We start from the raw sequence: 42,124 nt of genomic DNA on the forward strand, positions 1-42,124 counted from the left end.
CGGGGGCCGCGCCGCCGGTTTCCGCGCCGGGCGCGGCGGTCAGGGGCGCGTTGAGCGCGTAGGCTTCGCGCACGACGCTCTCGACCGCGAAGGGTCTGTGGTGGGGGAGGAGCGCGTAGGTGAATTCGTGGGCGCCGATATCCGCCTGCTCGTCGGGGCAGCGGGGGGAGCGCAGGAGGGTCAGGGAGAGCATGCCGTCGAGGGTGTCGTAGCCGTACTTGCAGTCGTTCAACAGCGCGACGCCGTAGTCGCCCTCGGAGAGGTCGACCCACTTGTGGGCGCAGGCCTCGAAGCGGGCGCGGTCCCAGGAGGTGTTCTCGTGCAAGTTGCGGAGGACGTGGCCGAACTGGATCTCGGCGCGGATGTGCGGCGCGTGGATGTCGAGCGGGAAGCCGGCCTTGAGGAGCGTACGCTCTTCCCGCCAGTCCACGCGTGTTTTGAAATCGATGCGGCGGGTGTGCGCGTAGACGTGCATGTCCTGAACGAGTCGGGAGCGACGCCCGATCTTCCAGGCGGAGCGGATGGCGAGGAAGAGCGGGCCATCGGCCAGCAGCTCGCGGGATTCGAGGTTTTCCACCGTCTGGACGTGGTCGCGGTAGTAGCGGTCGATGTCCCAGGCGTCCCAGAAGAGGGGCATGTCCTCGGCGGTGTAGAACTGGTTCAGCGCGGCGCCGGGCTGGACGATATCGCGGTTCGCTTCCTTGTCGACGAGTTGCTTGATGCGCCCGGCCTTGTCGAAGGCGATGGTGTAGTGCGGCGTTTCGAGGCCCTTGCCGGAATAGCGGAAGGGCGACGTTACTTCGGGCTCCCGGTCGCGCAGGGCGATGGGCGCGACGCTCAGGCTGCCGGCGCGAACGCGCACGGCGAGGCCCTTGGGCGTTTTCTGGCAGGGGAGCGCGCGCCCCTCGCCGTCGCAGGCGGAGGTGGCGTCCGGATCGGGGATGAGCGCCAGGTCTTCGCGGTTCCAGGAGAGCGGGTTCGCGACGATCCAGGCGCGTCCTTCGGCATCGGGGATGAGCTGGCCGGCCAGGGCGGCCAGTGCGTCGCTTTTGAGGGCCGTGAGCTTCTCTTCCAGCCGCGCGTATTCCGCCTCCGCCACCTCGTAGACGCGCCGGATGCTGGAGCCGGGGATGATGTCGTGGAACTGGTTGGTGAGGAGGACGCGCCAGTAGGATTCCAGCGTGGCGGCGGGATAGGGCGCGCCGAAGGGCATGGCCATGCTTGCGTAGAGCTCCACTTCGCGCAGGAGGAATTCCAGCTTCCGGTTGTAGCGCTTGGTGCGCGCCTGCGCCGTGTAGGTTCCCCGGTGGTACTCCAGGTACAGCTCGCCGGACCACACCGGGCGTCGGGCCGGGGCCTCGCGAAGTTCGCGGAGGAATTCCGACACGTTGACCCATTCGGTTCGGACGCAGCCCTCGAGATCGGCCATGCGCGCGGCGTACTCGCACATTTCGCGGGTCGGTCCGCCGCCGCCGTCGCCCCAGCCGACCGAGCTCAGCGTGGCGTCCTGGACTTCCTTATGTTGTACGCGATTCCAGACGTGTTGGGAGGCCTCCGGCAGCACCGGCGCGTTGTAGCCCATGAATTCGCCCATGGTGTTGATGTAGTGCGTGAAGATTTGCGTGCCGTCGATGCCCTCCCACAGGAAGGTGTCGTAGGGGAAGCGGTTGGTGTCGCCCCAGTTGATCTTGCTGGTGACGAAGTTCTGGATGCCGCTCTTCCGGAGGATCTGGGGCAGGGCGGCGCTGTAGCCGAAGACATCCGGCAGCCACAGCGTGTCGCCGGTATAGCCGAAGAGCTCGCGCGTCTTCTTGCGGCCCTCCAGGAACTGCCGCACGAGGGATTCGCCCGAGGGGACATTGCAGTCCGCCTCCACCCACATGCCGCCGTTGGGCTCCCAGCGGCCTTCCTTGACCCGCTTCTGGATTTTCGGGAGGAGGGCCGGGTAGTGCGTTTCGATGACGTCGTAGAGCCAGGGCTGCGACTGCTGGAAGCGGAAGCCGGGGTACTGGTCCATCAGGTTCAGCACCGTCGAGAAGGATTTCGCGGCCTTGCGGATCGATTCGCGGACGGGCCAGAGCCAGCCGATATCGATATGGCAGTGGCCGGCGATGCCGACGCGCGGGGCGGTGGGGCCATTTTTCAGGGCCAGCGCGGGCGCGAGGGCCTTGCGCGCCGCCGCGGCCGCCGCCTCCAGCTCCGCTTCGTCCGCCCATTGCATGGGCACGAGGTTCAGCGCGTTGTTGAGCGCCGACAGGATCTTCGCGCGGCGCAGGCTGTTCTCGTCGAGCATGCGTGCGGTCCGGTAGAGGACGTCCGCATCGAAAAAGAGCCCCGCCACGGCCTCGCGCTCGCAGACCAGCGCGCTGCATTCGAGCGGGAGCGGCGGCTCCACGCCCGGATCGCGTTCCGTGAACTGGTGCGTGTACATACGCGGCTCCGCGTAGGCGTCGAAGCCGGGAATCGGGTGGCCCGTGTAGGCCTCCACGTGGAGCAGGTGCGTTTCGCCGCCCCGCGCGGGAGCGTGAAGCAAGACCTCCTCGTGGGCGTGGTTCATGCCGGCAAAGGGCGCGCCGTCGACCCAGAGGAGCTTGTCGGTGTGGCTGCGGTGGCGGTAGAACACGCGCCGCCCGCGCGCCTCTCGGGGAATCTCGATTTGCGCGCGGAACCACGTTGTGTTCCAGTGGGCCCCGAAGGTCGAGCCCACCGGCGCGGGCGCCCAGCCGCTCCCCTCCGGCGGCGTGCGCAGGTGTTCGTCCGTCTCCCACTCTTCCAGCGGGACCTCCGCGAGCACGGCGTAGCGCCAGGCCCGCAGTTTTTCGATGCGGCGGCCGAGTTTCTCGATTATCTTCGGGGGTAGCATGGGAATCCTTCGCGGTGTTCGGGCGGGCAGAGCCGAGCCGCCCTTGATGGCGGGGATTCTACCACAGCCCCGCGTCGGGCGGGAGGAGAGGCCCGACCGGAATCGCTGGACGCCATTGCGGCCACCTACCCCGGTCCCCTGCCCGTGGACCCGTTCAGCGGCGGGCCGCTCCAATACCGGCTCGAGCGACGGCTTCGTGTTGTACAGCGTGGACCGCGACGGGGTCGATGATGGCGGGACCGCCGGCAGCCGCAGCGAGGGGGATTTGGTCTGGACCGCCACGCGGTAGCCGCCGCCCCTGAAAGCCTCTCGTTCGGGTATGCATCGGGGTGGGGTTGATATACTCCATCAACCGCCACCCCAACCCGACAAGGAATCACCCCGGTGGAAATCGAAACCCCACGGCTCCGGCTGCGCCCCTGGCGTCCGGAAGACAAGCGTGCTCTCCTGCGCCACGCGGACAACCCCAACGTCGCGCGCAATCTCACGGACATCTTCCCCTCGCCCTACACCGAGGCCGACGCCGGTCGCTGGCTCGACGCCCGCGCGAACGACGAAGGTCCCTGCCGGCTGTTCGCTATCGTGATCGACGGCGAGGCCGCCGGCGGGATCGGCATTCACGGGCGTGAGGATGTCCACGCAAAGACTGCGGAGATTGGGTACTGGCTGGGCGAGGTCCATTGGGGTCAAGGCTACATGACCGAAGCGTTGCGGGCTCTCTTGCCCTACGCCTTCGCCACTTTCGATCTCCACCGTCTCGAAGCCTATCATTTCGGCTGGAACCCCGCTTCGGGGCGCGTGCTGGAAAAGGTCGGCTTCCGCCTGGAAGGCTGCCTCCGCGAACGCATCTGCAAGAACGGCGTCTATACCGACAGCCTCATGTACGGGCTGCTCCGGGGTGAGTTTCTGTAATTGCGTTCGATGATTACCGTGCCGCGCGCCTCATTCTACTCCAGGAGTGGCAGGAGTCCACTTGAAAAGCGACAGCCGTCATCCCCACGGAAGGGGCTGTCGGTTTAACTGGTGCGGATGCCTCAAAACCTACAATTTTGTACTAACGCCCTACAGCGTCATTCCCGCGAACGCGGGAATCCAGCGGAATTCGGAGGTTTGTACGATCGCGTTGCTGGATCCCCGCGTTCGCGGGGATGACGGATCTTTTCATTCCTTCCATAGTGTAGGGTGCGTTAAGTAAACCGACAGCCCCGGAAGTGGGAATTCGGCGAACGAGCAACGCGACCCTTACAAATCCTCTGGATTCCCGCTTTCGGGGCTGTCGGATTAACGTGTGCGGCGAGCGCATTTCCTACAATTTTGTGCTAACGCCCTATGGCGTCATTCCCGCGAAAGCGGGAATCCATTGGAACTCGGAGGTTTGTGCGTTCGCGTTGCTGGATCTCCGCGTTCGCGGGGATGACGGATCTTTTCATTCCTTCCATAGTGTAGGGCGAGTTAAGTAAACCGACAGCCCCTTTCGCGGGAATGACGAATACTTCCAGTGTTTGAGGGCATTTCGGATCCACGGGCGCTATACCTCAGACGGTCAAAATACTGCGGGAATACGAATTTTCGCACGACGGGCGCATTCAGGCGGGAATGACGCGTGTCCGGCCGTGCTCCCGGGCTTTGGGCTTGGGCTTGAGCGTTATCTCAACATCGATATCCAATGCGTTGAGAAAGCGCATCAGCCGTTCGAGCGTGAATCCCTTTAGGTTTCCGTTTACTATGGCGGAGACCTTCGCCTGGTCAATGCCCATGATTTCGGCGGCCTGGCGCTGGGTCAAACCGCGCGCTTCCATGGCATCCTGAATGTGCATCGCCATCGTTGACTTAACAAGCGCCCGCTCCGGATTTCGAAACCCAAAATCGCGATACGGGTTCTTCGAGCATTTGAACTTTTCTATGCTGCTGTCGACGGGCATGGATTCGATTCCTCATGTGGCTATTTGGGCCGGTGTTCTCTACTCAGTGCTTTGAGCCTGGCTCGAACTATATCCATTTCTTTCCTGGGGGTTGCTATGCCCCGCTTTGATTTCTTCTTGAACGCATGTAGCACATTGACTGTGCCCGGAAATCGCGTCGTGTAGATCACGCGATAGGCATCGCCGGCGTGGCCGTACGGTATCTCCATTTCACGGGCGCCCGGAAATCCCTTCAGTGGTTTGGCCAATTGGTGTTTTCGACCATTACACGCCAGGAAAAGCCCGTGAAGCATTACCTCTTGAACTTCCAGTGGAAACTTCCGAAAATCCCTTTGGCTACCCGCGCAAAACAGCAAGTCGTCCATGGACGAGCGTCCTCACGTATCCCCGATTGCCATGCCGCGAATATACAGATCGACCACCCGAATGATGCCATATCTGGCATGCTCTGTCAATAAGCGCCCCACTAAGGCAGCCGCAGTTCGTTCGGGCGGGTCCATTTGATTTTCGACGCCCATACGCGGCCCTTGCCGCCGTGTTTTTCGGGTTCACCGGATTGGTGCATGCCTTCGCCGACGGTGATCCAGGTTTCGTGGGGGCTGACGGTGACGACGCCGAAGTTGCCGAGCATGGCGCCGCGTTCGGGGACGACGATCTGTTCGGTGGCGCGGATGATGCGCATGGATTTGGTGTCGACCTGACTCATGAAGAGGGGGGCGCGGTATACGTAAGGCCCAAATGGGCGTGAGAAGTGCTTGACAGCGGGAGCGCGGCAGTTTATGTTGGGAGGAGGCTGGTACGGAGGGAGTTTTCAATGATCGATGAAGACTTCAGACAACGTGCGTTACGGTTGTCGACCTTTTCGCTCCCCCAACGAAATATCGGCGTGTCGTCGCAGGCAATCATGCCGGCTGTGTTCATGACGTCCGGGGCCGGTGATCGTAGTTGGCGCGGATATTTTCCGGTTGCATCCCGGCGCCCGCGTCGACATGTTGTTTCGACAATCGGAAAGGCAATTCGGGGCCATGAGTAACCGGCGATGGATTATTGTGCTTGTATTGCTGGCCGCTCTCGGCGGCTTCCTGTGGTGGCAAAGCGGCGTCGGTTCAGATGACCCTCGGGAAGTAGCGATTGGCGGTTTGCCGCAGGACTCCCAGAAAGGGGGCGATTCGCGCGAGGAGCCCCGGCCTGAAGTCCCGTCGGATGTTGTCGCCGAGGCGCCCGACGTCGCTCAAGACGCGGCGGCCGATGCCGCGGAGCAGGAGCGATTGGACCGCCTGCTCTTTCCCCGGCTGGACGATAGCGAGTGGGCGATCGAGGGCCGGGTATTGGACGAGAAGGGCGTTCCGCTGCCGGGCGCCAGCATCTCCGCGATGCCCCTTGGCCGGTCGCTACTTGAAACCACCCATGCGGAGTCGGATGCCCGGGGCTTTTATCGAGTCGGCGTCATAGACGAGGGGCGTTATCGGGTGACGGCAGAACTGATTCCCAAGAGCTCAGAAACGCACGACGAAGTGCTTGCGGGCAGCACGGGCGTGGACTTTGTCCTCGGGCTCAGGGGCGCGGTCGAGGGGCGGGTGCTGGACAGTCGAACGCGGGAGCCCGTGACGAGTTTTCAGATTGGCTTTCTGCGGGGGCGGATTCCAGATCCGAATCCACCCGGTGGATTTCAATTTCGGGGCCAGGGGGATCTGGAGGGGCGCTTTCGCCTGGAGAACGTGGAGGCGGGCGATGTGAGCCTCTTCGTGCGGGCTTCGGGTTTCGTCAACGCCGCTGTAATCGTGAACGATGTCCCTCCCGGCGACACGGTACGGGGAGTTGAAGTGTACCTGGAACCGGCATATACCATTTCGGGGCTTGTGGTGGACAGCTCCGGAGCGCCGGTGGCCAATGCCGAGGTCGTGGTGTACGAGGCGGGTAGTGTTATCTACCACACATCGCCCACCTCCCGTAGCGACGAAAGCGGCGGTTTTCTCGTCGGCGGTCTGGTGGTCGGGGAGTATGTCGTCAACGGGCGTCACGAGGATTACGCCAGTGGGGAGGCGGCATTCACCATTCCAACCGCGGACCCCGTAACGGTTGTTCTACTTGCGGGCGGCGCCATTGAGGGGCGGGTAACGCTGGGCGGCTTTTCCGTCCCCGGCGCCCACATGTACATCAGTTCCGACGCAATCGCACGCGAACTTACCGCCAGAACGGACGGGGAAGGCCATTATCACGTCACGGGCGTGACACCGGGCGTGGCGCGTGTTCGCGCGTCGATAGGAACGCACCCGATCACCCGATCGCGCTCGGTGGAATCGCAGGTCCGCGTGGGAGAAACCGCCGTAGCGGACATCGAATTCCCCCTGGCCGACGCGTCTATCGAGGGGAATATCTACGGCGCGAATATGGAGCCTGCCGAAGCTTCCATCACGCTGATTGTCGATTCCGCCGGGCATATAGAACATTTCCGGAAGTCCCGCGCGTTGGGCGCCTACGCTATTGAAGAAGTTCCGCCCGGCCCGGCGACGTTGGAGGCGCTTAGTGAGCAGGGGCTCCTGAAGCGAATTACGGTTGAACTCGTTGCGGGCGAGACACTGCTTCAGGACATCCATCTCGACACGGGTTTTGAAATCGTGTGCGCTTTTTCGGTTCCCGGAAGTGAATTCGACGAAATCTGGGCCGTGGCGATTGCGGGCGAGCTCCCGCCGCCGGAGATGACGCAGACGGGATTGAACGAGGTTCGGGCGCTGGCCGCGGCTTCGGCCAGATCGCAGCACGGGGAACCGGTGCTATTGGGCGGATTGGAGCCGGGAACCTACACGGTTTTCTCCTGGGCGCAACCGGTGGACTTTCACTTCGCACCCCGCGATACGTGGCCCGCGCTTATCGCCGACGCGCCAGCGGCCCTGGCTGTTGTGACGTTGGGCGAGGGGAATGAGCGGGAGGAAATCGAGCTCGTGCTTCGGTAGGGCCTGCCATTGCGGGAGAAGCGTTGCCGGACGAGGGCGATTCATCACGGCAGCTGCGATTCGCTCGGGCGGGTCCACTTGATTTTCGACGCCCACACGCGGCCTTTGCCGCCGTGTTTTTCGGGTTCGCCGGATTTGTGCATGCCTTCGCCGACGGTGATCCAGGTTTCGTGTGGGCTGACGGTGACGACGCCGAAGTTGCCGAGCATGGCGCCGCGTTCGGGGACGACGATCTGTTCGGTGGCGCGGATGAGGCGCATGGTTTTGGTGTCGACCTGGCTCATGAAGAGGGGGGCGCGGTGGCGGATGACGTGGTCGTTGTTCGCGCCTTTGCGGGTGTAGACGAGGAAGAGGGCGTCGTGGTGGGTGACCCAGTGGGCCTGGGTGTTGTAGCTGCCGATCTCTTCGCCATCGTCGAAGAGCCAGGGCTGCTTTTCGCCGAATTTGAGGTCGGGTCCGGCCGAGGCGACGTAGGCGCGGTCGTCGTTGCGGAGGGTGAGGTAGTAGCGGCCCTGGAAGCGGGTGAGCGAGGGCTCGTAGACCCCGCGGGGCGTGTCGTGGGTTACGGGTGTGCTGTGCTCCTTATACGTAACGGTGGTCCCGTCGAAGCCGCAGCGCATGACGGTGCTCGCGTAGGTTTTGGCGTCCTCGGACTTGAAGTAGATGGGCACGAGGAGATCGCCGTTGTCGTCCACCAGCCACTGGCCGCAACCGTTGCCCGAATTGAAGAACTCGGGGCGGTCCGGCATGGCGACGGTGCGCCAGCCGCTCCAGGTGTTGGTATCGCTGTCGAAGATCGAGAAGGCGGTTTCGCGCGGGCGCGGATCGGGCATGAGCTTGCCGTCCCGGTAGCGGACGGTGTGGCCGAGGCCGAGGAGCTTTCCGGCCTGCGGGTGCCAGCCGGGGGTGAAGTCGCAGACGCCGACCGTAGTTTCTTCGTCCTCCTCGCGCCAGGCGAGGCTTTCCGGGGTGGCGACGGGGCTCCAGGTTGCGCCCAGGTCGTTCGTCCGTATGAAGCTGAGGCCGGAGAAGTAGTCGGAGACGTTTACGAACCACTTCTGCATGGTGAGGACGACGGCGGGCGGTGCGCCGTTCCGGGACGGCACGATGCCGGCGCGCGGGTGAAACCAGCAGGATTCCCCGTCGAATTCTTCTATAACCACCTGTAAATCAATGGTATAGGCCAGGTTATCGACGCCCTGGACGGGGTGGGGGCCGGGGGCGGGATCGGGACCGGCGGCGGGCAACAGGGACGCCAGGGCAAGCAAAACGAGGGACATGGGAGGCCTCCAAGGTCGGGTGATTTGAGGTCCCATCGTACGGGAGCGATGGGGGCGGGTCAAGCCCTGTTCGGGGCGTCGGCGGTGGGGTGGAAGAATAATTTGACATGGGGCTCGTACAAAGGCGATAATACGCCTCTTGCCAGAACCAAGCGTGTTTCACGGGCGATGTTGGCACGTAAACGGGAGAGCGATCTGCCGTTGACATGGCCTGTGTTTTTTTGCTATGCTTCTGGGCCGTTGTCTGGACCGCGTTCTGCTGTCCGCACAATCCGTTTCCCATACAGGAGTTGTCGATTTGCCAACGATCAATCAGCTGGTACGAAACTGTCGCAAGACGAAGGTTTCGAAGACAAAGTCGCCGGCCCTGAAAGCCTGCCCGCAGGCTTCGGGGACTTGCACGCGCGTCTATACCATGACGCCGAAGAAGCCAAACTCGGCCCTTCGGAAAGTGGCCCGCGTGCGCCTGAAAAATGGCATGGAGGTGACTGTGTATATTCCGGGCATTGGCCATAACCTGCAGGAGCACTCGCAGGTTATGATCCGCGGCGGTCGTGTGAAGGATCTTCCCGGTGTTCGCTATCACCTGATCCGCGGCGTCCTGGATTCCCAGGGCGATTGCGGCGGTACGGCGGCTGTCAAGCAGGACGGCGGGAAAGAGATTCATACGGGCCGCTGGGTGAGCCGCTCGAAATACGGTGTCAAGAAACCGAAGCGCTAGAGGATAGGCTTCGTCCCTGTTTACGAGTAGCAAAGGCTAATGGAACGATAAGATGGCTCGACGGAGAGAAATTCAAAAACGGGAAATCCTGCCTGATCCGAAGTACGGCAGCGTTACGCTCTCGAAGTTTATCAACGCGGTAATGGTTGATGGCAAGAAGAGCGTGGCGGAATCCATCGTCTACGGGGCGCTGGATTTGGTGAAGGCCAAGCTGCCGGCCGAGGACCCTCTGTCCGTCTTTAACACGGCCGTGGACAACGCGAAGCCCCTGCTTCACGTGAAGTCGCGGCGCGTGGGTGGCGCCACGTACCAGGTGCCGGTCGAAATTGCGCCGGCAACCCGGACGGCGATCGCCTTCCGCTGGATGATCGAGTTTTCCCGCAAGCGCGGGGAGAAGACCATGCGCGAGCGCCTGGCCGGCGAACTGCTGGACGCCTACGGGCGTCAGGGCGCCACGATCAAGCGGAAGGACGATACCCACCGCATGGCGGAAGCCAACAAAGCCTTTGCACATTTCCGGTTCTAGTACTGTGGCGCCAGCCCGGTTCTCGCCCCTCGGGGCGAGCGCCTGACTCGCCCGGCGCGTCAGATAGATAGTAGCCGGCCACTTTCACGCGCATTCCGTGTGAAGGGGCTGGTGTGTGTTCGCGTGTCCCCAACGGGGCCCGCGATCGTGCGGCGCGCCGCGCGGGCAAGGTGTATTCAAGCAGATTAAGAGGATTGTAAAGTGGCTCGTTCACTCCCCCTGGACAAAGTGCGCAACATCGGTATCATGGCGCACATCGACGCGGGTAAGACCACCGTAACGGAGCGCATTCTGTATTTCTCCGGGCGCGTTCACCGTGTCGGCGAGGTGCATGACGGCGCCGCGACGATGGACTACATGGAGCAGGAGCGCGAGCGCGGCATTACGATTACGTCGGCGGCGACGGCGTGTTCCTGGAAAGACCACAAAATCAACATTATCGACACGCCGGGCCACGTGGACTTCACCGCCGAGGTGGAGCGCAGCCTGCGCGTACTGGACGGCGCGGTGGCGGTGTTTTGCGCGGTGGCGGGCGTGCAGCCGCAGTCCGAGACGGTGTGGCGCCAGGCCGATCGCTATCATGTTCCGCGGATGGCCTTTATTAACAAGATGGACCGCGTCGGCGCGAACTTCGAGAAGGCGGTTGCCAGCATGAAAGACCGCCTGGGCGCGAATCCGGTCCCGATCCAGCTTCCCATCGGCGCCGAGGACGACTTCAACGGGGTGATCGACCTGGTCACCATGAAAGCCTATACGTGGGAAGGCCAGGGTATCGAAGTGAAGCCGGTGGAGATGGATGTGCCAGCGGACCTGAAGGACCAGGCCGAAGAGTGGCGTCACAACCTCGTGGAAGCCGCGGCCGAAGCCGATGAATCGCTCATGGAAAAGTATTTCGCGGAGGAGGAGCTGACGGTCGACGAGATCCGCGCGGGCATCCGCAAGGGCACAATCGCCGGCAACTTCACGCCGGTGGTTTGCGGCACGGCGCTCCGGAGCAAGGGCGTCCAGTTGATGATGGACGCGGTGACGTATTACCTGCCCTCGCCGGTGGATGTGGATGAGATTCACGGCACGGTGCCCCACGAGCCCGAGAAGAAGCTTTCGCGCAAGCCCGCGGACAACGAGCCGTTCTCCGCGCTGGCCTTCAAGATCATTACCGACCCGCACGTGGGCCGTCTTACCTTCATCCGCGTGTACTCCGGCGTCCTGAGCGCGGGGGACCAGGTCCTCAATGCGCGCACGGGCAAGAAAGAGCGCCTGGGCCGCCTGCTCGAAATGCACGCCAACGAGCGCTCCGACCTTCAGGAGCTGCGGGCCGGCGATATCGGCGCGGTAATCGGCTGTAAGAACACGACGACCGGCGACACGCTTTGCGACGCCGACAAGACCATCGCGCTTATGGCGGTGGACTTCCCCGAGCCGGTGGTTCACATCGCCATCGAGCCGAAGACCAAGGCCGACCAGGACAAGATGTCCGAAGCGCTGGTCAAGCTTTCCGACGAGGACCCGACGTTCCGCGTGCGGAGCGACGAAGAAACCGGCCAGACGATTATCGCGGGGATGGGCGAGCTTCACCTCGACATCATCGTGGACCGCATGAAGCGCGAGTTCAAGGTCGAAGCCAACATCGGCAAGCCGATGGTGGCGTACCGCGAATCCATCCGGAAGCCGGCCCAGGGCGAGATGAAGTTTGTCCGCCAGTCCGGCGGCCGGGGCCAGTACGGCCACGTGGTGCTGACGCTGGAGCCGGGCGACCCGGGTTCGGGCTTCACGTTCGAAAGCAAGATTGTGGGCGGCGTGATCCCCAAGGAATACATTCCCGCCGTGGAAAAAGGCTGCAAGGAAGCGGTCGAGTCCGGCGTGATTACGGGCTACCCGATGGTGGACGTGAAGGTGGTTCTGACCTTCGGCTCGTACCACGAGGTGGACTCTTCGGAAATGGCGTTCCAGATTGCCGGGTCGATGGCCCTGAAGGCCGCCGCGCCGAAGGCGTCGCCGGTGCTGCTGGAGCCGGTGATGAAGGTGGAGGTGATAACGCCGGACGAGTACACCGGCGAAGTGATTGGCGACTTCAACAGCCGCCGCGGCCGCCTGGAGGGCATGGAGAGCGAAGGCAGCACGCAGACGATCAAGGCGTTCGTGCCGCTCGCGGAGATGTTCGGCTATGCGAACTCGCTGCGCTCCCGCACCCAGGGCCGCGCGTCCTACAGCATGGAATTTGCGAATTACGAGCCCGCGCCGACCGGCGTGGCCAACGAGATTATGGAAAAGGCCGGCAGCAGCTTCCGCTTCTAGCCGCACCCTTGTTCCGAACCGTATCGATCCAGAATGGCTGACCGGCCGCGTTAGCAGCCCGAAAGAAGGAGAAAGAAGACCATGGCCAAGGCAAAATTCGAACGTACCAAGCCACACGTGAACGTGGGTACGATCGGTCACGTTGACCACGGCAAGACGACCCTCACGAGCGCGATCACGAAGGTGCTGGCGAAGACCGGCGGCGCGACGGCCATGAACTTTGCGGACATCGACAAGGCGCCCGAGGAAAAGGAGCGCGGCATCACGATCTCCATCGCGCACGTCGAATACCAGACCGAGAACCGCCACTATGCGCACGTGGACTGCCCCGGCCACGCCGACTACGTCAAGAACATGATCACGGGCGCGGCCCAGATGGACGGCGCCATCCTCGTGGTCGCCGCGAACGACGGCCCCATGTCCCAGACGCGCGAGCACATCCTGCTGGCGCGCCAGGTGAACGTGCCCGCGATCGTGGTGTTCATGAACAAGGTGGACATGGTCGACGATCCCGAGCTGCTGGAGCTGGTGGAGATGGAGCTGCGCGAGCTGCTCTCGAAGTACGAATTCCCGGGCGACGACCTGCCCATCATCATGGGTTCGGCGCTGGCCGCGATGGAAGACCGCGACGACGAGATCGGCGCGAACAAGATCCTCGAGTTGATGCGCGCGGTCGATGAATACATCCCGACCCCGGTCCGCGACCTGGACAAGCCCTTCCTGATGGCCATTGAAGACGTGTTCACGATCACGGGCCGCGGCACGGTCGCAACCGGCAAGATCGACCAGGGCGTCATCCACGTGGGCGACAAGGTGGAGATCCTGGGCATCAAGGATAAGAAGGACACGACGGTCACCGGCGTGGAAATGTTCCGCAAGCTGATGGACGAAGGCCAGGCGGGCGACAACGTGGGCCTGCTGCTTCGCGGGATCGACCGCGAGGACATCGAGCGCGGCCAGGTTGTTGCGAAGCCGGGCTCGATCACGCCGCACACGAAGTTTGAGGGCGAGGTCTACGTGCTGACGAAGGAGGAAGGCGGCCGCCACACGCCGTTCTTCACGGGCTACCGCCCGCAGTTCTACTTCCGCACGACGGACGTGACCGGGAAGCTGGAGCTTCCGGAGGGTGTGGAGATGGTGATGCCGGGCGACAACGTGACGATTTCGGCCGAGCTTATCGCGCCCATCGCCATGACCGAAGAGCTCCGCTTCGCCATCCGCGAAGGCGGCCGCACGGTCGGCGCCGGCGTGGTGACCAAGATTATCGAGTAAGTACCGTGCGCCCCCGCCTCCCCGAGAGGCGGGGGCCCGCATGAGATTGGAACTAAGGCGCCACCGCTTCGGCGTTAGCTTGGAGACAGTCAATGGCTGCGAGCCACAAGATACGAATCAAATTGCGGGCCTACGACCACCGCCTGCTGGACCAGTCCGCGCAGGAGATCGTCGCGGCCGCCCAGCGCACGGGCGCCGGCGTTCACGGCCCGATCCCGCTGCCGACGAACACGACCAAGTACACCGTGCTGCGGGGACCGCACATCGACAAGAAGTCCCGCGAGCAGTTCGAAAGCCGGACGCACAAGCGCTTGATGGACATCGTGAACCCCACGGCCTCCACCGTGGACGCGCTGATGAAACTGGTGCTGCCGGCCGGCGTGGACGTGGAAATCAAGCAATAGCCCAGAGCGAACGAATGCGCGCCTGCGCGCTGGTTCGCAGGGCGGTGTAAGGATTACCAAGAACATGGTAAATGGACTGTTAGGGCGAAAGCTGGGCATGACCCGGGTGTTCACCGAAGACGGGCGCTGGATACACGTGACCCTCGTCGAGGCGGGCCCCTGCACGGTCATCCAGAAGAAGACCCAGGATTCCGATGGCTACGACGCGATACAGGTCGGCTTTGGCGAGGCCCGGGAATCCCGGCTGAACAAGCCGCAGCTCGGCCATTTCAAGAAGGCGGGCCAGGCCCCGAAGCAGGTCCTCCGCGAGTTTCGCGTGCAGGCGGACGCCGAGCTGAACGTCGGCGACGAGATCCGCAACGACATATTCAAGGCGGGCGATCGCGTGGACGTGTCGGGCACGAGCAAGGGCAAGGGCTTTGCCGGCGTAATCAAGCGGCACGGCATGGGCGGCGGCCCCGGCGCGCACGGCTCGCACTTCCACCGCGCGCCCGGCTCGATCGGCCAGAGTGCGGATCCGTCCAAGGTCTACAAGGGCAAGCGCCTTCCGGGCCGGATGGGTAACAACAACCGCACGACCCAGAACATAGAAATCGTGGACGTCGACGCCGAAAAGAACCTGCTGCTGCTCCGCGGGGCGGTTCCGGGCGCGAACGGCGGGGTAGTCGTCCTGCAACGCAGCGTGAAGGGAGCCAAGTAACCATGGCAACCTTGAAACTAGTCAATATGAACGGCGAAGAACAGGGCGGTGTTGAAGCCAGCGACGCCATCTTCAATGTCGAAGAGAACGCGGCGATGGTCCATGAGGTGGTCCTCGCGCTTCGCAACGCGCAGCGCCAGGGCACGCACAAGACCAAGACCCGCCGCGAAGTAAGCGGCGGCGGCGCGAAGCCGTTCCGCCAGAAGGGGACGGGCCGGGCGCGCCAGGGTTCGACGCGCGAGCCGCAGATGCGCGGCGGCGGCACGGTCCACGGTCCGGTGCCTCGGAGCTACCGGCAGAACGTGACCAAGAAGGTCCGCCGCCAGGCGCTCTGCTGCGTGTTGAGCGATCGCTTCCGCCGCGAACGGCTGAGTGTGATCCAGGGCTTGCAGCTTGAAGGCATCAAGACCAAGCCGGTCGCCGAGATGCTTGACAAGGTGTCGCGCGAAGGCCGCAAGACGCTGCTGGTCACGGCGGGCTACGACGAGAATATTCTTCTGTCCTCGCGGAACATCGAACGGGTGACCGTGCGCACCGCGGAGGAAGTGAATACCCTGGATGTGCTGGCGGCGGTTCGCGTGGTGGTGCAGGAGGAGGCGCTGGCGAAACTTGAGGAGCGGCTGTCATGAGCCAACTTTCCCCGTACCAGATAGTCAAGCGGCCGATCATCACCGAGGAATCGCAGATTCAGACGGTGAAGGGCGCGCAGTACACGTTTGCGGTGGCCCCCGCGGCCAACAAGAACCAGATTCGCGAGGCGATCGAGGCGATCTTTCCGGAAGTCAAGGTGGTGCGCGTCAACACCATGAACTACGACGGCAAAGTGAAGCGCCAGTTGGGCTCCCGGAAGGTCGGGCGCCGCGCCAAGTGGAAAAAAGCCATCGTCACCCTTCGGGATGGCGACAAAATCGAACTGATCTGACGGAGTATCCGGTATGCCTCTGAAGCGATTTAAGCCCTATACCCCCTCGCGGCGGGAGATGACCGTCGCGGATTACTCCGTGTTGACCGTGTCGAAGCCGGAGAAGAAGCTCACCGAGCCGAATCCGCGCAGCGGCGGCCGCAACAACAACGGCCGCATCACGATGCGCCGGCGCGGCGGCGGGCACAAGCGCCTGTACCGCGTAATCGACTACCGCCGCGACAAGGACGGCATCCCGGCGCGCGTCGCGACGATCGAATACGATCCGAACCGGAGCGCGCATATCGCGCTGCTGGTGTACGCGGACGGCGAGAAGCGCTACATGGTCGCCCCGAAGGGCCTCCAGGTGGGCGCGCAGGTGATGAGCGGCGAGAAGGTGGAGTTTGAGCTGGGCAACTGCATGACGCTCAGCAACATGCCGCTGGGCACGAACGTGCACAATGTTGAATTGGTCCCGGGCCGGGGCGGGCAGATCGCGCGATCGGCGGGCAACGGCTGCCAGCTGCTGGCGAAGGAAGGCAAGCACGTGGTGCTGCGGCTTCCCTCGGGCGAGATGCGGCGCGTGCAGAGCAACTGCCGGGCGACGATCGGCGAGGTCGGCAACGAAGAGCATTCGAATATCAACCTGGGCAAGGCCGGTCGCAAGCGCTGGCTTGGCCGGCGCCCGAAGGTTCGCGGCGTGGCGATGAACCCGGTGGATCACCCGCACGGCGGCGGCGAGGGCCGCACGTCCGGCGGCCGGCACCCGGTGAGCCCGTGGGGCATGCCGACGAAGGGCTTCAAGACCCGCAAGAAGAAGAACCGCTCGAACAAGTTTATCATCAGGCGCCGCAACGCCTGATACAGGCTGGTCTAAAGGAGAATTATTGTGTCGCGTTCAGTCAAGAAAGGCTTCTTCGCCGACGAGCACCTGCTCAATAAAGTTGACGCACAGCAGCGCACGGGCGACCGGAAGGTCATCAAGACCTGGTCGCGCCGCTCCACGGTCATTCCCGACATGGTCGGCCTCACGATAGCGGTGCACAACGGCAAGACCCACCTGCCGGTGTTTATAACGGAGAATATGGTGGGTCACAAGCTGGGCGAGTTTGCCCCGACCCGGACGTTCCGCGGACACAAGAAATAACGGATCGAAAGTGATTAGGCGCGGTTCCCCGCAGGCGGGGAACGCGGGAGATAAACGATGGCAGTAGCGACAGCCAAGGTCATGAACTTACAGATTTCCGCGCGTAAGGTGCGCCTGGTGGCGGACCTGGTCCGCGGCCAGAAGGTGTCCGACGCGCGCGATATCCTTCGCTTCACGGTGAAGGGCGCGGCGAAACCGCTGTTGAAACTGCTCGATTCGGCGGTGGCCAACGCGGACTACGCGGCGCGCGAGACGCACGACGACGTGGACACGGACGAGATGGTTGTTGAACATATTGTGGTAAACGAAGGCCGCACGCTGCAACGGTACCAGCCCGCGCCCCGCGGACGCGCCGCCCGGATTCGGAAGCGCAGCAGCCACGTGGAAATCCGGATAGCGAACGAGTAGAGGAGCATATTGTGGGTCAGAAGGTACATCCAAACGGATTTCGCCTGGGCGTCATCCAGAACTGGTCTTCGCTGTGGTTCGCGACGAACAAGAACTACGCCGACCTGCTTCACGAAGATCTGAAGCTGCGCGCCTACGTCAAGAAGCGCCTCTACCACACGGGCGTGGCCAAGATCGATCTTGAGCGCGCGGGCCGTAAGACGAAGATACACATCTACACGGCGCGCCCGGGCCTGGTGATCGGGCAGCGCGGCGCGGAAGTGGATAAGCTCCGGTACGAGCTGGAGCAGCTGACGGGCCACGAGATGATGATCAACATCCACGAGGTTCTCAGCCCCGAACTTTGCGCTACGCTGGTTGCGGAGAGCATCGCGCAGCAGCTCGAGCGGCGCATGTCGTTCCGGCGGGTGATGAAGAAGGCGGTGCAGAACACGATGCGCCTGGGCGCGAAGGGCATCCGCCTTCGGGTGGCCGGCCGCCTGAACGGCGCGGAAATTGCGCGCTCGGAGAACACGGCGGAAGGCAGCGTGCCGCTGCACACGCTGCGGGCGAACATCGACTACGGCGTGGCGACGGCGCACACGACCTACGGATGCATCGGCGTGAAGGCGTGGATCTACCATGGCGACATGCTTCCCGGCGAGCGGGTGACGACGATCGGCGGCGAGCGCTCGGGCGCGCAGCCGGCGGGCCAGCCCCAGGGCGGGCGGCGCGGCGGCGGCGATCGGGGCGGCCGCTCCGGCGGCGGTTCGCGCGGCCGCGACAACGACTAGGAGTGCATGAATCATGTTGATGCCAAAGCGAGTAAAGCACCGCAAACAGCAGCGCGGCCGGCGTACGGGCGCGGCGAAGGGCGGTTCGAATATAGATTTCGGCGAATTCGGGCTGAAGGCGTTGCAGGACGGCTGGATTACCGCCCGGCAGATCGAGGCGGCCCGTATCGCGATCACGCGCCACATCAAGCGCGGCGGCAAGGTGTTCATCCGGGTGTTCCCGGATAAGCCGATTACCAAGAAGCCTGCGGAAGTCCGCATGGGTAAGGGTAAGGGCGCGCCGGAAGCGTGGGTGGCGGTGGTGAAGCCGGGCCGGATCATGTTTGAGATCGAGGGCGTTTCCGAGGAGCTGGCCCGCGAGGCGATCAGCCGCGCCGGCTACAAGCTGCCGATCAAGACGAAGTTCGTGGCGCGCGGCTAGGCCGGCAAGGAGACAGACTGTGAAAGCGATCGAACTTAGAGACAAGGACAACGAGACGTTGTTGAAGTACATCCGCGAGCGCGAGAACGACGTGAGCAGCTTCCGTATGCAGCTGGCGACCGGCGCCGTGGAGAATACGCGCGCGGCCCGGTCCGCGCGGCGCGACATAGCGCGGATCAAGACGATTCTCAGAGAGCGCGAAATTGCCGAATCGAAAGGCGGGAAGTAAACGATGAGCGTAGAGCCCCAGGCCGTGGATAGTGGACGCGGACGCCGCAAGGAGCGCGTCGGATTCGTTACGAGCACCGCGATGGACAAGACCATCACCGTATCGGTGGAGGGCGTGAAGTACCACCCGCTCTACAAGAAGGCGATGAAGTCGACGAAGAAGTACAAGGCCCACGACGAAGAGAACACCTGCAACGTCGGCGACCTGGTCCGTATCAAGGAGACCCGCCCGCTGAGCAAGACGAAGTGCTGGCGGCTGGTGGAAGTGGTGAAGCGCGCCGACTGATTTCCGTCGGGTGGCGCGGTGGCACGGTTCCGATGACGATAAAGGTTCGAGAGCATGATTCAGATATATTCGCGATTGAAAGTTGCCGATAATTCCGGCGCGCGGCAGCTCCGCGTCATCCAGGTGATGGGCGGTTCCAAGCGGCGCTACGCCGGGCTGGGCGATATCATCACCGCGAGCGTGCGCGAGGCGCTTCCCAACTCCAACATCAAGAAGGGCGACGTCGTGAAGGCGGTGGTGGTGCGTATACGCCAGGACACGCAGCGCCCGGACGGGACGACGATCCGCTTCGATAGTAACGCGGCGGTGCTTATTAACGCGAACAAAGAGCCCCGGGGCACGCGCATCTTCGGGCCGGTTCCGCGCGAGTTGCGCGAGCGCGGCTTCATGCGGATTCTGTCCCTGGCCCCCGAAGTGGTATAGGAAACAAGCAATGAACATTCGGAAGAACGATACCGTTCTGGTTATCCGCGGCGAGAGCGCGGGCCAGCGGGGGCGCGTGCTCGAAGTGCAGCGGAGCAAGGATCGCGTGCTCGTCGAGGGCCTGAACATGATGAAGCGCCACACCCGGGCGAGTTCCCGGAGCCAGTCCGGCGGGATCGTGGAGCGCGAAGCCCCGATTCACATCTCGAACGTGATGCCGTGGTGCGAGGCGATCAACGGGCCGTCCCCGATTGTCATGAAGACCCTGGAAGACGGCCGCCGGGTCCGCACGTGGAAGGCCACGGGCGAGACCCTGGACGACTAATCACCCGGCGCGCGGCGCGGTAACGAGAATTCAGGAGCGGCATACGATGCCTTCAGCACTCAAGCAACGATATAAAGACAGCATACGCGGGGAACTCCAGAAGGAGTTCGAGATCAAGAACGTGATGCAGGTCCCGGAAATTGAAAAGGTGGTGGTGAACATGGGCGTGGGCGAGGCGATCGGCGACGCGCGGCTTCTTGAGACGGCGGCGGAGCAGCTGGCGCTGATCACGGGCCAGTGCCCGAGCGTCCGGGCGGCGCGGAAGTCGATCTCGAACTTCAAGCTTCGCGAGGGCGTGAAGATCGCGTGCATGGTCACGCTTCGCGGCGAGCGGATGTACGAGTTCATGGACCGGCTTTTCAACGTGGCCATGCCCCGTGTCCGCGACTTCCGCGGCGTATCGCCGAAGGCCTTTGACAAGTTCGGCAACTACACGCTGGGCATCAAGGAGCTGACGATATTCCCGGAAGTGGACCAGGATAAGGTGGACCGCCCCCGCGGGATGAACATAACCTTTGTGGTGAAGAACAGCAATACGGCGGATTCGAGCCGGGAACTGCTGCGTAAACTCGGCATGCCCTTTGCCAACTAGCGGCGCCGCTGCAGGAGAGAATTGTGGCCAAGAAATCGATGATAGCGAAGTGCAAGCGCCCCCCGAAATTCAAGGTGCGGGCGTACAACCGGTGCCGGGCGTGCGGCCGGCCGAAGGCCTTCATTCGCAAGTACCAGATCTGCCGCATCTGCTTCCGGACGCTGGCCCTCGAGGGCAAGCTGCCGGGTGTGACGAAATCCAGTTGGTAAGAAACGGCCTCGCCCCGGCGCGCGGTTGAATAAGGAATGAATGCCCCATGTCAATGAGTGATCCGATTGCCGATCTGCTTACGCGCGTGCGCAATGCCGTGCAGGCGCGCCAGGCCACGGTCGATGTGCCGGCCTCCCGGTTGAAGGTGGAGATTTGCCGCGTGATGAAGGAGGAGGGCTATATCAGCGACTACACGGTGGTCGAGCAGCCCGCTCCCGGTTCCATCCGCATCCACCTGAAGTATGCGCGCGACCGGCGCTCTGTGGTGCAGGGCCTCAAGCGGGTCAGCAAGCCGAGCCTTCGCGTGTACGTGGGGAGCCAGGACATCAAGCCGGTGTGCAGCGGGCTTGGGATTTCGATCCTGAGCACGTCGCAGGGCGTGATGACGGGCAAGCAGGCGCGGATCGCAAAGGTTGGCGGCGAGGTGCTGTGCGAGGTCTGGTAAGGCCGCGCCGCTCCGCCCGCCCGATAGAAGTGAAGTAAACAAGCCGCCCCGGCGGCAGGTGAAAGGATAGCAGGTCGTGTCACGAGTAGGAAATCTTCCCGTGCCCATCCCCGATGGCGTAACGTGTGAGCTCCGCGGGAGCACGCTGGCGGTATCGGGCCCGAAGGGCAAGCTGGAGCAGACCTTCCAGCCCCAGATCGGCATCGAGATAAACGGCGGCGAGATCGTGGTGACACGCCCGACCGAGGAAGCGCAGGACCGCGCGTTCCAGGGCCTTACGCGGGCGCTGATCAACAACATGGTGGTTGGCGTATCGCAGGGCTACGAGCGGGTGCTTGTGATCGAGGGCGTGGGCTACCGCGCGTCGCTCCAGGGCTCGTCGCTGAACTTGCTGCTTGGCTACAGCCACCCGATCGCGGTGGAGGCCCCGCAGGGCGTCACGTTTGCGGTGGACGGCCAGCAGACGATCCGGATCAGCGGGATCGACAAGCAGCAGGTGGGCCAGGTCGCGGCGAACGTGCGCGCGTTCCGGAAGCCTGAGCCGTACAAGGGCAAGGGCATTCGCTACCAGGACGAGCGCGTACGCCGCAAAGTTGGCAAGTCCGGCTCCAAGTAACATGAGATACCGCGCGCGCCGCGGATTATGAAAGAGACACCATGGCCAAGAAGACGACGGTAACGAAAGTGATGCTGGAACGGCGGAAGCGCCGCATCCGCCTGCGGCTTTCGGGCACGCCCGAGCAGCCCCGGCTGCGGGTGACCCGCTCGACGAAGCACATTTACGCACAGATCATTGACGATACGAGTGGCACGACGCTGGCGGCGGCCTCCTCGGTGGCGCTGAAGATTGCGGGGGGCAACATCGAGGCCGCGAAGCAGGTTGGGAAGTCCCTGGCGCAGCAGGCCATGGAGAAGAATATCGCAAAAGTCTGTTTTGACCGGGGCGGACGCCTCTATCACGGCCGAGTAAAGGCGCTGGCCGACGCAGCGCGCGAAACGGGCCTTCAATTCTAGGAGCATTCTCTTGAGTACTGATCGTGGCAACAAACGGGAAAAGCGCAGTCGCGAACCCCAGGAAAAAGATTCGGAATTCATCGAGCACGTGGTCAAGATTTACCGCGTTGCGAAGGTGGTGAAGGGCGGGCGCCGCTTCAGCTTCAGCGCGATTGTGGTCGTCGGTGACGGCAAGGGCCGCGTGGGCGCCGCCATGGGTAAGGCGACGGAAGTGCCCAACGCGATCCGGAAGGCGATCGAGCGCGCGCGCAAGGACATGATCCGGGTCCCGATCGTGAACACGACTGTACCGCACGAGACGCTTGGCGAATCGGACGCGGCGGCGGTGATGTTGAAGCCGGCCTCCCTGGGCACGGGGATTGTGGCCGGCGGCCCGGTGCGCGCGGTTGTGGAAGCGGCGGGTTACCAGAACATCCTGACGAAGTCGCTCGGTTCGAATAACGCGACGAATGTGGTCTGGGCGACGCTTGAGGGCCTGAAGACCCTTAAGACCGCCGAGCAGATCGCGGCGATGCGCGGTCGCGAAGTGGCCGAGATTCTTTAATTGCCACCAGCGGGCTGTTACCCGGCAACGGGCCGGCTCCCGACGGAAGAAAGCCATAACGACATGGAACTGCATACCCTTAAGAACGATGCCGGCGCCAAGAAGAAGCGCAAGCGAGTCGGCCGCGGGCCGGGATCCGGCAACGGCAAGACGGCGGGCAAGGGCCACAAGGGCCAGAAGGCCCGCGCGGGCTATGCGCGCCACTTTGGATTTGAAGGCGGCCAGATGCCGCTGCACCGGCGCCTTCCGAAGCGCGGCTTCAAGCACGCGTCCCGCTCGCCGTTGACGATCATCAATATTGACGTGATCGACGGTGCTTTCGAGGCGGGCGCGGAAGTTACGGCCGAGGCGATTGTGTCGGCGGGGCTGGCGAAGTCCAGCCGCGGCGGCATCAAGGTGCTTGGCCGGGGTGAAGCGACCAAGAAGCTCGTGCTGAAGGTGCAGGCGATATCGCCCTCCGCCCAGCAGAAGATCGAAGCCGCCGGCGGGACGGTCGAGATCGTCGCCGCGAAGGCCCCCGCCGCGGAAGCGGCCGCGGCCGAGTAAGGAGTTCAGCGGGTGTCCGAGCCAATCGAAGCATTCAAAAACGCCTTCAAGATCCCCGAGTTGAAGCAGCGCATTCTCTTTACGCTGACGATGCTCGCGGTCTACCGCCTGGGCTGCCACGTCCCCGCGCCGGGGGTGAATGGCGCCGCGCTTGCCGAGCAGATCGGCGGCGGCGGCCTGCTGGGCTTTTACGACATGTTCACCGGCCAGGCGTTTTCGAATGCGACGGTGTTCGCGCTCGGCATCATGCCGTACATCACGGCTTCGATTATTCTGTCGCTGCTGATCCCGGTCATTCCGGCGCTTGAGGCGCTCCAGAAGAGCGGCCAGGAAGGCCAGAAGAAGATTACGGAGTACACCCGCTACGGCACGATAGGCCTTTGTCTGGTGCAGAGCGTGGCGATCGGGATGTACCTCCAGAGCCTGGGTTCGGAGATCGTGCCCCGGCCCGGGATACCGTTTTTGCTGATGTGCGTCATTACATTTACGACGGGCACGGCGTTCATCATGTGGCTTGGCGAGCAGATCAGCGAGCATGGCATCGGGAACGGGATTTCGCTGGTCATTTTCACGAGCATCATCGCGTCGATGCCCGCGGCCATCGTGAACCTGATCCGTTTGATAGGCAACCAGCAGGTCAGCATTTTCACCGGCATCATCCTGGTGTTCCTGATGGTGGTTGTCGTGATGGGCGCGATCCTGGTGACGACGGGCCAGCGCCGCATTCCGGTTCAGTATCCGCGCCAGGTCAAGGGCCGCCGGGTGATGGGCGGGCAGCGTTCGTACCTTCCGCTGCGCGTCAACCAGGCGGGCGTTATCCCGATCATTTTCGCCAGCTCGCTGCTGATGCTTCCGAGCATGGTGGGCGCGGGCATCACGAACGTCACGGTGCGGAGCATTGTGAACAACATCGCGGATCCTCAGTATCTGGTGCACAATATCCTGTACGCGATTATGATTGTGTTCTTCTCCTTCTTCTACACCGCAATCACGTTCAACCCGGTTGAGCTTGCGGATAATATGAAGAAGTATGGTGGCGTCATTGTTGGCGTGCGTCCGGGCAAGGCGACGGCGGACTATCTCAACAAGGTGATGACGCGGATTACCCTGGTTGGGTCGTTGTTCCTGACGGTGGTGGCGCTGTTGCCGGCGGTGGTGTACGTGGTGCTGGAAGTTCCGGATTGGATGATCGTGCAGTTTTTCGGCGGGACGAGCCTCCTGATCCTGGTGGGCGTGGCGCTGGACACGATCAAGCAGATCGAGCAGCACCTGACGATGCGCCATTACGATGGATTTTCCAGCGGCTCCGGCGGCGGGCGGATACGTTCGCGGCGCGGCTGAGCGAATCTTGCGCGAACCGCATCGGAAGGGAACAAGACTTTAACAGTTGCAATAGTATACAATACGCCGGTTTCGCCGGAACGAGCGCCGGTAGCGTATTTGACGAGAACAGCGCCAGCGGCGTTCGGGTGAGTTATGATATCGGTCCGCAGTGAACGAGAAATCGACCTCCTGCGGGAGGCCAATCAGATTGTGGCGCGGGTGCACGACACCCTCCACGAGCTGATCCGGCCCGGAGTGACCACCGGCGAGCTCGACGCGGTTGCGGAGGAAATCATCCTGGAGGCCGGCGGTAAGCCCGCGTTCAAGGGATACCACGGTTACCCCGCATCGACGTGCATATCGGTGGACGAGGTTATCGTTCACGGGATACCGGGCGACCGGGTTCTCCGGGATGGTGAAATTGTCAGTATTGACGTTGGCGTTCAGTTCAAAGGCTACTTTGGCGACGCCGCGGTTTCGTGGCCCTGTGGCCAGATTGACTCGGCGCGGCGTAAGCTGCTGGAGACGACGGACAGCGCCCTGGCGCGCGCGATCGAGGCGGCGGCGGCCGGGAATTACCTGTGCGATATAGGCCGCGCGGTGGAGGCGGTCTGCAAGCCGATGAAGTACGGCATCGTCCGGGACTTCGTGGGCCACGGCATTGGCACGGCGATGCACGAGGAGCCGCAAGTCCCGAATTTCGACACGGGGAGCCGCGGCCCGCGGCTGAAGGCCGGCATGGTGCTCGCGATAGAGCCGATGGTGAACATGGGTACGGAGAAGGTGAAGGTCTTGAAGGACGGCTGGACGGCGGTAACGGCGGACGGCAGGCCAAGCGCTCATTTCGAGCACAGCGTGGTGGTCCGGGAAGACGGTGGAGAGATATTGTCAGGATCGAAGATCAACATCTGGGGCCGGCTGAAGGCATCGTAGCGCCGGTACCCGGGTTTTGCACGCATTCCGTAGGAGTAGCGAAGATGAAAGTGCGCAGTTCAGTCAAGAAGATTTGCGAGAAATGCAAGATTATCCGCCGGCACGGCCGCGTCCGGGTGATTTGCGAGAACCCCAAGCACAAGCAGCGACAGGGATAGGGTATCTTCGGCGCGCCAACGCGTGCGGCGCCGGCTAGGAGAATCAAGGACATGGCTCGAGTTGTAGGTGTAGACCTCCCGCGCGAAAAGCGGGTGGAAGCCGGATTGCAGTCGATCTACGGGATCGGGCTGACCCGCGCCAGGCAGCTACTGGAGAAGACCGGCATTAACCCCGACACGCGCGTGCGCGACCTGACGGATGAAGAGGCGAACCTGCTTTCGTCGACGATCCAGACGATCTACAAGGTGGAGGGCGATCTCCGGCGTGAAGTGTCGGCGAACGTGAAGCGGCTGATGGAGATCAACTGCTACCGCGGCCAGCGCCACAAACGCGGGCTTCCCGTTCGGGGGCAGCGCACGAGCACGAACGCGCGCACCCGGAAGGGCCCGCGCCGCATCGCGATCAAGAAGAAATAACGACCGGACGTCAAACCCTGAAGCCAGAGGAGGCCTCGTCACGTGGCGAAAGAAAAACGAAAGACCAAGAACAAGAAGCGCCGAGTCGCCCTGAACGCGACGTCGGGCGTCGCGCACATCCAGGCGACCTTCAACAACACGATCGTGTCCATCACGGATCCGCAGGGCAACGTGATCGCGTGGTCGAGCGCGGGACAGGTGGGCTTCTCTGGTTCCCGCAAGAGCACGGCTTTCGCCGCGCAGCTGAGCGCCGAGCAGGCGAGCACGAAGGCCCTGGAAATGGGGCTGAAGGAAGTTCGGGTATACGTGAACGGCCCCGGGGCCGGTCGCGAATCCGCGATCCGCGCCATCCAGGCGGCGGGCCTGACCGTGTCGCTCATCAAGGACGTGACGCGCGTTCCGCACAACGGCTGCCGCCCCCCCAAGCGGCGCCGGGTCTAATCCGGTCTCCGCACCGGCATTGGGAAATAAGCGAGGCGCCTGGGCGTTGGGCCTGCGCCGGGGCTGAACTGCACCGTGTGTCCTGAGAGGCGTGGATAGATGATAGCAAAAGAATTTACGATCCCGAGATACGTTAAGATCGATGACGAGGCGAACGTGAAGTTTTCGCGTATCACCGTCGAGCCGTTCGAGCGCGGCTACGGAACGACCGTGGGCAACTCGCTGCGGCGCGTTCTGCTCGCTTCCCTGCAGGGAACGGCCGTAACGGCGATCCGTGTCGAGGGAATCTCGAACGAGTTTTCGGCGATACCCGGCGTCCGCGAGGACGTGACCGAGTTTGTCCTGAATCTGAAGAAGTGCGACCTCCGGCTGAACCGGGACGAGGCGCTGATCTTCACGTACAGTTTCAGCGGGGAGGGCGAGATCACGGCCGGGGACATATTCAAGGACCAGGAGCTGGTCGATGTGTTCAACCCGGAGCACGTGGTGCTGACGTCGACGTCGAAATCGACGAAGCTGGAGATGGAGATCAAGGTGGACCGGGGCCGCGGCTATGTAACCGCCGAGCATTTCGAGCTCGAACACGCGCCGATTGACACGATCTACCTTGACGCGAACTTCTCGCCGGTGAAGAAGGTTAACTTCCAGGTGGAGGACGCGCGCGTCGGCCAGACGACGGACTACGATCGCCTTCTTCTGGATATCTGGACGAATGGTTCGATTTCGCCGGAACGCGCGCTGGAAGAGGCGGCGGGCCTGCTGATCAACCACCTGCGGATCTTTGTGAAGCAGGAGCAGGAAGGCGATGCGCTGGGCGGCGACAACGCGCCGGAGGATCCGGAGCTTATGCGGACGCTTGCGCGCAACGTCGACGAGCTGGAGCTGAGCGTTCGCGCGGCGAATTGCCTCAAGGCCGCAAACATTCGCACCATCGGCGATCTGGTGGCCCGCGAAGAGAGCGAAATGCTGCAGTTCCACAACTTCGGCAAGAAATCTTTGGACGAGATCAAGGCGCTGCTCGATTCGATGGGCATGTCCCTTGGCATGAAGGTCGGCGCGCCGGCCGCGGCCAGCGTTCCCGCTGCCCCCGCGGTTGAGGACGAGCCCGACAACGATGAGGATGAATAACGATGCGGCACCGTAAAGCTGGAAGGCGCCTGGGCCGGGACATGTCCCACCGCAAGGCCACGATGCAGAGCCTTGCGAACGCGCTCTTCGAACACAGCGCCATTGAAACCGGCCACCTGAAGGCCAAGGAACTGCGGAAGTTCGCGGAACCGCTGATTACGCTGAGCAAGGTGGACACGGTGGCGAACCGCCGGCGCGCCTTTGCGAAATTGCGGGACACGAATTCGGTCAGCCGTCTTTTCAACACGATCGGGCCGGCCTTCGCCGAACGTCCGGGCGGTTATACGCGCATTCTCCGCCTGGGCAACCGGCTGGGCGACGCGGCGCCGATGGCGCGGATTGAGCTCGTGGAAATGGGCGAGTACACCGAGGAGGATTAAGCCCCCTCCGCCCGCATGGATGTATTCCGGGAGCAGCGCTTCAGGGCGCTGCTCCTGTTTTATTGGCCGGCGCCGGTTGTATCCGCATCGCGCCTCGTATAGAATGGCAGGCCAATGAAATCGGCAACCCCCATCAGCAACCGCGCCGTACGCCCCGCCGGGAGGCGCGCGCAGCGGCGCGCCGGCCTGCCGCGGGCAATTTTCCCGGCCCTGCTCGCGAGCGTGGCCGCCTTTGCGGGATGCAACCCGCGCGTGGCGGTTACCGGCCTGGTGACCAATGTCGATGGCGAGCCCCTGCCGGGCGTATCGGTGAAAGTGGAGGCGGCCCAGGCCTTTGGGGTGACCAACGGGAACGGTATTTTCGGCCGGCGGCCCAATATTCTGTCCGTCCCGCCGGGCGCCTGGGAGCTGGAGTACATCAAGTCCGGCTTCACAACGGCCTACCAGAACCTCGATACCGGGAATGCGCGATCGGTTGAAGCGCCGCCGGTCGCTCTCTGGCCGCTTCCCGCCGCGCGCGGGGTGTATCTGCTCGAGGGCATTCACTACGAATCGCTTACCCGCGCGACGCCGGAGCGCTACCGCGCGCTGAATGGCGGCGCGGTGTATGGATTGAACGCCAAGATCCTGCCGGAGGTGGAGCTATCCGAGTCGCCGGTGTTTTTCGTGAGCCACAAGATGGCGACCTACGACTGGCAACTCTCCCGCCTGGAAACGGCCCGGGTGTTTCGCCCGGGTGTGGAGGCTCCGCCGCCGGGCGAGAAGATTGACGATTCCATTACCGAATCCATCTGGGCCGCCGCCGTGCGGCTGCCCATTGAAACCATTCCCGTGGATCTGCCCGAGCGGCTGCTCTGGCAGATCCGGCCCGCTGTCGCGATGCAGCCCGGCGTGTACGCGATCCACTGGGGCGCGCTGGACGGCGACAGCACCACCGAGGAATCCGTCTACCTGATCGGTATACAGGCTCCCGAAGCGGAGGCCGAAGAGGGTTTGGAAGAGGAAGGCGGGGACCGGGCCGGGGAAGACGCCGGTCCCGGCGCGGGCGCCTGAGCGCCGCCGGGCCGGCGCGAACCGCCAGTACCCCCAACGCTCCGGAGGACTTAATGAAAAAGCATTTCATAAACACGATGCAGGAAGGCGACCTGGTCAGCGACGTATTTATCGCGACCCGCAACGACCTCCGCACGAAGCAGGATGGGGGCAAGTTTCTCGGCATGGTCTTCAAGGACCGCACCGGTGAAATTGGCGGGATCATGTGGAACAACGCCGCGGAGGTTTCCCGGCAGTTCGAAGTGGGCGACGTGGTCAGCGTGAAGGCCAAGGTGAATTCCTACCAGGGGCGCCTCCAGCTTCAGGTGGAGCAGGTCGTCCCGCTGAAGGAGGGCGAGTACGACATTTCGGATCTGGTATTCACGCCCGAGAGCATGCGGGAAGACATGGACACCATCCGCGCCGTGCTGGATACCGTGCAGGATCCGTGGATCCGGCGTCTGGTGGATGCGTTCTGGAACGACGCGGCCTTCAACGTCGCGTTCTCCAGCGCGGCCGCGGCGAAAAAGTGGCACCACGAATACCGGGGGGGGCTTGCGCGGCACACCTGCGAGATGTTCCGCCTTGGGGATACGATGTGCGAGCTCTTCTCGGACATCAACCGGGATGTGCTCGTGGCGGGCATCTTCCTGCACGACATTGGCAAGCTGGAGGAGATGACGCACGACCTCGTGGTGGAATACACCACGCCGGGGCGCCTGCTCGGCCATGTGCAGATCGGGGCGGCGCAGGTATCGGAGAAGATCGGCGCGATTGACGGCTTTCCGGAAACGCTCCGCCTGCAGATTCTTCACTGCATCCTGGCGCACCACGGGGAATTGCAGTATGGTTCTCCGGTTGTGCCGAAGACGCTGGAGGCGGTGGTGCTGCACCATATCGACAACTTGGACGCCCAGGCCGCGGCCTACAGCCGGATTGCCCGCGAAGCGCGCGATCGGAACCAGGCGTGGTCGGAATATATGCCGCTGATCGACCGAATGATCTGGACCACGGAAGACGGCTGAACCGCTTACCATCGAGGCAGGCCGCCATGCCCCCGCGCGTATGCATCTTCGCCCGAGAATCGCTGCTGCACTGGTCCGCGTTCTATGTGAAGGCGTTCCGGCAGGCCTGCGACACGATCGCCATCGGGCCGGCGACGGGGCCGGAGAACCACGATTTTCCCGACTGGGCCGCGGTGGAGCGGTACGTGGTGAAGAACGACATCATCAGCGATGCCGATGATGCGGGGGCGCTCCTGGCGCTGCTCCCCGAAGGGTGGACGCCGGATCTGGTGGTGGCGATTCAGTCCGGCGGCCCGGTGATCGCCGGTATTGCGGAGCTGGGCTGCCCCACGGCGTACATTTCGGTCGATACCTGGCACGACCCTCGTGATTTCGTGCTGGCGCACCAGTACGACTTCGTGTTTCTTGCGCAGAAGGGCATCGCGCCGCTCATGCGGCAGATGGGGTGCCGCCACGCCTTCTGGCTGCCGCTCGCCTGCGACCCCGAGGCGCATTACGCGGCGGAGGTTCCCGAGGAATTCGACATCGCGTTTATCGGGAGCACGCATTTCATGGTGAACCGCCAGCGGGTGGCGCGCCTGAAGCGGCTGGAGGCCGAGTTTAAGCTGGGCTACGCGTTTGGTCTCGGGAGCGACGCGATGGCGGAGGCCTATGGCCGCGCGCGGCTGATCTTCAACGCGAGCATTGCGCAGGACGTGAACATGCGCGTCTTCGAGGCCCTGGCGACGGGCAAGCCGCTGGTGACGAACGCGGAGGCGGCGGCCAACGGGCTTTTTGAGCTCTTCGAGGATGGGCGGCATCTCATTGCCTATACGGACGACAACCTGATGGAGCGCGTCCGCCACGCCTTGGACCATCCCGACTGGGCGGCGGCCATTGGCGAAGCCGGGCGCCGTGAGGCGCTGGAGAAGCATACCTATGTCCACCGCGTTCGGGAACTGCTGGAGATTGTGGCCCGCCATGCGCCTGGCCTGGCGGAGGGGGGTGCGCGCCCGCGCAAATCGGGTCAGCGCGTGGCTGAGTTTGTTCCGTGGGGCGCCCGCCGTCTGCTGGATGTGGGGATGGGCCTGGACGCGAGCCGGGTGGCGTTGCGGCGCCTGGGGGTGGAGTATGTGGCGGCGATCGCTCCCGATTCGGGGGCCCTCGAACGGCGGGGGCGTTCCTACGACGCGGCGGCGCTGCTGGACCCGGGGGCGCCGCTGCCGGGCGCGGATTACGACGCGATTCTCTGGCGGAAGCCGGTTGAATCGGGGCTTGAATGGGACTACGTGTTCAACGCGTCGACGGCGGCGCTGGCGGAAGGGGGCCACGTGCTATTTGTCCTCGACGAGGCCGATATCCTGGCGAGCGCGGGCGAACTGGCCTTCTCCGCGCTGGTCCGCTGGATGGCCCCCTGGCGCTACCGCCCCCTGGTGTGGCGGCACGGCTCCGAACGCGGGCACTATCATCTGGTGGTGGCGTGCCAGCAGACCGCCACGCCGGACGAGATCGTGGCCCAACTCTACCGGGCTTTTCCGGTCAATGGCGTCGACACGAACCCCGGCGTTCAGATCTTCAGCGGCGAAGGACCCGGTTCACCAGGTGCTGGACGTCCGTAGCGCCCACGCCGCCGCCATCGACATCCGCATCGGGCAGATTGTTCAGTTCGAGCACCGCGTTGATAACCAGTTGCAGGTCAGCCGCGTTGACGTCCCCGTCGCGGTTGACATCGCCCGTGGAAAGCGCCGCGTCCGCCCGCGTCGCGCCGTTCCCGTCCACCGTGACGCCCCGGACCACAAAGGGAATGTAGCCGGGCGCCTCGACGCGGAGTGTGTAGGTTCCTGGGAGCAGCATCCGGTGGTAGTCGCCCGCGTCCGAGTCCGTGAAGACGGGTTGGGGGTTGTCGTCCACCAGCACCCGGGCGTGGAGGGGCGCGCCAGACACGCGATCGGTGACGACGCCGCGCGCGCCCCGGTGTACGAGATCGAGGTAGGCGAACATGGCGGCCCGGTTTTCCTCCCACAGCCCCGCGAGGGCGGCGCTTGCCGGGGCCTTGATGTTCGAGACTTCCAGCGTTACATTCACCATGCCGGCGTAGCGATACTGCCAGTCCTGCATGCCGCCCGAGATGCTGTACCAGGCGGAGCCATTGGAGACCCCGCCGGGAAAGGCGGGGCTGTTGAACATGGGCGGGTTCCGTTCCGCGTAGGCGCTTGAAATGTCGCGCATGAGGGGGTCGTCGGGCGTGGGGGCATCCGAGCCGCTGGGAATACCGGGCTCCTCGTCGTACGGGTAGTTCACGAGGAGCGCGCCGGTGTGGTAGTTCGCGCCGAGCACCAGGCTCTGCTCCGCGGTCCAGCGCATGAGGTGGGCGACTTCCGGCTGGCGTCCCGCGGTGTCCGGCGCGCCCAAGTCAAAGACCGTGCCGGTGAAATCGCGGCTGAATTCCGGAAAGGCCCGATTCAGATCGACATTGTTCGCGTTCCAGCGAATCCCGAGGGTGTAGCCATCCGGATTGGCGAGGGGCACGAGCCAGATTGCCGTTTCATTCACCAGGTCTGTAACGCCGGGGTCGTTGCCGTAGCCGGCGAGGAGATCCGACAGGAAGTTCAGGCACAGCACCGTACCGACCGGTTCATCGCCGTGCAGGGTCGAAATGTAGGCGAATTCCGGCTCGTCCTCCTCCACATCCGGCTGATCCGTGATGAGAATTGCCCAGATTTCGCGGCCCTGCACCGAGCGGCCCAGGGAGAAGAGACGGACTATGTCCGGGTGGTCTTCCGCCGCTTGCGCCAGTATGTCGCCGATCGCGGCGTAGCTCGGATACTCGGCCAGCGCCTTCGCGTCCCGCGGCTGCACCTCCACGATGGCGTGGGGGAGGCCCGCCGCCTGGAAACGTTCCCAGTGGTCCGCGTGAATGTAGGCTCGGGCCTCGCGCCCGTCAAAATGGTCGATCACACCGCCCAGCGCCTCCACGGCCGCGAGGGTATCCCGGTTCGCGCCGGGCAGCGCGACCACGTAGGTCGTGTGATCGGCGGCCGCGGCCATGGCGGCGAGGCAACACGCGGCGCCGCAGAGCAGCCAGCGGCCGGGGATTCCCGCCGGGCCGCGTATGGGACGGTGCGCCGTCATGGGCCGCCCGCATCCGCGACAACATAGAAGGTATAGGCGGCGGTTTCGCCCTTCTTGCTCGTGACCGAGAGCGAAACGAGATAGCGCCCGGGCTCGTTGTAGGTGTGCAGGGTTTCCTGGCTTTTCGATTTCTTGCCGTTGCCAAAGTCCCACTGCACCCTTTTCACGGTGTATTGCGGGTCATAGGGCGCCGAGAGGCCGACCGTGAAGCGGTCGGAGAGCGAGATGGGAAGGCGGCCCGACGGCACACGCACGAGATCGAAGGCATTGTAGCGCTTGGAGACGCCAACGGGCACCCGGATGTCGCCGGGCACATGCATGAATCCTATCGGGGCCTCGCCGGCCAGGATGTCGGCCATGGACCCGATCGTTTGTTCATACTTGGCGGGATCGCAGTATGCGAGCACGATGGCATCGGCGATCGCCAGGTGCGGGAGGTTGCTCGGATAGCCCAGCAGGACCACCACAACATTGACGCCCTTTTCCTTCAGGGCCTTGATCAGGGCGACCTGGCCGCCCGGGCGATCGGTATCCGTGAGAATGAGCACCACGGTCCGAATGCCCCGGATGTGGCTGGTCACACGGCGGATTTCGAAGTCCTTTATCTCGCCAATGTGCCGCGCTGTTGTGATCAATTGCCGCGAGATGGGCTTGATATGCTTTTCGAGCCCTTTGGCCAGGGTTTCCACGCCGACGACGCCGGTTACGCCGATGGGCATCGACGCATCCTTGCGCAACGGGAGCACCCCGCCGCGATTCTGGACCACGGTAACTGCCTGCCGTTCGATGGCTTGGACCCGCTTGGCAAGTTGGGCCTGTTTTTCGAGGGGCGCGGCTTTTTTCTCCTTCAGCGCCATCACCTCGGCCTGGCGGTGCTCGAACTTGTAGTCCAGCACGCGCTTCAGGGCGCGATCAATGACTTCTTCCGAAAGGCGCCCGTCTTTGACGGCCAGGACAATGTTGTCCACCGCGCGCATTTCGCTGTTGCCCGCGGCGTTCCAGTAGATCATGTCCGCGCCGTAGCTCAGTGCGCGTATGGCCGCCACCGCGGGATCGAGCAAACCGGCGACATCCTGGGTGTCCATGGGCCCGGCGAGGATAATGCCCTGGTAGCCCAGATCCCGGCGGAGTAGGCCGCCAATCACGGCTTCGGAGACGCACGCGGGTGGACTCGCCGGATCCAGCGTGGGCACGAGGGTGTTGCCGACATGGATAATCGGGCTTCCGCCGGCGATCGCCTGTATGTAGGGGGCCAGATCGGTCTCCACGAGCGTTGCCGATGGCGTGAGCAGCACGGCGGAGGTTTTTCTGGCCCGGTTCGCGCCGCCGCCCGGGAAGCCCAGGGGCACGGCGAGCACGCCGTGATCCCGAAAGACATCGCGCATGATCCCGAAGGCGCCGCCGATGAAGGCGGGGTCGCTGCCCAGGGTGTACACCGTGCCCTCCGCGCCGGGGAGGGTGGGCGCCATTTCGAGGGAGGGGCCCAGGTGCAGGTTGAAGCCCATCAGCGAGAGGTGTTCGGCGAGCAGCTGGGCAACGTCGCGGGTTACCCTTTCGTCGTTGGCGGCGGCGAGGGAGAGGGGCGACGGGAGCTGCACGAACTCATTGAAGTCTTCGCGCTCCGAGCGGGTCAGCCGGTAGATGTTTGTGCCTATCCAGAGCGGGATTCCGGAAACCTGCTCCACACCCCGCAGTTTGGTCACATAGATTGCCGCATAGGTGGGCTTCAGGATACGGGGGATAATCGCGCCGCCGGGGGTATAGGACTTCAGGTACGCCAGATCGGCGACGGAGGGGGCGTGTGAGCCTTCCATGGTGACCACCATGAGTTGCGCGACTTTCTGCCGGAGCTCCATGTTGGCCAGCGCGTGGCCCATGGGGTCTTCCTCCTTGTCGGGAAGGATGTTTTCGACGGGGGCGTCCGGATCCGCGATCCCGCCGGTGAGCCCGGGGGCGCCGGAATCGGTGTCGAATATGCTTCCCGGGGCTTCCGGGGTGTCCGCGGACGCCGCAAGGCAAAGCAGTCCAGCCAGGATATAACGCGTCATGGGCCCAATCCTTTTCGTTCTAATCAATCTTGATTCTAACAGAAAGCCCGGGCGGGGTGGCTACCCGGGAATGCCGCGGGGCGCGGGCGCGTTACTTGGTGGAGCGGGGCCCCGCATGGAAAGGTCCCGCGTGTGCGCGGTAAAATAGCCGTCGCGGGGCTCCCCAGGCGCCCCCAACACTTTCCCGAACCCTGCCGAGTCACCTTGCCCGAATGAGTTTCAAGCCCACCATAGCCCAATGGCCCGCCGAGCGCCTTCAGCCGCTGTACCAGGAGGCGACGCCCGCCCAGGTGGAGGCGGCGCTGGACAAGGACGATCTGGACATTGCGGCTCTCGGCGCGCTGCTTTCGCCGGCCGCGCGCGCGTTCCTGGAGCCTATGGCGCAGAAGGCCAACCGCCTGACGCGCTGGCACTTCGGGCGGACGATCTCGCTCTACGCACCGCTGTACATCTCCAACCTGTGCGCGGCGGATTGTGTCTACTGCGGCTTTTCGGTCCGATCCGGAAACAAGGAGAAGCGCGTGACCCTGCGGCCGCGCGAGATCCGGCGGGAGTGCGAGGCGCTGGCGACGCTCGGATACGAGAATATCCTGATTCTCACCGGGGAAGCGCCGAAGCGGGTGAAGGTGGAGCACATTGCGGACGCCATCGGCATTGCGCGGGAGTACTTCAGCGGCGTCTCCGTGGAGGTGTACGCGGTGGACGAAGCCGATTACCGGCGCTGGGTGGAGGCGGGTCTGGAGGGCGTAACGCTTTACATGGAGACCTACCACCGGCCCACATACGCGCAGGTTCACCTGGAGGGCCAGAAGGCCGATTATGACTACCGGCTGGACGCCACCGAGCGGGCCGGTAATGCCGGGGTGAGGAAGTTGAGCATTGGCGCGCTGCTGGGCCTGCACCAGTGGCGGGATGAGCTGATCTGGGTCGGTCTGCACGCGCGACACCTGCAGAAGGCCTGTTGGCAGTCCGCGATATCGGTCTCATTCCCACGTATTCTGCACATGCCGGAGCGATTCCAGGTTCGGGATTTCGTGCGGGACGCCGATCTCGTGCAGGGGATGCTGGCGTTGCGGCTGTTTCTGCCGGAGGTGGGCTTTAATCTGAGTACGCGGGAGGCGTCGGCGTTCCGGGACAAGCTGATACCGCTGGGCGTGACGCACATGAGCGCCGGATCCAGCACGCGTCCCGGCGGCTACGCCACGCGCGGCGTCGAGGTGCTGGAGCAGTTCGAGATCGAGGACTTGCGGAGTCCCGGTGAAGTGGTCGAGGCCATCCGCGCGGCGGGTTATGATCCGGTCTGGAAGGACTTTGATCGGGCCTTTGATCGGGCGTAGGGTCTGGGCTCTTGGGGGTGCAGCCTTTCATGATGCGTTGCGTCACCCATTAGAGATGAAAATGGACGGCGGCTTCGCCGCCTGGCAGGCGGGGACGCCTGCGCTCCCAGCCTTTGCCGCTTCCCTTGGGGGAGATGCGGTAATCTGGTTTGTATGAGGCAGCTGTGGTGATGCCGAGGCGTTTTTTTCAGAGCAGCCACCGGCTGGATTGGCGGCATTGGACAGGAGGTTGGCCCACTTGCCAGCCGGATGCGGTCCGCCGGGGTACAGCCGTTGATGACGCGTGGCGTCACCCGTTGAGTATGAAAGGCCGGTTGCTTTGCAACGGGTACACAGCCGGGACGACTGTGCCACGTTCCTTGCACGCTTCACCTTGGTTCTCAAGAGTAGAATGTGGCACAGGCGTAGGGGCTGGGCTCTTGGGGGTACAGCCACCGGCTGGATTGGCGGCATTGGACAGGAGGTTGGCCCACTTGCCAGCCGGATGCAGTCCCCTGGGGAGTGATCGCGATCCTGCTGGGCTGGCGGATCAGTTGCGGTTGGCGGCTTCGTGGATGGCGCGGCGCAGGTCCCGGGCGGCGGCCTGGACGTTTTCCGCGGCGGTGACGGCGGTAACGACGGCGATGCGGCGTGTTCCGCGGCGGACGACTTCGGCGAGGTTGTGCGCTTTGATGCCGCCCATGCAGGTGAAGGGGATCCGGAGGTGCGGGCGGATGGCGTCGATCATCTCTGGGCCGACGGCGCCGGTGGGCACGGATTTGGTCTGGGTGGCGTAGATGGGGCCGATGTTGACGTAGGTCGCGCCGGCATTCTGCGCGGCGAGGGCTTCTTCGAGGTTGTGCGTGCTGGCGCCCACGAGGAGGTCGGGGGCGATGCGGCGGGCGTCGGCCACGGGGAAGTCGTCCTGGCCGAGGTGTACGCCGTCGGCGCCAATGGCGAGAGCGACGTCGACGCGATCGTTCACGATGAGCAGGGCGCCGGCCTCGCGACAGCGGTCGGCGAAGGCGTGGCCGAGGGCGACAAGTTCGGCCGCTGGCGCGGACTTTTCACGGAATTGTATGAGCCGGACGCCGGCGCGCAGGCAGGCGTCGAGCACGTCAAGCGGGGTCCGCCCGGCGCAGAACTCGCTGGTGATGACGACGTAGAGGTCGGCCGCTTCGAAGCGGGCCATTCGGGAGGCGAGATCCATCAACCGCCTCCGACGAAGCGGACGAGTTCGAGGACGTCGCCGTCGGCGAGCTCGGTGGCGGCGAAGTCTTGCCTGGCGACGATATCGTCGTTGCGTTGGACGACCAGGGCTTCGCAGTTGATTTCCATGGCGTCGAGGAGGGCCTGGAGCGACGTGCCCGGGGCCACGTCGTGCGATTCGCTATTAACGCTGACCTGCATGGTGTCTCCTTTCTTCAATTGGAAACGGGATTGGGGTATTTCGACCTGTCCCGCGGCTATTTTAATGCGGTTATTTGTGATGGTTGAGTGTATGGATCGGAAAATTCCGGCGCCGTGTTGTTGGGCGTTTTGGAATGCTTACACCTGGGTGAGGACTTGCTATTAACTCGAAAGACTGTTGTAGGGAAGTGCGGCTCGCCGTAACTCCACTATGATACGGGCTTTCAGCCCTTGCCGAAATCGCCGTCATTTTACCTGGGCCTTCGGCCCAGGCTGGTATGATCCGCGCTTTTGGCGCTGAAGAAATGGCGCTCCATAGTTGTATTGCGCCGGGGGCGCAACCTGCCGGCGGGCCGCCGGCGCTCCATAGTTGCACGCAGCCTTTATTCTGCAAGTCGCTTTGGTTTGGCCACTGTACTTCGTTCGACTAAAGTGATACACATTTTGCAGCCCGTACTGTCCGCGGCGGCGGCTTTGCCGCTTTGGAGAGCCGGGACGGCTATCCTACATTTTGCAGCCCGAAATGTCTGAGTACCTGTTTTCTGATTGAACTTTGGATGCGCCGTGGGATTCCTGCTTCATGGTATACCAGTGCGGCGCGCGGGTCTACCACGGTGTTTCGATGTTGAATGCGCCGAGGTCGATATTGGCCAGCGCCTCGTCGTGCGGGAGGCGGTACGTTCTTGCGTAGGGCGTCGGGCGATCGCCGGCCTCCACCTGCACGTTGTCGGCCCAGACGAGGCCGGTGTTGCCCGCTTCGATCCCGATTTCGACGTAGAGTTCTTCGATTTCGAGGGGGATGTCCTTGCCGGGGTGGAAGACGCCGTGTACGGGGCGCCAGGCCACGGAGGGGCGCAAGGGCATGAGGGGGGCGTGTCCCGTTTCGCCGTCCGGCGTGACCCAGGCGAGGCGCACGGCGCCGTGGCCGCGGGCGCCTCCGCGCGCCTGGAGGTTTGCGGTGCGCGCGAGCATGGAGACGGTGTACGGCGCCCCGGGCTCGAGGCGGCTTCCCAGGTTCTTCACGCGCAGCTCGACGTTGTCCACGATGGCGTTGCCGGTTCCGCCGGGGGTGCGCCAGACTTCCAGCGCGATGCTGTTGGGGTCGGCGTTCTCGGGGATGTCCATTTCGGCCTGCATGAGGATCCACTGGCCGTTTCCGGGGTGGACGGCGTGGCGCTCCTCCTGGAATCCCGGGCCGTTGAAGCGGACGGTGAGGTGGAGGTTGTTGGGGGTTTCGCAGTGGCCCATGGCCTGGACCTGGAGGGTGCGCCCGGGGGCCAGGGGTACGGGAATCGACTGGCGGAGCATGGTGGGGCTTTCCGCTGGTTTCAGACGCAGTCCGACGCCGCCCTGGAAGCCCTGATCCTCGCGTTCGATGGCGGCATCCGCGCCCTCGTTGGCGATCCAGCCCACCGGCATGCCGTCGCGCCAGGCCTCGAAGCCGTTGTTGCGGAGGCGGTAGCCCTGGGGCGCCACGCGGACGCGCGCGAATGCCTCGCCCGGCGTGGACCCGTCTTCCGCCGGCGCCACGCCGATGCGGATTGACTGGGCGCCATCGCCCGCGCCGCGCCGATCCAGGGCGACTCCCGGCGGCAGTTCATCCTGGGACCAGCCGGCTTCGAAGTCGCTGTTGATGGCGAGGTTGGTGACCGGCGCGCCGAGCGCGTAGAGGCGCAGCCCATCCACGGTGTTGTTTTCGAGGAAGTCGCGGTGGCGCGCGCCGGCGGCGGTGAAGAAGTTTTCGAAATCGCGCACCTGCTGGGAGAGTGTGCCGGCGAACCAGAGGCTGACGTTGGGGTGCTCCGCTGCGAGCGCCCGGAGCAGGGCGGCGTCGGGCTTTCCGAAGCGGAGGTCGGGGCCGGTGTTTGCGGGACGCCAGCGGCGGAGGCGTTCCAGGTAGTACCGGGCGAATCGCGGGCCGTAGCCGTAGTCGGGCCCCATGAAGACGAAGACGTCATCCACGCCCGCGACGGGCGCGGCTTCTTCGAAGAGGGCCTTCCAGTTGTGGACGGGCACGCGGTTGACGGGTCCGGGCCCGAGGGGCAGGTAGCCGTAGACCGGGTAGGACTGGTAGGCGGCGTTGATCTGGGGGGCGAGCGGGGCCGCAAGCGCGATAATGATGGCGGGATAGATGAGGCCCGGGGCGGACATGGGGGGATGCGGCGCGGAGTCTTCTGTGCGCCGCCAGAGACGAATGTTTCGCGGGGCGCCTGTCAGGTGCGCCAGGAAGCGCGGCAGCACGCAGACGCCGGCGGCGGCGAGGACGATGGCGAAGATCGCGAGGAAGGCGAAGTCGCGCGGGTGGTAGGGGTGCGGCTGGGTGAACAGGAAGAGCGCGGCGGGCCCGAGGAGGGAGCCGCTGGCGAATACGATGCCCGCGGCGGGCCGGCGGTACAGCAGATCGAGCAGCCCCCACACGAGAATCGGGACGATGGCCGCCCAGATCCACCGGGAGGTGTTCCAGAAGGTGCGTTTCAGGTACTCGACGAGGTCGAATGCGGTGAGGCGGTAGCGGGTCTTGCCGTCACTGATTGTGGTTTCCGCCTGGCCGCCGCCCATGGGGCGTTCCGGGGCAACCTGAAGGGCGTTGGCCTGGCTTGGGGCCCAGACGGCGACATCGAAGCGCCAGGATTCGCGGGGATCGTGTCCCCGGGCGCCGAGGAGCGCGGGCGCGGCGGCGGCGCCGGCGACGAGGAGGGCGGCCAGCGTGATTCGTTTGGCGGGGCCGCCCGAGACACCGGCCAGGAGATAGAGCGCGCTGGCGGCGGTCATGAGGATGAGCGCGGGCAGAAATGCGGAGTTCGGGGCCAGGGCGAGGATGGCGCAGGCCGTGAACGCGAGCCAGGCGTACCAGCGGCGGGTTTCCAGGAACTCGATGAGCGCCCAGGCGGACAGGAGCGCGAAGAGCAGGAGCAGGGCCTCGGGGCTGGCGTACTGGCTGAGGTTGATGAGGAAGGGATTGAAGGTGACGAGCGCGGCGGCGACGAGGCCGGCGGTGCGCGAGTGGAGTCGGCAGAGGAGGGCCCAGGCGGCGAGAATGGTCAGGACACCGGCGAGCAGTCCCGGGAGGCGGAGCGCGGCTTCGGTGTCGCCCAGGCGGAGGCTGGCCTTCATGAGCAGGTCGTGCAGGGGCGCGCCGCCGTGCATGAGGATATAGCCCAGGGACTCATCCGCGCGCTCGCGGGCAAGGATTTCCGTATCGTAGAGGCTGACGTCCGCGGCGTACCAGCGGAGAAAGGCCCCGTAGCCCGCGAGTGCGGCGAGGAGGATGCCATTTGCGGCGCGCACCCAGGGCATGCCTTTTGTGGAACGGGACATGGGATTACTCCTGGAATTCGACGCGCTCGAAGCGGACACGGAACGGGCCAGTGGCCTCGGGCGGGAGCTTGATGGTGAAAACGCCCTGCTTCACGTCACCGGCCCAGAGCGGGTGGGTGGCCATTTCGGCGCGGCGGAGGCGCGGGCGGTGGCGGAGGTAGGGTTGGAGCACCATGGCGCGGTTGCTCGCGAAGGGCTCTTCGGGCGTTTGATCCAGATCTTCGGCGCGGGCCCAGTACCAACCGAGCGCAAAGGGGACGGGCTTTCCGGAGTTTTCCTCGGTTACCGTGACCACGGCCGCGAGCCAGCGCGCGCTACCGGCGGGCAGATCGAGCGTGAGCTTGGGGCCGAAACCGGACTCCTCAATGGTAAAGGCGGCTCCATCGCGGCCAAAAGACGCGCCTTCGTCCGGGAATTCCCAAACCGCGGGATCGGGCGGCTGGTTGAGCGTCCACGCGAGGACCGCGGGGGATTCGTCGCGGACGAAGCGGTCCATGAAGTACGCGGCTCCCGCGCCAGCGAGCAGCAGGAGTGCGATTGACAGCAGCGTGTGCTCGGGCGCGGTGCGCGCGCCGGTGTGGTGGCGGCCGCGATGCGCATTCGGAAGGGGAACGAGAGCGGTTTCTGGCGATGTGTCGGGGGTGGTCGTCATGGCGTGCTCACAAACGGTGTTTGAACCCGGAGGAGGGAGAGCCCGCATTATAGTGGGCTGATGGAATGGCCTGCAACGCGGGGGGGATACGGGGACGGAGCAATTGGCTGGCCGCAATCGAAACGACGATCACCACGAAGGGCGCGAAGGTCACGAAGAGGAAGAGAGACGAAGAGAAAGAGAGACGGTAATTCTTTAGCCGTCTGAAGTAAGGCGTTCGCCGATACGAGAT

48 protein-coding genes (1 of these 48 only partly in view) are annotated in these 42,124 nt (G+C 64.1%); 37 read left to right on the plus strand and 11 right to left on the minus strand.

The window, feature by feature from the left end; genetic code table 11:
* A protein-coding gene (locus KF886_11465; GenBank protein MBX3177973.1) for an alpha-mannosidase crosses the window boundary here: on the minus strand, positions 1 to 2,863 show its 5' portion. The gene continues 266 nt to the left of window position 1, outside the view; 2,863 of the gene's 3,129 nt are visible here — the first part of the coding sequence; the start codon lies at positions 2,861 to 2,863; its stop codon lies off the left edge, out of view.
* Positions 2,864 to 3,247: 384 nt separating this feature from the next.
* Between KF886_11465 and KF886_11470 the strand changes: the two genes are divergently transcribed.
* Positions 3,248 to 3,775, plus strand: coding sequence for a GNAT family N-acetyltransferase (locus KF886_11470; protein MBX3177974.1), 528 nt, complete (start codon positions 3,248 to 3,250; stop codon positions 3,773 to 3,775).
* Between the two features lie 674 nt (positions 3,776 to 4,449).
* On the opposite strand, the gene KF886_11475 is transcribed toward KF886_11470, so the two are convergent.
* The 3 genes from KF886_11475 to KF886_11485 form a co-directional block, all read right to left on the minus strand.
* Entirely contained in the window at positions 4,450 to 4,785 is a 336-nt protein-coding gene (locus KF886_11475; protein ID MBX3177975.1) for an XRE family transcriptional regulator, read from the minus strand.
* A gap of 20 nt (positions 4,786 to 4,805) precedes the next feature.
* Positions 4,806 to 5,150, minus strand: coding sequence for a type II toxin-antitoxin system RelE/ParE family toxin (locus tag KF886_11480; protein MBX3177976.1), 345 nt, complete (start codon positions 5,148 to 5,150; stop codon positions 4,806 to 4,808).
* Between the two features lie 101 nt (positions 5,151 to 5,251).
* Positions 5,252 to 5,467, minus strand: a complete 216-nt coding sequence (locus KF886_11485) for a hypothetical protein (protein ID MBX3177977.1) — start codon at positions 5,465 to 5,467, stop codon at positions 5,252 to 5,254.
* A 343-nt stretch (positions 5,468 to 5,810) separates the two neighbouring features.
* On the opposite strand from KF886_11485, the gene KF886_11490 reads away from it, so the two are divergent.
* The gene (locus KF886_11490) at positions 5,811 to 7,739 is read left to right on the plus strand and encodes a carboxypeptidase regulatory-like domain-containing protein (GenBank protein ID MBX3177978.1); all 1,929 of its coding nucleotides are present in this window, start codon (positions 5,811 to 5,813) and stop codon (positions 7,737 to 7,739) included.
* 44 nt (positions 7,740 to 7,783) lie between these two features.
* Here the strand turns inward: KF886_11490 and KF886_11495 are convergent, their stop codons facing one another.
* Entirely contained in the window at positions 7,784 to 9,019 is a 1,236-nt protein-coding gene (locus KF886_11495; protein MBX3177979.1) for an exo-alpha-sialidase, read from the minus strand.
* 298 nt (positions 9,020 to 9,317) lie between these two features.
* Here KF886_11495 and rpsL point away from each other — a divergent pair, with 298 nt between their 5' ends.
* From rpsL to KF886_11665, 34 genes are all read left to right on the plus strand, one after another.
* Entirely contained in the window at positions 9,318 to 9,740 is a 423-nt protein-coding gene (rpsL, locus tag KF886_11500; GenBank protein MBX3177980.1) for a 30S ribosomal protein S12, read from the plus strand.
* Positions 9,741 to 9,792: 52 nt separating this feature from the next.
* Entirely contained in the window at positions 9,793 to 10,266 is a 474-nt protein-coding gene (gene rpsG, locus KF886_11505; protein MBX3177981.1) for a 30S ribosomal protein S7, read from the plus strand.
* A 201-nt stretch (positions 10,267 to 10,467) separates the two neighbouring features.
* The gene (gene fusA / locus KF886_11510; protein MBX3177982.1) at positions 10,468 to 12,561 is read left to right on the plus strand and encodes an elongation factor G; all 2,094 of its coding nucleotides are present in this window, start codon (positions 10,468 to 10,470) and stop codon (positions 12,559 to 12,561) included.
* A gap of 81 nt (positions 12,562 to 12,642) precedes the next feature.
* Complete coding sequence (gene tuf, locus KF886_11515; GenBank protein MBX3177983.1) at positions 12,643 to 13,833, plus strand: elongation factor Tu; 1,191 nt, start codon at positions 12,643 to 12,645, stop codon at positions 13,831 to 13,833.
* A 92-nt stretch (positions 13,834 to 13,925) separates the two neighbouring features.
* Complete coding sequence (rpsJ, locus tag KF886_11520) at positions 13,926 to 14,237, plus strand: 30S ribosomal protein S10 (protein MBX3177984.1); 312 nt, start codon at positions 13,926 to 13,928, stop codon at positions 14,235 to 14,237.
* A gap of 64 nt (positions 14,238 to 14,301) precedes the next feature.
* Complete coding sequence (gene rplC, locus KF886_11525) at positions 14,302 to 14,937, plus strand: 50S ribosomal protein L3 (protein ID MBX3177985.1); 636 nt, start codon at positions 14,302 to 14,304, stop codon at positions 14,935 to 14,937.
* Between the two features lie 2 nt (positions 14,938 to 14,939).
* The gene (gene rplD, locus KF886_11530; GenBank protein MBX3177986.1) at positions 14,940 to 15,566 is read left to right on the plus strand and encodes a 50S ribosomal protein L4; all 627 of its coding nucleotides are present in this window, start codon (positions 14,940 to 14,942) and stop codon (positions 15,564 to 15,566) included.
* A complete protein-coding gene (gene rplW, locus KF886_11535; GenBank protein ID MBX3177987.1) occupies positions 15,563 to 15,859 on the plus strand; it encodes a 50S ribosomal protein L23 in 297 nt (98 codons plus the stop codon). The genes rplD and rplW overlap by 4 nt, the downstream gene beginning before the upstream one ends.
* A 13-nt stretch (positions 15,860 to 15,872) precedes the next feature.
* On the plus strand, positions 15,873 to 16,700 hold the full coding sequence (rplB, locus tag KF886_11540; GenBank protein ID MBX3177988.1) for a 50S ribosomal protein L2: 828 nt from the start codon (positions 15,873 to 15,875) through the stop codon (positions 16,698 to 16,700).
* 27 nt (positions 16,701 to 16,727) lie between these two features.
* A complete protein-coding gene (rpsS, locus tag KF886_11545; GenBank protein MBX3177989.1) occupies positions 16,728 to 16,985 on the plus strand; it encodes a 30S ribosomal protein S19 in 258 nt (85 codons plus the stop codon).
* 57 nt (positions 16,986 to 17,042) lie between these two features.
* Positions 17,043 to 17,393 carry a 50S ribosomal protein L22 gene (rplV, locus tag KF886_11550; protein MBX3177990.1) on the plus strand — a complete coding sequence of 117 codons (351 nt, stop codon included), beginning with the start codon at positions 17,043 to 17,045 and terminating at the stop codon, positions 17,391 to 17,393.
* Positions 17,394 to 17,404: 11 nt separating this feature from the next.
* Positions 17,405 to 18,166 (plus strand): 30S ribosomal protein S3, encoded by a 762-nt coding sequence (rpsC, locus tag KF886_11555; GenBank protein MBX3177991.1) that lies wholly within the window; start codon positions 17,405 to 17,407, stop codon positions 18,164 to 18,166.
* Between the two features lie 13 nt (positions 18,167 to 18,179).
* Positions 18,180 to 18,587, plus strand: coding sequence for a 50S ribosomal protein L16 (gene rplP / locus KF886_11560; GenBank protein ID MBX3177992.1), 408 nt, complete (start codon positions 18,180 to 18,182; stop codon positions 18,585 to 18,587).
* Between the two features lie 19 nt (positions 18,588 to 18,606).
* Positions 18,607 to 18,816 carry a 50S ribosomal protein L29 gene (gene rpmC, locus KF886_11565; protein MBX3177993.1) on the plus strand — a complete coding sequence of 70 codons (210 nt, stop codon included), beginning with the start codon at positions 18,607 to 18,609 and terminating at the stop codon, positions 18,814 to 18,816.
* Positions 18,817 to 18,819: 3 nt separating this feature from the next.
* Complete coding sequence (gene rpsQ, locus KF886_11570; GenBank protein ID MBX3177994.1) at positions 18,820 to 19,101, plus strand: 30S ribosomal protein S17; 282 nt, start codon at positions 18,820 to 18,822, stop codon at positions 19,099 to 19,101.
* 54 nt (positions 19,102 to 19,155) lie between these two features.
* On the plus strand, positions 19,156 to 19,524 hold the full coding sequence (gene rplN, locus KF886_11575) for a 50S ribosomal protein L14 (protein ID MBX3177995.1): 369 nt from the start codon (positions 19,156 to 19,158) through the stop codon (positions 19,522 to 19,524).
* A 10-nt stretch (positions 19,525 to 19,534) separates the two neighbouring features.
* Positions 19,535 to 19,849: a 50S ribosomal protein L24 gene (gene rplX / locus KF886_11580; protein MBX3177996.1), complete on the plus strand. Its 315-nt coding sequence runs from the start codon at positions 19,535 to 19,537 to the stop codon at positions 19,847 to 19,849.
* 46 nt (positions 19,850 to 19,895) lie between these two features.
* Positions 19,896 to 20,441, plus strand: coding sequence for a 50S ribosomal protein L5 (gene rplE / locus KF886_11585; protein MBX3177997.1), 546 nt, complete (start codon positions 19,896 to 19,898; stop codon positions 20,439 to 20,441).
* Between the two features lie 23 nt (positions 20,442 to 20,464).
* Positions 20,465 to 20,650 (plus strand): type Z 30S ribosomal protein S14, encoded by a 186-nt coding sequence (locus KF886_11590; protein MBX3177998.1) that lies wholly within the window; start codon positions 20,465 to 20,467, stop codon positions 20,648 to 20,650.
* Between the two features lie 47 nt (positions 20,651 to 20,697).
* Positions 20,698 to 21,096, plus strand: coding sequence for a 30S ribosomal protein S8 (gene rpsH, locus KF886_11595; GenBank protein MBX3177999.1), 399 nt, complete (start codon positions 20,698 to 20,700; stop codon positions 21,094 to 21,096).
* A gap of 76 nt (positions 21,097 to 21,172) precedes the next feature.
* Positions 21,173 to 21,712 (plus strand): 50S ribosomal protein L6, encoded by a 540-nt coding sequence (rplF, locus tag KF886_11600; protein ID MBX3178000.1) that lies wholly within the window; start codon positions 21,173 to 21,175, stop codon positions 21,710 to 21,712.
* Between the two features lie 41 nt (positions 21,713 to 21,753).
* A complete protein-coding gene (gene rplR, locus KF886_11605; protein MBX3178001.1) occupies positions 21,754 to 22,110 on the plus strand; it encodes a 50S ribosomal protein L18 in 357 nt (118 codons plus the stop codon).
* 10 nt (positions 22,111 to 22,120) lie between these two features.
* The gene (gene rpsE, locus KF886_11610) at positions 22,121 to 22,654 is read left to right on the plus strand and encodes a 30S ribosomal protein S5 (GenBank protein MBX3178002.1); all 534 of its coding nucleotides are present in this window, start codon (positions 22,121 to 22,123) and stop codon (positions 22,652 to 22,654) included.
* 63 nt (positions 22,655 to 22,717) lie between these two features.
* Positions 22,718 to 23,200, plus strand: coding sequence for a 50S ribosomal protein L15 (gene rplO / locus KF886_11615; protein ID MBX3178003.1), 483 nt, complete (start codon positions 22,718 to 22,720; stop codon positions 23,198 to 23,200).
* Between the two features lie 12 nt (positions 23,201 to 23,212).
* Positions 23,213 to 24,541 (plus strand): preprotein translocase subunit SecY, encoded by a 1,329-nt coding sequence (gene secY, locus KF886_11620; GenBank protein ID MBX3178004.1) that lies wholly within the window; start codon positions 23,213 to 23,215, stop codon positions 24,539 to 24,541.
* 135 nt (positions 24,542 to 24,676) lie between these two features.
* Positions 24,677 to 25,456 carry a type I methionyl aminopeptidase gene (gene map / locus KF886_11625; GenBank protein MBX3178005.1) on the plus strand — a complete coding sequence of 260 codons (780 nt, stop codon included), beginning with the start codon at positions 24,677 to 24,679 and terminating at the stop codon, positions 25,454 to 25,456.
* A 44-nt stretch (positions 25,457 to 25,500) separates the two neighbouring features.
* Positions 25,501 to 25,614 (plus strand): 50S ribosomal protein L36, encoded by a 114-nt coding sequence (rpmJ, locus tag KF886_11630; protein ID MBX3178006.1) that lies wholly within the window; start codon positions 25,501 to 25,503, stop codon positions 25,612 to 25,614.
* A 51-nt stretch (positions 25,615 to 25,665) separates the two neighbouring features.
* Positions 25,666 to 26,031, plus strand: coding sequence for a 30S ribosomal protein S13 (gene rpsM / locus KF886_11635; GenBank protein MBX3178007.1), 366 nt, complete (start codon positions 25,666 to 25,668; stop codon positions 26,029 to 26,031).
* Between the two features lie 42 nt (positions 26,032 to 26,073).
* Positions 26,074 to 26,472 (plus strand): 30S ribosomal protein S11, encoded by a 399-nt coding sequence (gene rpsK, locus KF886_11640; GenBank protein ID MBX3178008.1) that lies wholly within the window; start codon positions 26,074 to 26,076, stop codon positions 26,470 to 26,472.
* A gap of 99 nt (positions 26,473 to 26,571) precedes the next feature.
* Positions 26,572 to 27,600 (plus strand): DNA-directed RNA polymerase subunit alpha, encoded by a 1,029-nt coding sequence (locus tag KF886_11645; GenBank protein ID MBX3178009.1) that lies wholly within the window; start codon positions 26,572 to 26,574, stop codon positions 27,598 to 27,600.
* Positions 27,601 to 27,602: 2 nt separating this feature from the next.
* Positions 27,603 to 27,980, plus strand: a complete 378-nt coding sequence (gene rplQ, locus KF886_11650) for a 50S ribosomal protein L17 (protein ID MBX3178010.1) — start codon at positions 27,603 to 27,605, stop codon at positions 27,978 to 27,980.
* A gap of 114 nt (positions 27,981 to 28,094) precedes the next feature.
* Positions 28,095 to 29,033, plus strand: a complete 939-nt coding sequence (locus tag KF886_11655; protein ID MBX3178011.1) for a carboxypeptidase regulatory-like domain-containing protein — start codon at positions 28,095 to 28,097, stop codon at positions 29,031 to 29,033.
* Between the two features lie 53 nt (positions 29,034 to 29,086).
* A complete protein-coding gene (locus tag KF886_11660) occupies positions 29,087 to 30,037 on the plus strand; it encodes an HD domain-containing protein (GenBank protein MBX3178012.1) in 951 nt (316 codons plus the stop codon).
* Between the two features lie 26 nt (positions 30,038 to 30,063).
* Complete coding sequence (locus tag KF886_11665) at positions 30,064 to 31,635, plus strand: glycosyltransferase (GenBank protein MBX3178013.1); 1,572 nt, start codon at positions 30,064 to 30,066, stop codon at positions 31,633 to 31,635.
* Here the strand turns inward: KF886_11665 and KF886_11670 are convergent.
* Positions 31,592 to 33,148 (minus strand): carboxypeptidase regulatory-like domain-containing protein, encoded by a 1,557-nt coding sequence (locus KF886_11670; GenBank protein ID MBX3178014.1) that lies wholly within the window; start codon positions 33,146 to 33,148, stop codon positions 31,592 to 31,594. The two genes, KF886_11665 and KF886_11670, sit on opposite strands and share 44 nt — an antisense overlap.
* Entirely contained in the window at positions 33,145 to 35,196 is a 2,052-nt protein-coding gene (locus KF886_11675; protein ID MBX3178015.1) for a PKD domain-containing protein, read from the minus strand. Before KF886_11675 ends, KF886_11670 begins: the two co-directional genes overlap by 4 nt.
* 212 nt (positions 35,197 to 35,408) lie before the next feature.
* Between KF886_11675 and thiH the strand changes: the two genes are divergently transcribed.
* Positions 35,409 to 36,533: a 2-iminoacetate synthase ThiH gene (gene thiH / locus KF886_11680; GenBank protein MBX3178016.1), complete on the plus strand. Its 1,125-nt coding sequence runs from the start codon at positions 35,409 to 35,411 to the stop codon at positions 36,531 to 36,533.
* A 529-nt stretch (positions 36,534 to 37,062) separates the two neighbouring features.
* On the opposite strand, the gene thiE is transcribed toward thiH, so the two are convergent.
* The 4 genes from thiE to KF886_11700 form a co-directional block, all read right to left on the minus strand.
* Positions 37,063 to 37,722, minus strand: coding sequence for a thiamine phosphate synthase (thiE, locus tag KF886_11685; protein MBX3178017.1), 660 nt, complete (start codon positions 37,720 to 37,722; stop codon positions 37,063 to 37,065).
* Positions 37,722 to 37,922: a sulfur carrier protein ThiS gene (thiS, locus tag KF886_11690; GenBank protein MBX3178018.1), complete on the minus strand. Its 201-nt coding sequence runs from the start codon at positions 37,920 to 37,922 to the stop codon at positions 37,722 to 37,724. Before thiS ends, thiE begins: the two co-directional genes overlap by 1 nt.
* A gap of 606 nt (positions 37,923 to 38,528) precedes the next feature.
* Positions 38,529 to 41,240, minus strand: a complete 2,712-nt coding sequence (locus tag KF886_11695; GenBank protein MBX3178019.1) for a glycosyltransferase family 39 protein — start codon at positions 41,238 to 41,240, stop codon at positions 38,529 to 38,531.
* Positions 41,241 to 41,244: 4 nt separating this feature from the next.
* Positions 41,245 to 41,892, minus strand: coding sequence for a hypothetical protein (locus KF886_11700; GenBank protein ID MBX3178020.1), 648 nt, complete (start codon positions 41,890 to 41,892; stop codon positions 41,245 to 41,247).
* Positions 41,893 to 42,124: the final 232 nt, after the last annotated feature.

The sequence above is a fragment of the Candidatus Hydrogenedentota bacterium genome (assembly GCA_019637335.1).
Lineage (GTDB): Bacteria > Hydrogenedentota > Hydrogenedentia > Hydrogenedentales > JAEUWI01 > JAEUWI01.

Coding starts and splice junctions, on each gene's coding strand:
- thiH (MBX3178016.1), top strand. CDS start 35,409: ATGAGTTTCAAGCCCACCATAGCCCAATGGCCCGCCGAGCGCCTTCAG.
- KF886_11665 (MBX3178013.1), top strand. CDS start 30,064: ATGCCCCCGCGCGTATGCATCTTCGCCCGAGAATCGCTGCTGCACTGG.
- KF886_11660 (MBX3178012.1), top strand. CDS start 29,087: ATGAAAAAGCATTTCATAAACACGATGCAGGAAGGCGACCTGGTCAGC.
- rplV (MBX3177990.1), top strand. CDS start 17,043: ATGGCAGTAGCGACAGCCAAGGTCATGAACTTACAGATTTCCGCGCGT.
- rpsQ (MBX3177994.1), top strand. CDS start 18,820: ATGAGCGTAGAGCCCCAGGCCGTGGATAGTGGACGCGGACGCCGCAAG.
- KF886_11475 (MBX3177975.1), bottom strand. CDS start 4,785: ATGCCCGTCGACAGCAGCATAGAAAAGTTCAAATGCTCGAAGAACCCG.
- rplP (MBX3177992.1), top strand. CDS start 18,180: ATGTTGATGCCAAAGCGAGTAAAGCACCGCAAACAGCAGCGCGGCCGG.
- rpsM (MBX3178007.1), top strand. CDS start 25,666: ATGGCTCGAGTTGTAGGTGTAGACCTCCCGCGCGAAAAGCGGGTGGAA.
- rpsJ (MBX3177984.1), top strand. CDS start 13,926: ATGGCTGCGAGCCACAAGATACGAATCAAATTGCGGGCCTACGACCAC.
- KF886_11695 (MBX3178019.1), bottom strand. CDS start 41,240: ATGTCCCGTTCCACAAAAGGCATGCCCTGGGTGCGCGCCGCAAATGGC.
- KF886_11645 (MBX3178009.1), top strand. CDS start 26,572: ATGATAGCAAAAGAATTTACGATCCCGAGATACGTTAAGATCGATGAC.
- KF886_11670 (MBX3178014.1), bottom strand. CDS start 33,148: ATGACGGCGCACCGTCCCATACGCGGCCCGGCGGGAATCCCCGGCCGC.
- rplN (MBX3177995.1), top strand. CDS start 19,156: ATGATTCAGATATATTCGCGATTGAAAGTTGCCGATAATTCCGGCGCG.
- rplQ (MBX3178010.1), top strand. CDS start 27,603: ATGCGGCACCGTAAAGCTGGAAGGCGCCTGGGCCGGGACATGTCCCAC.
- rplX (MBX3177996.1), top strand. CDS start 19,535: ATGAACATTCGGAAGAACGATACCGTTCTGGTTATCCGCGGCGAGAGC.
- thiE (MBX3178017.1), bottom strand. CDS start 37,722: ATGGATCTCGCCTCCCGAATGGCCCGCTTCGAAGCGGCCGACCTCTAC.
- KF886_11655 (MBX3178011.1), top strand. CDS start 28,095: ATGAAATCGGCAACCCCCATCAGCAACCGCGCCGTACGCCCCGCCGGG.
- rpmJ (MBX3178006.1), top strand. CDS start 25,501: ATGAAAGTGCGCAGTTCAGTCAAGAAGATTTGCGAGAAATGCAAGATT.
- rplE (MBX3177997.1), top strand. CDS start 19,896: ATGCCTTCAGCACTCAAGCAACGATATAAAGACAGCATACGCGGGGAA.
- rplW (MBX3177987.1), top strand. CDS start 15,563: ATGAGCCAACTTTCCCCGTACCAGATAGTCAAGCGGCCGATCATCACC.
- rpsG (MBX3177981.1), top strand. CDS start 9,793: ATGGCTCGACGGAGAGAAATTCAAAAACGGGAAATCCTGCCTGATCCG.
- rplC (MBX3177985.1), top strand. CDS start 14,302: ATGGTAAATGGACTGTTAGGGCGAAAGCTGGGCATGACCCGGGTGTTC.
- KF886_11480 (MBX3177976.1), bottom strand. CDS start 5,150: ATGGACGACTTGCTGTTTTGCGCGGGTAGCCAAAGGGATTTTCGGAAG.
- thiS (MBX3178018.1), bottom strand. CDS start 37,922: ATGCAGGTCAGCGTTAATAGCGAATCGCACGACGTGGCCCCGGGCACG.
- rplO (MBX3178003.1), top strand. CDS start 22,718: ATGGAACTGCATACCCTTAAGAACGATGCCGGCGCCAAGAAGAAGCGC.
- KF886_11485 (MBX3177977.1), bottom strand. CDS start 5,467: ATGCGCATCATCCGCGCCACCGAACAGATCGTCGTCCCCGAACGCGGC.
- tuf (MBX3177983.1), top strand. CDS start 12,643: ATGGCCAAGGCAAAATTCGAACGTACCAAGCCACACGTGAACGTGGGT.
- KF886_11700 (MBX3178020.1), bottom strand. CDS start 41,892: ATGACGACCACCCCCGACACATCGCCAGAAACCGCTCTCGTTCCCCTT.
- KF886_11490 (MBX3177978.1), top strand. CDS start 5,811: ATGAGTAACCGGCGATGGATTATTGTGCTTGTATTGCTGGCCGCTCTC.
- KF886_11675 (MBX3178015.1), bottom strand. CDS start 35,196: ATGACGCGTTATATCCTGGCTGGACTGCTTTGCCTTGCGGCGTCCGCG.
- KF886_11495 (MBX3177979.1), bottom strand. CDS start 9,019: ATGTCCCTCGTTTTGCTTGCCCTGGCGTCCCTGTTGCCCGCCGCCGGT.
- map (MBX3178005.1), top strand. CDS start 24,677: ATGATATCGGTCCGCAGTGAACGAGAAATCGACCTCCTGCGGGAGGCC.
- rplD (MBX3177986.1), top strand. CDS start 14,940: ATGGCAACCTTGAAACTAGTCAATATGAACGGCGAAGAACAGGGCGGT.
- rpsH (MBX3177999.1), top strand. CDS start 20,698: ATGTCAATGAGTGATCCGATTGCCGATCTGCTTACGCGCGTGCGCAAT.
- rplR (MBX3178001.1), top strand. CDS start 21,754: ATGGCCAAGAAGACGACGGTAACGAAAGTGATGCTGGAACGGCGGAAG.
- rplB (MBX3177988.1), top strand. CDS start 15,873: ATGCCTCTGAAGCGATTTAAGCCCTATACCCCCTCGCGGCGGGAGATG.